At 39.6% G+C, this 57,671-nt stretch carries 49 protein-coding genes and 3 tRNA genes (2 of these 52 only partly in view); 27 read left to right on the forward strand and 25 right to left on the reverse strand.

The annotated features are described in order from the left end of the window. The 7 genes from ABJD64_RS03725 to ABJD64_RS03755 form a co-directional block, all read left to right on the forward strand. Window positions 1-488 carry the 3' portion of a sigma-70 family RNA polymerase sigma factor gene (locus ABJD64_RS03725; RefSeq protein WP_348177548.1) on the forward strand. The gene continues 118 nt to the left of window position 1, outside the view, so the window shows 488 of its 606 coding nt (coding positions 119-606); its start codon lies off the left edge, out of view; the stop codon is at window positions 486-488. Between the two features lie 32 nt (window positions 489-520). Beyond that, window positions 521-961, forward strand: a complete 441-nt coding sequence (locus tag ABJD64_RS03730) for a hypothetical protein (protein ID WP_348177550.1) — start codon at window positions 521-523, stop codon at window positions 959-961. Between the two features lie 91 nt (window positions 962-1,052). Further along, window positions 1,053-1,128 (forward strand) — tRNA-Gly (locus ABJD64_RS03735). An 87-nt stretch (window positions 1,129-1,215) separates the two neighbouring features. Next, window positions 1,216-1,299, forward strand: a tRNA-Leu gene (locus tag ABJD64_RS03740). A 739-nt stretch (window positions 1,300-2,038) separates the two neighbouring features. Then, window positions 2,039-5,287, forward strand: coding sequence for a SusC/RagA family TonB-linked outer membrane protein (locus ABJD64_RS03745; RefSeq protein ID WP_348177552.1), 3,249 nt, complete (start codon window positions 2,039-2,041; stop codon window positions 5,285-5,287). A gap of 11 nt (window positions 5,288-5,298) precedes the next feature. Beyond that, window positions 5,299-6,714 (forward strand): SusD/RagB family nutrient-binding outer membrane lipoprotein, encoded by a 1,416-nt coding sequence (locus ABJD64_RS03750; RefSeq protein ID WP_348177554.1) that lies wholly within the window; start codon window positions 5,299-5,301, stop codon window positions 6,712-6,714. Window positions 6,715-6,783: 69 nt separating this feature from the next. After that, window positions 6,784-8,535: a DUF885 domain-containing protein gene (locus tag ABJD64_RS03755; RefSeq protein WP_348177556.1), complete on the forward strand. Its 1,752-nt coding sequence runs from the start codon at window positions 6,784-6,786 to the stop codon at window positions 8,533-8,535. 7 nt (window positions 8,536-8,542) lie between these two features. Here the strand turns inward: ABJD64_RS03755 and rraA are convergent, their stop codons facing one another. From rraA to ABJD64_RS03770, 3 genes are read right to left on the reverse strand one after another with little or no spacing between them, the layout of a single operon-like run. Then, the gene (gene rraA, locus ABJD64_RS03760) at window positions 8,543-9,037 is read right to left on the reverse strand and encodes a ribonuclease E activity regulator RraA (protein ID WP_348177558.1); all 495 of its coding nucleotides are present in this window, start codon (window positions 9,035-9,037) and stop codon (window positions 8,543-8,545) included. Next, window positions 9,034-9,501: a VOC family protein gene (locus ABJD64_RS03765; protein ID WP_348177560.1), complete on the reverse strand. Its 468-nt coding sequence runs from the start codon at window positions 9,499-9,501 to the stop codon at window positions 9,034-9,036. Before ABJD64_RS03765 ends, rraA begins: the two co-directional genes overlap by 4 nt. A 48-nt stretch (window positions 9,502-9,549) precedes the next feature. Further along, complete coding sequence (locus ABJD64_RS03770; protein WP_348177562.1) at window positions 9,550-9,963, reverse strand: EamA family transporter; 414 nt, start codon at window positions 9,961-9,963, stop codon at window positions 9,550-9,552. A 584-nt stretch (window positions 9,964-10,547) separates the two neighbouring features. Here ABJD64_RS03770 and ABJD64_RS03775 point away from each other — a divergent pair. Both ABJD64_RS03775 and ABJD64_RS03780 read left to right on the forward strand, forming a co-directional pair. Further along, window positions 10,548-12,167 (forward strand): M20/M25/M40 family metallo-hydrolase, encoded by a 1,620-nt coding sequence (locus tag ABJD64_RS03775; RefSeq protein ID WP_348177564.1) that lies wholly within the window; start codon window positions 10,548-10,550, stop codon window positions 12,165-12,167. Between the two features lie 93 nt (window positions 12,168-12,260). Continuing rightward, entirely contained in the window at window positions 12,261-14,048 is a 1,788-nt protein-coding gene (locus ABJD64_RS03780) for a tetratricopeptide repeat protein (protein WP_348177566.1), read from the forward strand. A 146-nt stretch (window positions 14,049-14,194) separates the two neighbouring features. Here the strand turns inward: ABJD64_RS03780 and ABJD64_RS03785 are convergent. The 7 genes from ABJD64_RS03785 to ABJD64_RS03815 form a co-directional block, all read right to left on the reverse strand. After that, window positions 14,195-14,268 (reverse strand) — tRNA-Arg (locus tag ABJD64_RS03785). Window positions 14,269-14,504: 236 nt separating this feature from the next. Beyond that, window positions 14,505-17,309 (reverse strand): translation initiation factor IF-2, encoded by a 2,805-nt coding sequence (gene infB / locus ABJD64_RS03790; RefSeq protein ID WP_348177568.1) that lies wholly within the window; start codon window positions 17,307-17,309, stop codon window positions 14,505-14,507. Between the two features lie 38 nt (window positions 17,310-17,347). Further along, complete coding sequence (nusA, locus tag ABJD64_RS03795; RefSeq protein ID WP_348177570.1) at window positions 17,348-18,592, reverse strand: transcription termination factor NusA; 1,245 nt, start codon at window positions 18,590-18,592, stop codon at window positions 17,348-17,350. A 4-nt stretch (window positions 18,593-18,596) separates the two neighbouring features. Continuing rightward, window positions 18,597-19,109 carry a ribosome maturation factor RimP gene (locus ABJD64_RS03800; RefSeq protein ID WP_348177572.1) on the reverse strand — a complete coding sequence of 171 codons (513 nt, stop codon included), beginning with the start codon at window positions 19,107-19,109 and terminating at the stop codon, window positions 18,597-18,599. Between the two features lie 83 nt (window positions 19,110-19,192). Further along, on the reverse strand, window positions 19,193-20,383 hold the full coding sequence (locus tag ABJD64_RS03805) for a sodium ion-translocating decarboxylase subunit beta (protein ID WP_348177574.1): 1,191 nt from the start codon (window positions 20,381-20,383) through the stop codon (window positions 19,193-19,195). 11 nt (window positions 20,384-20,394) lie between these two features. Beyond that, the gene (locus ABJD64_RS03810) at window positions 20,395-22,263 is read right to left on the reverse strand and encodes a biotin/lipoyl-containing protein (protein WP_348177576.1); all 1,869 of its coding nucleotides are present in this window, start codon (window positions 22,261-22,263) and stop codon (window positions 20,395-20,397) included. A gap of 4 nt (window positions 22,264-22,267) precedes the next feature. Next, complete coding sequence (locus tag ABJD64_RS03815) at window positions 22,268-22,528, reverse strand: OadG family protein (protein ID WP_348177578.1); 261 nt, start codon at window positions 22,526-22,528, stop codon at window positions 22,268-22,270. Between the two features lie 70 nt (window positions 22,529-22,598). Between ABJD64_RS03815 and ABJD64_RS03820 the strand changes: the two genes are divergently transcribed. Then, window positions 22,599-23,033, forward strand: coding sequence for an SRPBCC domain-containing protein (locus ABJD64_RS03820; protein ID WP_348177579.1), 435 nt, complete (start codon window positions 22,599-22,601; stop codon window positions 23,031-23,033). Window positions 23,034-23,133: 100 nt separating this feature from the next. Next, window positions 23,134-24,408, forward strand: coding sequence for a sterol desaturase family protein (locus tag ABJD64_RS03825; RefSeq protein WP_348177581.1), 1,275 nt, complete (start codon window positions 23,134-23,136; stop codon window positions 24,406-24,408). 52 nt (window positions 24,409-24,460) lie between these two features. Here the strand turns inward: ABJD64_RS03825 and ABJD64_RS03830 are convergent, their stop codons facing one another. Then, window positions 24,461-26,281: a DUF885 domain-containing protein gene (locus ABJD64_RS03830; RefSeq protein ID WP_348177583.1), complete on the reverse strand. Its 1,821-nt coding sequence runs from the start codon at window positions 26,279-26,281 to the stop codon at window positions 24,461-24,463. 132 nt (window positions 26,282-26,413) lie between these two features. On the opposite strand from ABJD64_RS03830, the gene ABJD64_RS03835 reads away from it, so the two are divergent. From ABJD64_RS03835 to ABJD64_RS03870, 8 genes are all read left to right on the forward strand, one after another. Further along, the gene (locus ABJD64_RS03835) at window positions 26,414-27,100 is read left to right on the forward strand and encodes a hypothetical protein (RefSeq protein WP_348177585.1); all 687 of its coding nucleotides are present in this window, start codon (window positions 26,414-26,416) and stop codon (window positions 27,098-27,100) included. Window positions 27,101-27,203: 103 nt separating this feature from the next. Continuing rightward, the gene (locus tag ABJD64_RS03840) at window positions 27,204-27,956 is read left to right on the forward strand and encodes an SDR family NAD(P)-dependent oxidoreductase (protein ID WP_348177587.1); all 753 of its coding nucleotides are present in this window, start codon (window positions 27,204-27,206) and stop codon (window positions 27,954-27,956) included. 4 nt (window positions 27,957-27,960) lie between these two features. Next, window positions 27,961-29,304, forward strand: coding sequence for a deoxyguanosinetriphosphate triphosphohydrolase (locus ABJD64_RS03845; protein WP_348177589.1), 1,344 nt, complete (start codon window positions 27,961-27,963; stop codon window positions 29,302-29,304). A 39-nt stretch (window positions 29,305-29,343) separates the two neighbouring features. Further along, complete coding sequence (locus tag ABJD64_RS03850) at window positions 29,344-30,195, forward strand: hypothetical protein (RefSeq protein ID WP_348177591.1); 852 nt, start codon at window positions 29,344-29,346, stop codon at window positions 30,193-30,195. Window position 30,196: 1 nt separating this feature from the next. Further along, window positions 30,197-31,399, forward strand: coding sequence for an NADH:flavin oxidoreductase/NADH oxidase family protein (locus ABJD64_RS03855; RefSeq protein ID WP_348177593.1), 1,203 nt, complete (start codon window positions 30,197-30,199; stop codon window positions 31,397-31,399). 46 nt (window positions 31,400-31,445) lie between these two features. Continuing rightward, on the forward strand, window positions 31,446-31,967 hold the full coding sequence (locus ABJD64_RS03860; RefSeq protein ID WP_348177595.1) for a hypothetical protein: 522 nt from the start codon (window positions 31,446-31,448) through the stop codon (window positions 31,965-31,967). A 15-nt stretch (window positions 31,968-31,982) separates the two neighbouring features. Then, a complete protein-coding gene (locus tag ABJD64_RS03865; protein ID WP_348195257.1) occupies window positions 31,983-34,295 on the forward strand; it encodes a T9SS type A sorting domain-containing protein in 2,313 nt (770 codons plus the stop codon). Window positions 34,296-34,367: 72 nt separating this feature from the next. Next, window positions 34,368-35,366, forward strand: a complete 999-nt coding sequence (locus ABJD64_RS03870; RefSeq protein ID WP_348177599.1) for a glycosyltransferase — start codon at window positions 34,368-34,370, stop codon at window positions 35,364-35,366. A 93-nt stretch (window positions 35,367-35,459) separates the two neighbouring features. Here the strand turns inward: ABJD64_RS03870 and ABJD64_RS03875 are convergent, their stop codons facing one another. The 3 genes from ABJD64_RS03875 to ABJD64_RS03885 form a co-directional block, all read right to left on the reverse strand. Then, complete coding sequence (locus tag ABJD64_RS03875; RefSeq protein WP_348177601.1) at window positions 35,460-35,660, reverse strand: hypothetical protein; 201 nt, start codon at window positions 35,658-35,660, stop codon at window positions 35,460-35,462. A gap of 150 nt (window positions 35,661-35,810) precedes the next feature. After that, window positions 35,811-36,017, reverse strand: a complete 207-nt coding sequence (locus ABJD64_RS03880; protein WP_348177603.1) for a hypothetical protein — start codon at window positions 36,015-36,017, stop codon at window positions 35,811-35,813. Between the two features lie 190 nt (window positions 36,018-36,207). Further along, window positions 36,208-36,591, reverse strand: a complete 384-nt coding sequence (locus ABJD64_RS03885) for a DUF4783 domain-containing protein (protein ID WP_348177605.1) — start codon at window positions 36,589-36,591, stop codon at window positions 36,208-36,210. Between the two features lie 427 nt (window positions 36,592-37,018). Between ABJD64_RS03885 and ABJD64_RS03890 the strand changes: the two genes are divergently transcribed. Further along, entirely contained in the window at window positions 37,019-38,017 is a 999-nt protein-coding gene (locus ABJD64_RS03890) for a DUF4407 domain-containing protein (RefSeq protein ID WP_348177607.1), read from the forward strand. 110 nt (window positions 38,018-38,127) lie between these two features. Here the strand turns inward: ABJD64_RS03890 and ABJD64_RS03895 are convergent, their stop codons facing one another. The 4 genes from ABJD64_RS03895 to ABJD64_RS03910 all read right to left on the reverse strand — a co-directional run bounded on the left by ABJD64_RS03895 (window position 38,128) and on the right by ABJD64_RS03910 (window position 42,332). Then, complete coding sequence (locus tag ABJD64_RS03895) at window positions 38,128-38,844, reverse strand: 2-phosphosulfolactate phosphatase (RefSeq protein ID WP_348177609.1); 717 nt, start codon at window positions 38,842-38,844, stop codon at window positions 38,128-38,130. A 2-nt stretch (window positions 38,845-38,846) separates the two neighbouring features. Further along, on the reverse strand, window positions 38,847-39,935 hold the full coding sequence (gene gcvT, locus ABJD64_RS03900; protein ID WP_348177611.1) for a glycine cleavage system aminomethyltransferase GcvT: 1,089 nt from the start codon (window positions 39,933-39,935) through the stop codon (window positions 38,847-38,849). Window positions 39,936-40,087: 152 nt separating this feature from the next. Then, entirely contained in the window at window positions 40,088-40,639 is a 552-nt protein-coding gene (hslV, locus tag ABJD64_RS03905) for an ATP-dependent protease subunit HslV (protein WP_348177613.1), read from the reverse strand. Window positions 40,640-40,709: 70 nt separating this feature from the next. Continuing rightward, window positions 40,710-42,332 (reverse strand): pyruvate dehydrogenase complex dihydrolipoamide acetyltransferase, encoded by a 1,623-nt coding sequence (locus tag ABJD64_RS03910; RefSeq protein WP_348177615.1) that lies wholly within the window; start codon window positions 42,330-42,332, stop codon window positions 40,710-40,712. A gap of 185 nt (window positions 42,333-42,517) precedes the next feature. Between ABJD64_RS03910 and ABJD64_RS03915 the strand changes: the two genes are divergently transcribed. The 5 genes from ABJD64_RS03915 to ABJD64_RS03935 all read left to right on the forward strand — a co-directional run bounded on the left by ABJD64_RS03915 (window position 42,518) and on the right by ABJD64_RS03935 (window position 48,631). Further along, window positions 42,518-43,495, forward strand: coding sequence for an alpha/beta fold hydrolase (locus ABJD64_RS03915; RefSeq protein ID WP_348195879.1), 978 nt, complete (start codon window positions 42,518-42,520; stop codon window positions 43,493-43,495). Beyond that, window positions 43,492-44,193, forward strand: coding sequence for an SOS response-associated peptidase (locus ABJD64_RS03920; protein WP_348177619.1), 702 nt, complete (start codon window positions 43,492-43,494; stop codon window positions 44,191-44,193). Before ABJD64_RS03915 ends, ABJD64_RS03920 begins: the two co-directional genes overlap by 4 nt. A 110-nt stretch (window positions 44,194-44,303) precedes the next feature. Further along, entirely contained in the window at window positions 44,304-46,250 is a 1,947-nt protein-coding gene (locus ABJD64_RS03925) for an OmpA family protein (protein WP_348177621.1), read from the forward strand. Window positions 46,251-46,282: 32 nt separating this feature from the next. Beyond that, on the forward strand, window positions 46,283-47,293 hold the full coding sequence (locus ABJD64_RS03930) for a beta-ketoacyl-ACP synthase III (RefSeq protein WP_348177623.1): 1,011 nt from the start codon (window positions 46,283-46,285) through the stop codon (window positions 47,291-47,293). A 69-nt stretch (window positions 47,294-47,362) separates the two neighbouring features. Beyond that, window positions 47,363-48,631, forward strand: coding sequence for a hypothetical protein (locus tag ABJD64_RS03935; RefSeq protein ID WP_348177625.1), 1,269 nt, complete (start codon window positions 47,363-47,365; stop codon window positions 48,629-48,631). Here ABJD64_RS03935 and ABJD64_RS03940 read toward each other — a convergent pair. Both ABJD64_RS03940 and ABJD64_RS03945 read right to left on the reverse strand, forming a co-directional pair. Then, complete coding sequence (locus ABJD64_RS03940; RefSeq protein ID WP_348177627.1) at window positions 48,618-48,989, reverse strand: group III truncated hemoglobin; 372 nt, start codon at window positions 48,987-48,989, stop codon at window positions 48,618-48,620. The two genes, ABJD64_RS03935 and ABJD64_RS03940, sit on opposite strands and share 14 nt — an antisense overlap. A gap of 69 nt (window positions 48,990-49,058) precedes the next feature. Then, window positions 49,059-49,412 carry a MotA/TolQ/ExbB proton channel family protein gene (locus ABJD64_RS03945; RefSeq protein WP_348177629.1) on the reverse strand — a complete coding sequence of 118 codons (354 nt, stop codon included), beginning with the start codon at window positions 49,410-49,412 and terminating at the stop codon, window positions 49,059-49,061. 149 nt (window positions 49,413-49,561) lie between these two features. On the opposite strand from ABJD64_RS03945, the gene ABJD64_RS03950 reads away from it, so the two are divergent. Further along, on the forward strand, window positions 49,562-50,323 hold the full coding sequence (locus ABJD64_RS03950; RefSeq protein WP_348177631.1) for a LytTR family transcriptional regulator DNA-binding domain-containing protein: 762 nt from the start codon (window positions 49,562-49,564) through the stop codon (window positions 50,321-50,323). Here the strand turns inward: ABJD64_RS03950 and ABJD64_RS03955 are convergent. The 5 genes from ABJD64_RS03955 to ABJD64_RS03975 all read right to left on the reverse strand — a co-directional run bounded on the left by ABJD64_RS03955 (window position 50,311) and on the right by ABJD64_RS03975 (window position 56,438). Continuing rightward, window positions 50,311-50,751, reverse strand: coding sequence for a DinB family protein (locus tag ABJD64_RS03955; protein ID WP_348177633.1), 441 nt, complete (start codon window positions 50,749-50,751; stop codon window positions 50,311-50,313). The two genes, ABJD64_RS03950 and ABJD64_RS03955, sit on opposite strands and share 13 nt — an antisense overlap. Window positions 50,752-50,855: 104 nt before the next feature. After that, a complete protein-coding gene (locus ABJD64_RS03960) occupies window positions 50,856-51,569 on the reverse strand; it encodes a hypothetical protein (RefSeq protein WP_348177635.1) in 714 nt (237 codons plus the stop codon). A gap of 66 nt (window positions 51,570-51,635) precedes the next feature. Then, on the reverse strand, window positions 51,636-52,559 hold the full coding sequence (locus tag ABJD64_RS03965; protein WP_348177637.1) for an AraC family transcriptional regulator: 924 nt from the start codon (window positions 52,557-52,559) through the stop codon (window positions 51,636-51,638). A 215-nt stretch (window positions 52,560-52,774) separates the two neighbouring features. After that, window positions 52,775-55,585, reverse strand: a complete 2,811-nt coding sequence (locus tag ABJD64_RS03970) for a two-component regulator propeller domain-containing protein (RefSeq protein WP_348177639.1) — start codon at window positions 55,583-55,585, stop codon at window positions 52,775-52,777. Between the two features lie 250 nt (window positions 55,586-55,835). Next, window positions 55,836-56,438 carry a trimeric intracellular cation channel family protein gene (locus tag ABJD64_RS03975; RefSeq protein WP_348177640.1) on the reverse strand — a complete coding sequence of 201 codons (603 nt, stop codon included), beginning with the start codon at window positions 56,436-56,438 and terminating at the stop codon, window positions 55,836-55,838. 105 nt (window positions 56,439-56,543) lie between these two features. Between ABJD64_RS03975 and pilV the strand changes: the two genes are divergently transcribed. Next, on the forward strand, window positions 56,544-57,671 hold the 5' portion of the coding sequence (gene pilV, locus ABJD64_RS03980) for a shufflon system plasmid conjugative transfer pilus tip adhesin PilV (protein WP_348177642.1). The gene runs 528 nt beyond the window's last position; the window shows 1,128 of its 1,656 coding nt (coding positions 1-1,128); the start codon lies at window positions 56,544-56,546; its stop codon lies off the right edge, out of view.

The following is a 57,671-nucleotide window of genomic DNA, read 5'->3' on the forward strand; positions in this document are numbered from 1 at the left end:
AGAATTTTGCCTTTACGATTGCAGATCGAATTCTTCAGAATGAAGAAGATGCCGAAGAAATAGCACACGATGCTTTCGTAAAGCTTCTTACTTCAATTGACAAATTCAAAGGTGAGTCTAAATTCACTACTTGGTTTTACCGAATTGTCATGAATATGGCGATTAGTAAAACAAGGAAGAAAAAAATAAGGACGGAAGACATAGATAATCGACCCGATGGTATTGCAGGATATTCTAGCTTTGAAGAATTTGGAGGACTCAATTTGCAAGATCGGACTTATTATTTGAATAAGGCGGTGAGTCAACTGAAAGAAGAAGAACGACTCCTTATCACACTTTACTATTTCGATGAACTAGATATGGATGAGATAGAGGAGGTAACTAAAATAGACAAAGGAAACCTGAAGGTGAAAATATTCAGGGCAAGAAAGAAATTGGCGGTCCACTTGCAGAGACTTCTACCGTCAGAATTGGAAAGTATCATGTAATCCTGTTTATAGAAACGTTTAATTTTGAAACCATGGACAGTACGGATAAAGAGATCAAACAATTTGAAGCACTAGAAAATAGCGATAAAATATCGATGGATTTGAAGGATATTCAAGACCTAGATCAATGGATGAAATCATTGCCGCTCAAAAAGGTAGGCACTAATTTCACCTCTACCGTGATAGCATCTGCTTTACTGGCCAAGAAACGTCATGCTAATTTTAAAATTCTGGTTTGGATGATGGCTTTCTTTGGTATACTTATCATTACTTCCTACTTTTTGATGGGTAGCGGAGAGCCCAGTTTTGAATTCACATATTTGGATAATGTAAGAGAGCAATCCTTTAAGGTTCTTGATATAATAGCTGATCCGAAGTTGCGTCAGCTATTTCTCATCATAGAAGGGATTATCTGTTTAGTAGTTATAGAAAAGCTCGTAAGCAGCTTCAGAATTCTAAGACATTCCGTCTGACAAAATATTATTAAAATTTTTCAAGAAAGAGTTGATAAATTAAAGTCGCTATTTATCTTTGCAGTCCCTTAACCAGAGGGGATAGTAAAAAGCGAAAGTAGCTCAGCTGGTAGAGCGCCACCTTGCCAAGGTGGAGGTCGCGAGTTCGAACCTCGTCTTTCGCTCCAATTGAGTGTGAGAGTGTATGTGAGTGAGAAGGTGCATAAGCATCGCGCATACACTTTTTTTGTATCCAAATCACGCTTAAGTCTACTGCCGGAATGGTGGAATTGGTAGACACGCAAGACTTAAAATCTTGTGACTTTCGAGTCGTGTGGGTTCAAGTCCCACTTCTGGCACAAAGAGCCTCCCTAAAGGGGGGCTTTTTGCGTTTTAGTGATGCTGGCCTCGATCATTGGCGTATAGGTTAGAATCAGTCAGCAAAGTTTGCATCAAAATGAAAGTGGTCAGGCATACATATATGTATGTAAGGTTGATAAATTCAAATTCTTAAGTGTCTAAAGGATAGCTATTGAAATCAATAAGTATCTCTGTAGATTGAATAGACAATCCAATTAACCAAAGAGGAGCTTTATGGTGCTGAGCGGTAAATCCGAATTGTTACCATCCCTAAGACGTGTCATTACCAACTTAGCCAATAGATTCCTCGTCTCTTGAGTCTGCCATATAAAAATGTAGGTTGAACTAACATAGTGTATTCTCAACATTTTCACTTAGCCCATCTTTAAATACGTGAATGCCCCCTAAATCCCACCTTGATGGTAATTCTAATTTTCGGCTGAAGGATTTTAAAATACGATTCGGGCCGTTGTCAATGCAACACATGGCGCTCTATCCATAATAATTGTCAAATCGGAGGATCTATCTTAATATTAATTTGCCTTGGTGCTCTGAAATCGTACATTTCTGTCCTTCTAACTCAAAATTTTGAAAAACGTAGGGGGAATTTTCTGAGAGAATGGCATTTATCCCTTATAGCGAAGTCTCGCACAAGAATAATTAAAAGAGTAGGTGCTTCATCTTGACCATAAAACACCTACAAGTATTAAAACTTATTTCAAATCAAATTTAACAAATATGAAACATTTAAAACTACTTGGTTTTCTCTGTTCATTACTTTTTAGTACGGCCTTGATGGCTCAGGATACAGTGTCCGGTACTATCATTGATGAAAATGGAGAAGCAGTGATTGGGGCGAGTGTCTTAATCAAGGGTACTACGAAAGGAACTACGACTGATATCGATGGAAAGTTCAGTCTTGAGGCCGAGGGTGTGGATGCTACCTTGATTATTAGCTACATTGGCTATGAAAAGCAGGAGGTGTTTGTTGGTAGTAGAACCACCATTGATGTAACCATGCAGCCGGATTTAGAACAACTTGAAGAAGTTGTGATTACAGCATTAGGTTTCAAAGAGAAAAAGGATAAACTGGGTTCGACCTACTCTACAGTAAAAACTGAAGATGCGGTGAGATCAGGAGAATCCAATGTTTTGAACTCTTTAGCCTCAAAGGCATCTAACGTGCAAATAAATGCAGTAAATGGAGATCCGGGGGCAGGCACTAATATTAGAATTAGAGGCGCTAATACGATAACGGGTAGTCCTGATCCATTATATATTATTGACGGAATTCCCGTATCTGGTGGTGTTACCGTTAGTGAGACGATTGGCGGAAATACAATTTCGGGTGGGGCAGACGCAGGAACTTCACAAAGTTCTAGATTAAATGACCTCAACCCAAACGATATTGAATCAATCCAGGTACTTAAGGGAGCTTCGGCTGCTGCACTTTGGGGATCAAGAGCGGCTAATGGCGTTGTTGTTATTACTACCAAGAATGGCTCGGCTGGTAAGCCTACAATAAGCTACAAAGCAACTTATTCAGTGGACAAAGTTCAGGAGAGAATTAAGTTACAAAATACTTATGGGCAGGGAAGAAGCGGTTCCTGGGGAGCTACCCGTACAGAATCTTGGGGAGACTACATTCCGGACAGAGCTGGAGGTGCTGATGATGTGAATACTTCAGGAGGATACTTTGAGGCACCTGATGGCACGAAATATTATCCGGTAAATACAAAAAACTCAACAGAAACATTTGTGGATTCCAATTGGGATGCCGTAATCGGAACTGGGGAGTTTTTGCAGCATGACTTGTCTGTAAGTGGAGGAAGTGACAAGGCAACTTATTTTTTCAGTCTTGGCCGTTTGGATCAAAACGGAATAGTGAAGAATTCAGAATATGAAAGAACCAATGTACGTTTTAACACTGACTTTACATTGGCTGACTGGTTGACTTTTAAATCTAAGGCTGGATATACGAATTCCTTCACAAATAGAATTCAGCAAAGTTCGAATGTTACAGGTCTTATGCTAGGACTGCTGCGAGGACCAGCTGACTTTGACATCACACATTATCAGGGAACTTATTACGATGCCAACGGTATTGCCTCAGAAAATGTACAGCGATCATATAGACGTCATTTGGGTAATGGGTCAGCAGGCTATAATAACCCATTGTGGACTGTAGAAAATCAGGGAGCTAATTCAAAGGTGAACAGATTTGTAATATCTAATGAATTAAACATAGTGCCAACTGATTGGTTACAGATTATACTAAGAAATGGTATTGATTACTATACTGATAATCAAATCTATATGTTTGCGCCAGGTTCGGCCAGCGACCGAAGTGTTGGTGTTTTTGCGGATGATGATATAAGCAATCGTGAAATCAATTTCGATGCCATAGCTCGCGGAGATTTTGAATTAAACTCAAACGTTAGTCTGCAAGTCACTTTGGGTTTCAATGTCAATGACAAAGCCTATAAAATTCAGTCGTCAACATTAAGAGGGTTTAGTGCTTTTGTCCTTCGGCCAACAAGTGAATTAAACGGTGATGCCTCTTCAACTACCTTTCAGAATGAAAGACAGGTTTCACGATCGAACCGAGGATACGGAATTCTTAATTTCGACTTATTTAATCAGTTAAATGTATCACTGTCAGGGGCGAGCGAAGCTGCATCAACGGTTAAAGGCTCTTTCTTTTATCCGGCAGTGGAACTTGGATGGAGATTCTCAGAGCAATTTGATTTAAGCCCAGCAGGGATAACATTTGCTAAACTAAGAGCGACTTGGGGGCAGGTTGGTATTCAGCCATTGCCACATAAGACTCAAACACTTTCTCAGACGGCTTTTACACATACCACTTATGATTCCGATCTAGCCATTGCTCAGTTTGGAGGTGGTTTCAGATTGTCAGATGAACTCGGAGATCCGGATTTAGTACCAGAGATTAAGACCGAATGGGAAGTTGGTTTAGATTTAAAACTATTCAGCGATAGAGTTAGCTACGGTGTGACTTATTACCAAAACGAAATAAAGGATATGCTTATTCCTGTTGAATTAGCACCTTCTTTAGGTTATGAGACTCAGTACACCAACGCTGCAACTATGGAAAACAAAGGCCTTGAGATGGATTTGGACGTAACTATTTTACGTAATTCGGACTGGAACGTCGGTGTTTATGGCAATTTTGGCCAAAACAGAAATGAAGTAACTGCACTAAAGAATACGGAAACGGTTGATTTGACTCCTGGAGCCTCAGTAAGTTCTAGAGCCATTGTCGGAGAGCCTTTGGGTGTTCTATATGGTACAGGCTCACTTCGCGATGATGCTGGAAATCTTGTCTTAGATGCCAACAACTTTCCTCAACTAAATCCTGAACCTGTAATACTAGGAGACCCTAACCCGGATTGGAAAGGTGGATTTGGATTCAGAGCAAGTTGGAAAGGATTTGCGCTAAATGCTCTATTTGAGCATTCTCAGGGAGGCGTGTTCTCACCAAGAACTCTTTGGGTGTTAAGAAGATTCGGTACTACTGTAGAGACTGCCAACACAATGACCTTATCCCAGGATTTAGTCAATATTGATGGTGATCTAATTACTGCAGGTACAACAGTAAGGGGAAATGTACATGATTTCGGGGGAGGAAATGTATTGTTGGACGAATCTTGGTATAGAAGTAGTGGCCTAGGAGGCGGTTTTGGAGATAGTCAGTTATATGACCAGGGAGCTATTAAAGATGCTACATTCACAAGATTAAGAGAGTTATCCGTGTCTTATACGTTAAATAGCCAGGGATTCAGAAATGCGACTAAACTGAGCTCGATTGTTTTCACTGCAACCGGTAGGAATTTATTTCTTTGGGACAATATAGAAGGTATCGATCCGCAAGTGAGCCAGTTTGGAACAGGTAACGGTATAGGTCTAGAATACTTTACCAACCCTAGTACAAAATCCTTTGTATTCTCAGTAGGTATTAACTTTTAATGTAGAAAACAATGAAAAATTTAATTAATATATTTTTAGTAATATCCCTAATGATAGGTACTTCATGTGAAGACTTAGTAGAGGATATTAATGACAACCCGAACGCCATTAGTCCTGAAGACCTGAGCAGTAGCCAGTTTTTGACAGGTGCAATGCTCGCAAATACGGTGGTTCAGGCAGGACATTTTAACAGAATTGCCGGCACATGGTCTGGTCAATTGGAAGGTTTTCAATCTGTATATGGTGCAGCACATCAATATCAGATTACTTCTGCGGAGGCTGAAGCTACGTGGATAGCGGCGTATACAGGAGTGGTTACTAACGCAAGATACATCGTAAATAATGAAGCATCTACTCCTTTATTGCGTGGAATCGCGAAAATTGTAGAAGCTAATGCACTAGGTACTATGGCTAGCTTATTCGGCGATATCCCTTACAGCGAGATAAATAATGCCGACATTGCGAATCCGGCTTATGATTCCCAGAGTGCAGTTTTTTTAGCCATCATTGATGATTTGGACGATGCAATTACTTTATTGGGAACTGCTACAAGTGGACTTGCGCAGGACATTCATTTTTCAGGTAATAAGGACAAATGGTTGGAAGTAGCTAACACGCTGAAAGCAAGGTATTATCTTCAGCTTAAAGACTACAGCAATGCCTTGACTGCAGCGCAATCTGGTATATCAGATTATTCTGGATCAATGATTTTCACCCCAGTTGATCCGGGAGATGCAGCAGAAGATAATGATGCAGTAAACTTATTTTGGCAAATATTAAATGGAGGTAGAGCAGGAGATATAGGTACGGGAAGTAGTTATTTGATGAACCTTCTCGATCCAGCGTCTGCAACATCAAGAAATAATTCTAAAACCGATGAAACTGCACGTCATGGATATTACGCTATTGATGAATCAAGTGGAACGGCTAACAATGGTATCATTGCACAAACGGAGCCACATGAACTAGTGTCATATCAAGAAAATCTTTTGATTTTGGCTGAATGTGATGCAAGAATTAATAGTTTGACTGCAGGTTTAAATCATCTGAATCAGTTAAGATTCTGGTTGGCTGGCGGCGGACGTTTGAATACGGCCTATTCAGGTTTGGCATATACATATGATGCGTACGTGGCGGCTGACTTTGCTGCTGGAGGTATTGAAAATACTGACAATATATCTGAAGTCCGAGCATTTTTAAGAGAGGTAATAGAAGAGAGATATGTTTCAGGTTTTGGTTCTTTCATTCCTTTCAACGATGCTAGAAGGTTGCGAAAATCAGATGGTGATATTGCAGTGGGATTTCCGACAAATACTGGAACTCAGTATCCGGAGAGGTTTCTTTACGCGAACGTAGAAGTAAATTCTAATACAAGTTCGCCTACTGTATTACCTGGCTTATTCGATGCGACCCCAGTTAATCAATAGATACAACCATATTTTAAAATGCAATACAAGCCCGCTTTTTGCGGGCTTGTTCTATTAGATTCTTGTAGAATGAGACTAATCATCATCGGTTTTTTTGCCTTCTTCTATATATTTTCATGTTCTACAAAGAATGAAGAGAGGACATTACCCTCCGGTCAAAAATGGGATGTACTGGTCAACAATTTTATTGAAGAATATTTTGTACTAGAGCCTACAGTGGCAATCCATGCTGGAAGGCATGAGTTTGATGGGCAACTACCAGATTTTAGTTATGAAGGAATTTCTGGAAAGATAATGATGCTGAAAAAGTATCGGAGTGAAGTACAGTTTTTTGAGTCAGCAGACTTAGATTCTATCAGGCTGTTTGAAAAAAAACACTTACTCAGTATCATTCAAAGTCAACTTTTTTGGCTTGAGCAAGCTAGGTGGCCGTATCGAAATTTTCGCTACTATAGAAGCATATTATCCCCTGAAATTTACGTATCTAAAAATTATGCACCTCTAGACAAACGTTTGGTAGCTTTCATTAATTACCTCGAACGGTTTCCGGTCGCTGTAAATCAAATTCGAGAAAATATGTCAGCCTATCCACTTGGTGAAGTGCAGATAGATTTGGGGCGTGGTTTTTTTGGAGGATTAGCAGACTACTTTGAAAGTGAGGTCCCACTAATTTTTCAAGTTGTTTCGAATGAGGCATTGAAAATTAAATACGAACAAGCTAATAGGGAAGCTATTAATGCCGCACGAGATTTGACGAAGTGGCTAGATGAGCAGATAAAGACTGAGAGTGAATTTGCTATGGGTAAGCAGATGTTTGAAGATATGCTACGCCAAACGGAACAACTAAATGTTAACGTTGAACAACTAAAGCAACTAGGAGAGGAGGATTTGCACAGAAACCTTGAGGCATTAAGGCAAACTTGCCAATCATTTTCTTTTGGACTAAGCATTTCAGAATGCATACAAAAGGTAAAGGATGAAAAGCCAAAAGAAGGCTCGATTCAGGCTGCTAGTGAAAACTTAAAGCGTCTGAAAAATTTTATTATCAAAAATGAAATAATATCAATACGTAGTGAACAAGAGTGTCTGGTAGTGGAGGCACCTCCATATAGAAGAACAAATGGAGCATATATAAGTATTCCAGGTCCGTATGAGCCGGATTCTGTTCGAGCCATGTTCTATCTGTCTCCGGCAAATGAAAATTGGTCTGAGGAGGAAATTACAAAGTATACCAGAAGTAAAAATAGTGTCATAAATACTGCAGTTCATGAAGTATGGCCTGGACATTTTTTGCAACGCATGCACGCCAAGTATAATTGTTCTTCTAAGCTTGGGCAATTGTTCAAAAGCCGTGTTTTTTCTGAAGGATGGGCACACTATGCAGAGGAAATGATGTTAGAAGCAGGTTTCAAAAGTGATGATGAGGCTTATCGAATTACACAAATCCTGGGATCACTTACAAGAAATGTGAGATTTCTAAGTGCTATAGGATTGCATACTTCTGATATGACTGTAGAACAATCCGAAGAGATGTTCAGAGAGAAGGCGTTTTTAAGTCCTGGATCGGCTCGCCAACAGGCTGCACGTGGAGTCTACGATCCAGGCTATTTTAATTACACACTCGGTAAGCTGATGATTAGGGAGATGAAACGTAAGGGTATAAAAAATGGGAAATCTTTAAAGGAATTTCATGATGAACTTTTATCCTTTGGAATGCCACCTATTCCCTTAATTTATGAGCAGATATTTGGCGAAAAATTCATTTTTGAGAGTAACTCTAAGATTCAGATGAATCAATATACTCAGAGCTCCAACAACTAGGAAGTATTTAGTCATCCAAAAACCATTGGTGAGAAATAAGAACACCATCCTCGTCAGCATAGACATAATCCCCGGGATGGATGTCAGTGCCTCCAATATTGATTGTCATGTTATCATAGCCAAAACTTTTTTTGCTACTTTTAATAGGACAAGTGCCTAAGGCTTTAATACCGATAGGAAGTATATTGATTTGTTTAGAATCTCGGATATAACCATTGATAACAAATCCTTCCCAACCATTTTTAATCGCTTGCACCACGACCTGGTCACCAATCAATGCACAATGTGGAGATCCGCACCCGTCTATTACAAGTACCTTTCCATTGCCATCCTCAAGTATTTTTTTCTTAAGTAGTGCGTTATCCTCATAAAGTTTCAAGGTAACAATCTCGCCTGTAAAACGAGGCCGAAGTCCATAACTAGTAAAAATTGGTGGTAAACACTTGATATGACTGCTATGCATATCGCATAAACCTGCCAGCGAGAAATTTTCTTTTTTCATGAATCCTGAGAACTAGTAATAGGGTTAATTTTTTCTGCCGGAATGCCAGCTTCTATTTCAGTAAACGAAGTCTGTATTTTATGATTTTTATTTTCGACTCTTTCTACTTCCAAAAATTCTATTAAATTATCTGAGGGGTCAGACAAAAAGAATCGATTAATCCCATATAATTCTATTGATTGCTCCTTAATATATAAGCCTCGGTCGGTAATATAGTCCCTCCATTCATTTATGTCACTGACCGATATGGCAAAATGGACTCTTTCAATACTTTCAAGTGGAGGAGTTTCTATGATATGTAGCGAACACTCATCAGTAATTTGCAACCATCTGATACGGTGATTATATGCTGATTGAGGTGTTTCTATATCTTCAAACCCGAGGGTATGATAGAATTCAAGAGCTTCTTCCAGGTTTTCTACCATAATGGCAATATGATGCAGGGAAATTTTCTTTGAATTCATAATCCTATTTCGTTATACATAATATATTTAAAAACTTTGCTGAACAATCTATTTTACGCTTGACTTGATGTTCTCCCAGTTATTGAGCGTTAGTGAAGAGACAACTAGAAAAATACCTATGAGCGATAGATAACCCAACGACTCATCAAAAATGAAGTACCCGAAGACAATAGAAATGATTATGCCAGAGTACTGTATAGGCACTACCTTAGATAAAGCACCAGAATGAATAGATACCGTTAGATAGTATTGAGCCAGCTGTGTCAAGATACCTATCACAAGTAGTATTAGCCAATCGAGTCCAACAGGCTGTACCCAATAGAAGTAAGAATATGTTCCTGATATGGGTAAAAGAACCAGTGGAAAATAAAATATAATCACCAGTGGGTGCTCGAGCCCTTTCATTTTTTTAATTATCACAGTAACCAAACCCGCACTGATTGCCATAATTATACCTGTCATAAAATCGATCATGTTAATTTGACCATTGAAACCTTTTACGAGAACTGCTCCGAGCAATGCAATTGCCATATATATCCACTGTGATGTTTTAAGTTTTTCGTTTAGCCAGAGAATACCAAAAAACAAAGAAAATATGGGACCCAGATAACGAAATGTAGTTACCGTTGCAAATGGGATCTTTTGTAACAAGTAAAAGATCAATAAAAGTGATGTGCCACCAAATATGCCTCTTGAAATGAGTAAAACTTTGTTGTTGCCCCAGTGATTGATTTGCAACTTGCTTAATCCATATAGACAAAGCATTAGGGGAATAACGGACCTAAAAAATATGATTTCGGGGGGGATGTGTGGAATGAATTTGACACAAGTATGCATTATCTGAATAAAAACAACATATAAGGCCATGTGTAATAGCGATTTGCTTTCTGTCATGTCTAGCAAATGCACAAAAATTGAAATATTCGCCCAATAGCCGACCTATAATTTATATGTAACATTAGGGGGAAATTGTATATAATAAAGCATTTGTTGAATGACCTGAATAAATGTTTGGGTCGTCGTGATAAAAGGATAAATCAGTAGTAATGTCTAGTAGATTGGAGATATCAATTCATAAGTACATTGAAAAGAGTAGTTGGTTCCATTTTCAATGTAAAATTTTAGTTTCGTTACTTAAGACTTTTTTTGTCGGGTTTAGTTTGGTATGGGGTCCTGCTTGTGCTCAGCAAATGGCGCAGCAGGAACTTCATTTACTTACTCATGAAACAAAAGTTCAATCACTTCATGAATTCAGAGAGTTTTTAGCACTGCCAAATTATGGAAGACATTCAGATCAGGTAAGACCAAACCTTGAGTGGTGTAGATCAAGATTTATTGGACTCGATTTTAAAGTAAAAGAAATTGAAACAGATGGTATGCCATTGTTGATGGCGGAAAAAATAATTTGCCCCGATCGCGAAACGGTTTTGTTTTACCTGCAGATTGATGGTCAACCAGTAAATGATGAACTTTGGGATCAGAAGAATCCGTACCAGGCGGTGATAAAGAAAAAGGGAGTCGAAGGAAGAGGTTGGGAGACTATTGAATGGTCTGAAATTAATGAGACAATAAATCCCGACTGGCATGTGTTTGCCAGATCTACTGCAGATGCTAAAGGCCCAGCACTAGCCTTTATAAGGGCGTTGGATATATTGGAAGATAAGAAAATTCAGCCCGAATTTAATGTTAAGGTTATTATGGATTTTCAAGAAGAATTGGGCTCTCCGGATCTTCCAAAGGCCGTTGAAAAGAATAGACAATTGCTTAAGTCAGACTATCTGGTTATTATGGATGGTGTCAGAAGTATATCTAATGTGCCAACACTGACCTTTGGAGCACGGGGTAACACCACTTTGGAATTGACTGTTTATGGTCCTAAGAAGGTGTTGCATAGTGGACATTATGGAAATTATGCTCCAAATCCTGTATTTAGCGCTTCGCATCTGATAGCCTCAATGAAAAATGAAAAAGGCTTGGTACTTGTTCCAGGGTTTTACGATGGGATCCAAATTGATGATGCTCTAAAAATAGAGTTAGACAAGGTCCCTGAAGACAGGTATAATTTACTAAAAGAAATGGGTGTGGCTGCTACGGAAAGTATAGGGGAGACTTATCAAGAAGCTATGCAATACCCATCATTAAATATTCGAGGAATTCAGGCGGGATGGGTAGGAAAGAACAGAAGAACAATTATTCCTGATAAGGTGATTGTAGAAATAGATATGAGATTGGTTAAAGAAACCTCGGGTGAAAGACAGGTTAGACTGATAAGGAAACATATTGAGAGTCAGGGTTTCTATGTGATAGAAGGTAAGCTGCCAACAGAAGAAGAAAGATCCAGCTTCCCTAAGCTAGCCTCATTGGAATATACCATTGGCTCAAAACCTTTTGTGACAGAATTTGGAGGAACCATTGACTCTTGGTTGACAAATGCTTTAGAAAAGGCGACAGGTACAAAGCCACTTAGGATAAGGATGACTGGTGGGTCACAACCTATAGCACCTTTCATAAATACCTTAAATATTCCAGCCGTTGCTGTCCGGTTGGGCAATCCTGACGCTAACCATCATGCACCTAATGAAAATCTGCGAGTCGGCAATTTTTTTGAAGGAATACTAACCTGCATGGGAATTTTGACCGAAAAACTGAATAACTCAGCTAATTAAAGCTGTGTAAACTTGTACCGCCGAACCTTTTTAGATGACTTGCTTGCTGCGCCTAACTGACAACATAACTTTTGTCATTTGAACATTGCAGTCATGAATAAATTGTTATTTTTTTTGGGCTTTACCACTCAGGTGGTTTTTGGACAGCAGCTAACTAACTTGTCTGCGAATTCCAGTATTGAAAATAATTCACTTCAGGATATTGATAGAGTAGATATGCTCAACAAGCTGAGCTATTCCTACTATCGAATTTCAGCGGATACTATGCTGACCTATGCACATCAAGCTTCAGTTCTTGCCAAGAGAATTAATTATAGGCAGGGTATGATTTTAGCCTATGCCAATATGGGAACAGGTTATAGGGAAAGTAATCAATATGCATTAGCTATTACTTATTTAGATAGTGGCACTATGCTTGCCAAGAAAATTAATCATGATTCCTTGATCTCAGATATACTCAAAAGAAAGGCAGTAACGTATCGGTTTATGGGAGATTACTATAGGGCTATAGAGACCAATACAACGGCTATAAAAATCAAAAGAACAATAGACGATAAAGTTGGACTAAGTCATTGTCTAAGCAACTTAGGTATCGTTTATCAGAACCTGGGTGAATATGATAGTGCCTATTCTTATTTCGTGCAGTCGATAGATTTAAAAACTGTTACAGGAGATGAACTTGGGTTGTCCAGTACATTTCTGAACATAGGGAAGGTTAAACTTTATGTAAGAGACTATGAAGTGGCCTTGAACTATTTACAGACATCTCTGGAAATAAAGAAAAAACACCATGATATCAGGGGGCAGGCATTTGTATACGAGTTTCTGGGCGAGGTAAAACACAAAACGAATGATAACCTTTCAGCGCTGTCTATGTATCAAAAAGCTATCGATATTTATAGAAGCCGAAATGATCAAAAGGGCATTTCATCTATTTACAGTAAAATGGGCGAACTGTATGTACTAGATGCAAAATATGAATTAGGCATGGCTCATCTCATGGAGGCTGTATTGATAAAAAAGGACATTGGTGACAAACAGGGTTTGGCAGATGCCTATTTTAATCTTGCACTATGCATGAGAGGCCTTAATAGGCCGAGTCAATCTATTGTCTATAGTGATTCAAGTATTGGTATAGCAAATGCTATCGATTATTCTCGTGGATTGGCTAACGCAACTGGAGTCAAACATGAGGTACTAAATAGCCAGAATCAACATTTTGAGGCATACCAGACTCTTGTTTTGCACAACCAACATTTTAATAAGTTGGTCAACACAGAAAAATTGAAGGAAACAGTAAAACTAGAAACTCTTTATAGAGCAAGTAGATTGCAGAATGAAAATAGCTTACTGCAAAAGGAAAAGATTATATCCCAGGGGAAGCTAACCAAACAAGTTCTTGAGTTGGAAAAACAACGTTTGATAAGTTTTTCATTAATGATTACAGCTTTTCTTATGACAATATTAGCCTTGAATTGGTGGAGATATAATGCCAAAAAAAGAAAAGCAATTGATCTTTTAAGGAAACATAGCGAAGAAATTGCTATGCAAAGGGATAAAATAGCCTCTCAAACCACCGAGTTGAAATCTGCATATGAGGAAATAAAAGAGATGAATATGACTTTGGAAAAAAGGATACAAGAAAGAACTCATTTGTTACTAATGAAAAACGAGAAGTTAAAAGAATATACCTATTCCAATTCACATATTGTAAGAGCTCCATTGTCAAGAATTCTTGCCTTGGTCAGTCTTTTTGATAATGATAATTGTGATCTGGATGAAGCGCGGTTCATAAGCAAAAATGTTTATCATTCAGCTTTGGAATTGGATCAAATTTTGAGAGAGATTAATAGAGTGCTTGAAGAAGAAGGAGTGGTTTGATCAGCACGGGGTCAGAGGAATGAAATATTCATGAGATCATTCATTTTGTGTTCTCACCGAAGTAAGTATCACTCAGCAATATACTACAAACCTCTGTCAAAAAGATAAAAAAAGTCGGCACAACGGTGCCGACTTTTTATCTTAAGTGACCTTGTCAGGATTCAAACCTGAAACCTCCTGAGCCGTAATCAGGTGCTCTATTCAGTTGAGCTACAAGGCCAAGTATTTCTGCAAATATAGTTGAGTCTATTATTTTGTCTCAACCATTTATGAGTATTTTCAATAAAAAGAAGCCAATCGCAGCAGTTCCGTAATACATGATCACTAACCAGCGATTTTGTATGTCATGCCACCAGAGTACCACCCAGGGTTTGTAAAACAAACCAGTCATTAGAAGTAAAATGGAGGCATAACATAGGAAAGAAGTGATATATTTTATCGCTTCCAATGTGTCTTTTAGAGCGACCTTTTGATTTCTCTCTGCTCGAACCCTTCAATCACATCACCTACTTTGATGTCGTTGAACCCTTTGATTGAAATACCGCATTCGTAACTGTGTTTCACTTCGGTAACATCGTCTTTGAATCGCTTCAGTTGCCCAATTTCACCTTCATAAGTTACAATACCATCCCTAATCAATCGGATACTGTTAGCACGTTTTACATATCCATCAGTTACATAACATCCGGCTACTGTACCTACTTTTGTGATTTTGAAAATGTCTCTCACCTCTATATTACCTGTGATTACCTCTTCAACAGTAGGAGCCAATAGACCTTCCATAGCATCCTTCACGTCATTGATGGCATCATAGATGATCGAGTATAGTCTGATTTCAACCTCTTCTGTCTCTGCAATCTTCTTAGCGCCACCTGATGGACGAACTTGGAATCCAATGATAATCGCATCTGAGGCAGATGCTAACAGTACATCAGATTCTGAAATCTGGCCCACTCCTTTGTGGATGATATTTACTTGTACTTCGGTTGTAGAAAGTTTCAGTAATGAATCTGATAATGCCTCAACTGAACCATCCACATCACCTTTCACAATTACATTCAATTCCTTAAATGAACCGATAGCCAGGCGACGGCCAATTTCGTCAAGTGTAATATGTTTCTTGGTTCTGATACTTTGCTCACGCTGAATCTGCTCACGTTTGGTGGCAATCTCTCTTGCTTCCCTGTCAGACTCCATTACATTAAACTTGTCACCGGCTTGAGCAGCTCCATCTAGTCCCAGCATTTGAAGTGGAGTAGATGGACCAACTTTAGTTAATTTTGCTCCCTTATGGTCGAACATGGCTTTTACTTTGCCAAAGTAAGATCCCGCCAACACAACATCTCCAATTTCAAGTGTTCCAGACTGAACCATCATGGTAGTCACGTATCCACGTCCCTTATCTAGAGATGCTTCAATGATAGAACCAACAGCTTTCTTATTAGGGTTCGCTTTCAGTTCTAGTACTTCTGCTTCAAGCAGTACTTTTTCAAGTAGGTCTTCTACACCCTGTCCAGTTTTTGCAGAAATCTCCTGACACTGGTATTTTCCACCCCAATCTTCAACCAGAATGTTATTGCTAGACAATGCTTCCTTAATTTTATCAGGGTTAGCATTAGGTTTGTCTATTTTGTTTATGGCAATAATGATAGGTACGCCTGCTACTTGCGCATGGTTAATTGCCTCTTTAGTTTGTGGCATGACGTCGTCATCCGCTGCGACCACTATGATTACAATATCAGTGATTTTCGCACCTCTGGCACGCATAGCGGTAAAGGCTTCGTGACCAGGTGTGTCAAGGAAAGCAATTTTCTTCCCTGATTCAGTCATTACGTCGTATGCGCCAATGTGCTGGGTTATACCTCCAGCTTCATCAGCAGTCACTTTTGAATCTCTTATATAATCTAGAAGGGATGTTTTACCGTGATCAACGTGTCCCATAATAGTAACAATAGGGGCACGATCAGCGAGTGATTCTTCTGAATCTACTTCTTCTACTACATCAACTTCTTCGTCTTGGGTGGTAAAGTCGACATTGAAGCCGAATTCATCAGCAATGATGGTAATTGATTCTGCATCAAGTCTTTGATTAATAGACACAAACATGCCCAACGACATGCACGTAGAAATAATATCATTGACGGAGACATCTAACAAGCTTGCCAAGTCATTAGCTGATACAAATTCAGTTACTTTAAGAGTTTTTGACTCCTCCTGTTCCTGTATTAGTCTTTCTTCTTCGGCATCTGCTACGGCAGATCTTTTCTCTTTTCTGTATTTTGATCTGCTTACATTTGAGCTTGTTTTACCTCCACTCAATTTGGCGAGCGTTGCTTTGATTTTATCCTGAATTTCTTTATCAGTCAGTTCTTCTTTAACAACTTTTTTCTTGCCTTTGTCGAATCTTCCTCCTTGTCCAGGTTTGCCCGTACCACCTCGTGGTCCTGACTCCTTTTTTGAAGTGCTTATGCGCTTTCTTGGACGTTTTTTATCTCCTGAGGTGTCTGAAGATGCCACAGGTTTGTCTTTATCCGCCTTGCTAGGTGTCTTGGGTAGTTCAATTTTGCCAAGCACCTTTAATCCTCTTAAAGAATCGGCTTTTGCCTCTATGGTTTTGTTCTCCGCTTTCGCTGGGGTCACCTCGGGATCTTTAGTTACCTCTTTTTTAGGTTCTTTCGGTGGTTCAGGCTTAGGTTCTTCTTTGACCACAGGAGCCTCTTCCACTATAGGTTCTTCTACCTTAGGTTCTTCTTTCTCTTCTTTTTTTGGTTCGGCCTCTGGGGCTTTTTCCTCTACCTTAGGTTCTTCTTCCTCTTTCTTCTTTTTATCTCCAAGATCTATTTTACCTACTACTTTGATTCCCTGAAGTTTTGGGCTGTCTACAGATGACTCTTCTGTTTTGGCAGATTCTTCAGGCTTCTCTTCCGCAGGAGGAGCGTCTTCCACGGTAGCTTGTGTATTGTCGGTAATAAGAATTTCTTCTTCTTTGATAGTTTCTTCTTTTTCCGGAGCGACTTCGGCTGTGATCACAACATTGTCTCCAGACTTGGATCCAATAGTGAGACCACTTGCTTCTTCTTTCTCATGTGCAGAGTCAGCATATTCCTTTGCCAAAATTGCATACTGATCCGGGGTAAGCTTGGTGTTGGGGCTCCGCTCTATTTCATGCCCCTTTTCAGACAAGAATTCAACCACGGTATCAATACCGACGTTGAGCTTTCTTGCTGCCTGATTGAGTCTTATCATTTTACCTTCAGCCATAGTCAATTAAAAAGTATTCTTCTGATTTTAATAATCAGTTATTGTTCAAATTCTTGTTTTAAGACACCCAATACGTTGTTGATGGTCTCTTCTTCCAAATCAGTTCTTCTGAGTAATTCTTCAGTAGAAAGTGACAATACACTTTTTGCTGTATCCAAACCAATTTTTCTCAATTCGTCGATTACCCAGTCTTCGATTTCATCAGTAAATTCTGCCAACGCCACGTCTTCTTCTTCTAGCCCGTCTAATTCTCTGAAGACATCAATCTCCATATCCACCAGCCTGCTCGCCAACTTAATATTTTGTCCACCTTTTCCAATGGCCAAAGACACCTGATCAGGTTTGAGATAAACAGAAACTCTCTTATTTTCCTCTTCTATTTTGATGCTTGTAATCTTTGCAGGACTCAGTGCTCTCGTGATATACAAATCCATATTGTCTGTGAAGTTAATCACATCAATGTTTTCGTTTTGTAATTCACGTACAATACTGTGAATTCTAGACCCCTTCATACCTACGCATGCTCCTACAGGATCAATTCTGTCATCGTAAGATTCTACTGCTACTTTGGCTCTCTCTCCTGGTTCACGAACGACCTTTTTGATAGTAATCAACCCGTCGTATACTTCAGGCACTTCGCTTTCAAAAAGTCTTTCAAGGAACGTAGGAGAGATTCTTGAAAGAATGATTCTTGGATTACCATTGACGATCTCTACGCGATCCACGATGGCTCTGACTGAATCGCCTTTTCTGTATCTGTCTTTGCCAATTTGTTCAGATTTAGGAATCGTTAATTCGTTTCCTTCGCCATCAATTAGCAATACTTCTCTACTCAAAGTTTGATAAACCTCGCCGTTGATTATCTCGCCAACCAGGTCTTTATACTTTTGGAATAAGATATCTTTTTCAAGGTCTTTGATCTTTTGAATCAAAGTCTGACGTGCTGTCATAACCATTCTCCTGCCAAAATCTAGAAGTTTTACCTCTTCAGCTACTTCTTCTCCGATTTCAAAATCGGGTTCTATCTTTCTGGCATCTGTCAGACTGATCTTGTCATGATCCCAAATGTCTTCTGAATTGTCATCCACAATCTCTCTAAACCTCCAGATTTCAAGGTCACCTTTGTCCGCGTTGATAATGATGTCAAAATTGTCATCATATTCAAACTTCTTTCGGATCATGGTTTTGAATACATCTTCGAGTATTCTTATCATGGTAGGACGGTCTACATTTTTGCTTTTTGCAAAATCCGAAAACGACTCTATTAATACAGAACTATCCATTTTATTATTTGAATGAAACTAGAACAATAGTTTTATTTATATCTTCAAAATTTATGACTTTGGTTTCGGTGGTTTTCTTCTTTTTATCAATGACTATTTCTAGTTCTACTGAAGATTCCGTCACCTTTTTCAACTGACCTTCCATAAGGGTCTGGTCGTTCAATGTCACTTTTATCATCTTGCCAATGTTCTTGACATATTGCCTGTTCAGTTTGAGCGGATGATCCAGCCCGGCTGAAGAGACTTCTAAGGTCAAAGGTTCGCTCAATTCGATTTCTTCATCAATAAAGTGAGAGACCTCACGGCTTACCTTGGCACACTGTTCGATAGAAATTCCCTGATCACCATCAAGTAGTACAATGACCTTTCCACTTCGGTCATTTCCTTTTTTGATAATATCGACCAAAAACAAGTCCTCTTGCTCTGATATGACATTTTCTACTACCGTTTGTATTTTATCTACTATGCTTTCAGTCACAATTTCTACCATAAAAGAAGGGGACTCAAGTCCCCTCATTCCTGAAATCTATATTTCGAATGCAAATTTAGACTAATAATCTGTCAAAACAAATATTTGAATCGATAATGAGGCTAGTAAGTCTACCCCAAAAAAGAAATTAAAACGCCTGCCGCAACGGCCGACCCAATCACACCTGAGATGTTGCTGGCCATAGCGTATTGTAGTAGATGGTTTGACGAATCATGCTTGAGAGCAATCTCATTTGCTACACGTGATGCCATAGGTACAGCGGATAGCCCAGTAGCGCCTATTAATGGATTGATTTTCTTTTTGGCAAATAAATTATAAAGTTTGACGGCGAAGATACCTCCGGCAATAGAGATCGCAAAGGCGATAAAACCACCTACGACAATCATTAGGGTTTCTACATTTAGAAAGGCCTTAGCTGTCATTGTGGCCCCTACGGACAACCCTAAAAATATTGTAGCTGCATTCATGATTGAGCTGGAAGCTGCGTCAAAAAGTCTGGAGGTGTTACTACCGATTTCTTTTACCAGATTACCAAATAAAAGCATGCCAACTAATGGAACGGAAGAAGGAACCATGATAGCTACAATAGTACCTAGAGCAATAGGAAATAATATTTTTACGGCCTGTAGATTTTGGATTGGCTTTCCTGAAGGAAACAACTTATCCTGTTTTTTCATGTTAATTTGGAGCTCACTTTTGCTCATGGTGAATCGAACGACAAAAGGAATGATTACAGGAACCAAAGCCATATAGGAGTAGGCTGCAATTGCGATTGGCCCTAGTAAATGAGGGGCTAACTTGATTGTGGTATAGATGGCGGTTGGACCATCAGCACCGCCAATAATTCCTAAAGAGGCCGCCTCTTTAGGAGTAAACCCCATGAGAATGGCGGCAATCAATACCGAAAAAATACCTATCTGTGCAGCTGCACCAAAAAAGGCCAGTCGTAGATTACGGAGCATAGGGCCAAAGTCAGTAAGAGCACCTACTCCCATAAAAATAATTGGGGGAAGAAAACCGGTTTTAATCAGGGCATAATAGAGAAAATTCATGATCCCATGATGTTTGGCTATTTCCAAAAGGTTTTGGCCATCCTCAATTTTTACAACACCCATTTCCCCCCCAGGAAAGTTGGCAAGAAGAACACCAAACGCTATAGGCACAAGAAGTAAAGGTTCGTACTCTTTTTTAATGCCTAGATAAAGTAACCCAAAGGCTACTAAAATCATCAGAATATTCTCTGGTTGGGCTGCCAAATCTCCAATGGCAGTCATTTCATATACTTTGCGAAGTAGTTCCATTCAGATAGTCTTTAGTTCAATTTGAATAAGACATCATCATCGAAAATGTCCTCACCATCTTTGATACATACTTCAGCGATTGTCCCACTTTGATCCGCTTTGACTGCATTCACTACCTTCATCGCTTCAATGTAGCAAATGACATCTCCTTCACTAATTGTATCCCCTACCTTTTTTGCCGTTTCTGAGGAATCTTTGGTCAGGAATACCTTGCCTTCAAGTGGTGCAAGAATTTCTTTCACTACACCATTGGAAGATGAGACTGGGGTAGCGGCATTTTGTGAGTCGTCTGCCGATTGACCACCATCATAGGAAATGTTTACGTTGAATTTTTCTCCGTTAACATCAACCTGAATAGACTTTGGGCCTAAGTCCCAGCCGTCATTACCATTAGCGACAGCAGAGGTTGGTGTTTGTGCTTTTGTCTTTTTGCCTGCTAAATCAGCTTCAAAATCTGCCTTGGCTTTTCCTGATTTGTAATCAATGTATTGTTGTGGATGAAGTGCATATTCTAATAACTCTTCATCATCTTGGCCAGTTTCCCAGCCTTTTTCAGCCATTTCTTTTCTTAGATCGTCTAAACAATCCGGAACTAACTCTGCTGGATCTCCTTCAAAAAATTCTCTTCCCTGCTCTTTGGCCAAATCTTTAAGTTCGGTACTGACCTCACCCGGCAGGCGGCCAGATTTACCAAGCATCATATCCCAAGTGTTGTCATCGAGTAAAGACCATCTTTCTTTACCTTTTTCCATTTGCATGACATTGACGAGTGCGGCATTTTTTACATATTGACTATATGGTGTTACCAGTGGAGGATACCCCATCATTGGCCACACATGTTGTACCTCATCAAACAACTTGATAAGCAGATCATCCTGTGTCAACTGTGGTTTGTTGTTTTTCTCCATCCATTTGTTGAGACTTTTGAGGTTATTCTCCAGATCAGCCATCAAGCTTCCCATCATTCCGCCAGGTAAGCCAGGAGCAATGAGCAAGGAATTCATCAATCGATTTTTGGGATTGATATAATAACCCAAGAAATCATCAATGAACTCCTGTGTCAGCGTTCGAACCTGCATATAGGCTTTCATATTGATGTCAGGCAGAGAATATCCAGCATCCTTTAATACTTCATGCACGGTAAGAAGGTCAGCATGCACAGTTCCCCAGGACAATGGTTCGACGGCTACGTCAACTATGTCTGCGCCTGCTCGAACGGCTTCCAAAGAGGAAGTTACTGAAAACCCCGGTCCGGAATGACCGTGATATTGCACTAAAATGTCGGGCTTAATTTCTTTAATACCGGCTACAATTTTCCCTAAAGAAACTGGACGGCCAATCCCGGCCATGTCCTTAATGCATATCTCTTCTGCTCCTAGGTTAATTAGCTCTTCGGCCTTACTGATGTAATAATCTACCGTGTGGATTTTGGAATAGGTAATACACAAACAGGTTTGGGAAATCATTCCTCCGGCTTTGGCATACTCAATGGACTTCTGGAGATTACGAGCATCGTTTAATCCGTCGAAGGAGCGGGAAATGTCAGTGCCTTGAAGTTTTTTTACTTTGAACATCAATTCCCGAACGTCATTGGAGACTGGATACATTCGAAGGGCATTTAGTCCCCTTTCTAACATCTGGGTTTGAATACCTGCATCATTGAACGGCTGTGTCCAGGCACGATTCGACACATTGGGATTCTCTCCATACAACAAGTTGATCTGCTCGAATCCCCCTCCGTTGGTTTCTACCCTTTTAAAGCATCCCATATCAATGATGGGCTCAGCTACTCTGGTCAATTGATCAACCCGTGGCATGTATTTGCCTGATGATTGCCACATGTCTCGATATACTAAGCACAATCCTATCTCTCTTCCCATGATACTATTTGATTTTGTTGATGCTAGTGACTTTTCCTTTACCCTTTGTGAAAATTTCAATTGCGGATGTAATGGCCGCAATTTTGGTTGGTGCGATTTCTGTAGCTTTTGAGGTATGGTCTGCAGATGCTTCCACCATTGGAACATAATGATTGACGAAGCGTATTAATAGCTTTCCTACTATAACTACACAAAGTAGAACGATGAATACGGTAATCATACCGACTCCCATGAGTAAGAAAGCTGTGCGCAGTTCGTCTGTCATAAAATTTCTAGCGTATTGTAATTAACTTAATTGCAACTTAAATAATATTGTAGAAACCGATAGAATTCGTATGAAAAATATTGAAACCGAAATATTAATAGATGCGCCCATTGAGGTAGTATGGCGCACGCTTATGAACTTCGAAAACTATCGACACTGGAATCCATTCCTTACCATAGAGGGAGAAGCAATTCTTGGTAATAAACTGGATGTCATCATTAGTATGGAAGGTAAACGAAACTTCTTTAAACCCAAGGTAGTGGCATTTGAAGAAGGCCGGCGCTTCGAATGGACGGGCAAACTGATCTTAAAAGGACTTTTCGCAGGTAATCATTATTTTAAGCTGGAACCCGTTACTGAATTTCAAACCAAATTTATTCACGGAGAAAACTTTACCGGATTGCTGAAAGGAGCAATTATGAAGAAAATCCAGGACAAAACCATTAAAGGGTTTGAGTCAATGAATGAGGCCATGAAAAAATATGCAGAGGAGCAGGTAATATAGTATGCATGCATAATTAAAATTGACAAGTGCTTGACTCCGGGGATCTGTTTTTTTATTTTTGAAAGTTCATTACTTCAAATTGAACCCTTAAATAATAGCTATGATCACTTACGCAGAAGCGGTTCTTTACATTATTCCTGTCTTTCTAGTGCTTATGTCTATCGAGTCGGCCTATGGGATATGGGTTAATAAAAATACCTTTAGAAGTTTTGATACCATCACTGGAATATCTTCGGGAATTACTAACTCCATCAAAGATCTACTTGGCCTCACATTGGTCATTATCGCATATTCCTGGTTATATGAAAAACTTGCGTTTATAGAAATAAAAAGTACTTTTTGGATCTACGCTATTGGTTTCATTGCTATCGACTTTTCTTCCTATTGGGTCCATCGTCTGCGTCATCATGTCAACTATTTTTGGAATGAGCATGTTGTGCATCACAGCAGTGAAGAATTCAACATGGCATGTGCGTTGCGTCAGAGCATATCGTCATTTTTTGGTATTTATTCTGTGCTTTTGATTCCTGCGGCATTATTGGGAGTACCCCCACAAGTCATGGCAACGATAGCTCCGCTCCATCTGTTTTTACAGTTTTGGTACCACACCCGACATATTGGGAAACTTGGTTTTTTAGAATACATCATAGTAACGCCTTCACAGCATCGTGTTCATCATGCTATTAATCCGATTTATCTCGACAAGAATTTGGCAGCTATATTTTGTGTTTGGGATAGGGCCTTTGGTACTTTTCAGGAAGAATTGGATGATGAGCCTTGCGTATATGGCGTAAAGAAAGCGCCCCTTACCTGGAATCCAATATTGATCAATTTCCAACATTTGTGGTTGCTGATTAAGGACGCATGGAGAACCGATAATTGGTGGGATAAATTGAGAATCTGGTTTATGCCATTGGGATGGAGGCCGGAAGATATCAGAGATAAATACCCGATTGATTACATCGTCGATCCAAAAGATCAAATTAAATATGATACTCAAGCTTCTTCCTGGTTACATATTTGGTCATGGTTTCAGTTAGGTATGACTCACGCATTCCTAATCTTTATGCTGATCAATTTTGTTGAGATCGGTTTTCCCTTGCTTTTTGCTTATGGCGCTTTCCTTTATCTCCACATTTACAGCTCTACCTCCTTGATGGATTTGGATAAATCGGCCGTTTTGATTGAGTCTGCTAAGTGCTTGGGTGGTGTTTATTGGATTCTTGAGTCTGGAGACTGGTTTGGACTTAACGCTTATTGGTCATTTGGTTCTGTACTGATCATAGGTTATTTGGCTTTTTCGTTTTTAGCTACCCTTGGATTTTCGATTTGGGAGTTTAAAACAACTGATCAGATGGTGACAGCCGAGAATTGAAAAAACCACCAAGTGAATCTTGGTGGTTCCTATTTTTTTTTAATACTTAAAATTAGCTCTTGGAAGCCACCCAGTCATTGACCATCGTTTCCAGCAGGTCCAACGGAACAGCACCACTAGTCAACACAACATCGTGGAATTCACGAATGTCGAATTTTTCACCTAGTCTGGTTTTAGCCCCTTCTCTCAGCTCTAGAATTTTTAACATCCCTATTTTGTAAGCTGTTGCCTGAGATGGCATAATGATGTGACGCTCTACCATTCTCACACATTCTCGCTCTGAGCCGGAGGTATTTTCCTGATAGTAGGCGATACCATCTTCACGTGTCCATTTCTTGCCGTGAATTCCTGTATCTACTACCAATCTACATGCTCTCCAAAGCTCCATTGCCAATCTGCCATAATCAGAGTACGGATTTTCGTAGAGCCCCATTTCTTTTGGTATGTATTCGCAGTACAATCCCCAACCTTCAGTATATGCTGTATATCTCGAATATTTCCTGAATTTGGGAAGTCCTTCGAGCTCTTGGGAGATAGATAGTTGCATATGGTGTCCTGGTATACCTTCATGATAGGCTAGAGCCTCCATTTCAAATTTCGGCATGTTCTTCGAATCAGCAAGGTTGGCATAGTAGGTGCCCGGTCTAGTTCCATCAGGAGCAGGTCTTTGGTAGAATGCTTTTCCAGCTGACTGTTCGCGAAATGCTTCCACGCGCTTCACAACCATGTCTGCTTTTGGTTTGGTTAAAAATAATTCGCCCAATCGATTTTTCATGTTATTTATGATGGACGTAGCACTATCCATATAAGCTATTTTTCCGTTGTCGGTGTTTGGATAATAAAACTGATCGTCGGTCTTTAGGAATTCAAAGAAATCTTGTAATTCTGCTTCAAATCCTACTTTTTTCATGATTTCCCTCATTTCGTCATGAATACGAGCAACCTCCTTCAGGCCAATCTCATGAATTTCATCTGAGGTCAAATCTGTGGTCGTTGTATTTTTCAGTGCTTGACTGAAGAAAGCCACGCCGTCAGGAAATTTCCAGGCACCGTCATCTGTTGTTGCTCTTTTTTCTTGTTCGGATAAGAAGAAAATGAGTCCTTGATAGGCCGGCTTTACACTGCCTATCAAGGCTTCATTGGCTTGGCTTAACAGTTCTTCTTTTTCGTTTTGGTCTAAGTTATCCAACCTACTCAATTTCCCTGAAAAATCTGCCAACAGCGTACTTGGTTCGCCGCCTGTAAATGGAGCGCCCTTCAAAAGGTTCTTAGAGTCAGAAATAACTCTCGGAAAAACGAATTTTGGAGGCACAATGCCTTTCTCTTCTCTTGTCTTGAGATTTACAATGAGTTGATCAAATACTGGCTTCAATTTATTTAAACGAGAAATATAGGCTTCTGCATCGACCCTGTTTGTAATCTGATGCATGTTGATCAAAAATGCTGGCTTTCCAGAATGCATGCCAAACATTTGATTTACTGGGTAATTGTAATGCCTGTATTTGAAGTTGTTGATTTCTTTCTCAGCTGATGCTACAAATAGATCGTAACTTACCTTTGTGTTTTCGTCAAGTGCATTGTAGTTGATCGAATCTTTGATCCATTGCAATTCTTGTTTTGTAATTTCTAATTCAGTTTTTGCATTTTCATCAGAATAGTTGTCCCATTTATCTTGGTTCGTTTTGATGCCAAGCTGTGTTTGAAATTCAGGGCTTCTGTCTAATCCTTCGTTGAATGACTTTTCGAAGAAATCGTTTGTTTTTTTTGATTCAGCTGCCATCTCTTCAGCAGTGTAGCTGATTTTCTTGCTCTCGGGAGTGCAGGCAGCGAGAATGGCTAAAATAAAGAGTAGTGAATTTTTGACTAGATTCATTTTTTTAATTTTGGTTTAACGCGATGCAATTTATATCAATTACTAGTTAATGAGATGACTGCTGGTCAAATTGCCGCCTTTTTGTAGGGGCAAGCACATTTTTAGTTGACTTAATAAAAAACTTCCAGACCAATGAAACAATTAAACTTGGTGCTTCTATTTCTATGTTATGCAAACTGCCTGATCGCTCAGGACGATTTTGAGATTCCGAAAGGTGAGTTTTGGATAGGTCTTCAGTTTGCAGTTCCGGTAGGAACGTTTGCTGATAAAATAGATCGAAATTTGGGATATGGTGGTAATCTGGGTGGTGTTTGGAACCCATCGAAAGTGAGCAATTTTTTCCAAATAGGTCTTGATTTAGGAATTAATTACATGGGCAAGGATAAGCAAGAAATTGGGGGAGTACCGATGAAAACCACTAATACGCTGATCACGACACATTTGGTTACTCGCCTTAGGGTGCAGACAGAGTCGGCTATAAAACCTTACGTGGATTTGTTAGGCGGAGGTAAGTTTATATCCACAACTACAAAGTATAACAATGACCTGTTTGATACACTTTTGGAAATAGAGGATAAATCAGTATTTGCGGATCAGACTAACGGAGTTTGGAGTTATGGAATGGGCTTGGGATTTTCTATTAGAAAGCAGAGATTTGGAGCGGACCTGAGAGTACTTTATCTCGCCAGTGGACCAATAGAGTACATTTCACCAGAACACCTAAAACAAGATGATGAAGGGGCGTTTTACTATGAATCCACCAAAATAAGTAGAACGCATATGGTCTTTCCACAATTGAGTGTCAGTTTCGATCTTTAGAATTGATATTTAATTGGTTTTGTTAGTTTCATCTACTCATTTGATATTTAATAATCTCATGGATTCCGTGTAATTTCGGGACTCAATTATCATCATTCAATAAATGAAAAAAATAGCCTTTGTTACTGGAGCAACCTCCGGAATTGGCGAAGCCATTGCCAAAGCGCTCGCTGCTGATCATTCCGTAGTTATCTGCGGACGAAGAAAAGAAAGATTAGAAAAGTTGGCTAACGAACTCAGGCTAAATACTGAGGTTTTCGAGTTGTCCTTTGATGTGTCGGATTCAGCAGCGGTAAACGCGGCAATCGAATCATTGCCCAAAGAATGGCAGGATATTGAGGTATTAATTAATAATGCCGGGAATGCGCATGGCCGAGCTCCTATTCATCAAGGGGATCTTGCCGATTGGGATGCTATGATCGATTCAAACTTGAAAGGATTGCTATATGTCACCCGAGCTATTTCACCCCGAATGGTTGAAAGAAAATCTGGGGATATTATTAATATTGGCTCGATTGCTGGCAAAGAAGTTTACCCCGAGGGTAATGTATACTGTGCCTCCAAATTTGGTGTAGATGCCGCTACCAATGGTATGCGAATGGATTTAAATCCTTATGGCATACGTGTTGTCGGTATTCACCCAGGCTTGGTAGAAACAGAATTTTCAATGGTTCGATTCAAAGGTGATGAAGGCAAAAGTGAGAGTGTTTATAGAGGAATTACTCCACTCTATGCCAAAGATATTGCTGAAACGGTAAAGTTTGTTATAGACAGGCCACCGCATGTTACCCTGGCAGACATTACCATTTTCCCAACTGCTCAAGCCAGTAGCACCATGGTCCATCGACAATCTTAAGCTTATGATGAACTGGAAAAATCTGATGTCATCTGCTCGTCTGGGAGACCCGAAAGGGAGTAAGAATGCTAATCCACTCAGGAGCGACTTCGAGATAGACTATGACCGAATTATTTTTAGCAGACCATTTAGAAATCTGCAGGACAAAACCCAGGTATTTCCATTGCCTGATCAGGATTTTGTACATACCAGACTGACTCATAGCCTGGAAGTATCAAGTGTAGGTAAGTCTTTAGGAAAAAATGTTGGAGCTACTGTCATTGAAAAAAATCCAGAATTAGGCCATTTGTCTCCACATGACTTTGGAGCGGTAGTTGGAGCTGCTGCTCTTGCGCATGACGTGGGCAACCCCCCTTTTGGTCATTCCGGCGAGCAGGCCATTTCAGACTATTTTTTGTTCAGCGATAAGGCAAGAAAAATCAAGGCAACGGTTTCAGATCAGGAATGGGACGACCTGACTCGCTTTGAAGGTAACGCACAGGGATTTCGACTACTTACTAAAAATCAGAAGCAAGGCCTACGGCTGACCTATGCAACGTTAGCAGCTTTTACTAAATATCCATGTTCCTCGAGTTTAAGCGCGAGAGAAAAGTCCAGAAAAAGTCAAAAGAAATACGGATACTTTCAAGCCGACGAATCTTCCTTTTCGGAAATGGCAGAACATTTGGGATTAATGGCGTTATCTAAAAAAGAACTTGTTTTTGCTCGTCATCCATTGGCATTTTTAGTCGAAGCCGCCGACGATATTTGCTACAGCATCATCGATCTGGAAGACAGTTTTGGTTTGGGTTTGGTGACTTTTGAAGAGACCCGTGATTTTCTGGCCGAGATATTAGGTGACAGCTATTACCCGGACAAATTGGAAAATATAGCCAGTGATAAAGAGAAAATAGGTGTATTACGAGCTGTGGCCATCAATACATTGGTTCATCAGGCATCACAGGTATTCATGGCGAATGAAAAGGATATATTGGGCGGCAAGTTTGATCAGGCACTCACCGATCTGATCCCTGCGGCACCAACGCTAGAAAAACTCGGTTCGTTTTCAGTTAAAAGGATATACCAAAGCAGGCAAGTACTGGAAAAAGAAGCTGCAGGATTTGAGATTATAGATGGCTTGTTAACAGCATTTATGGAGGCCACATTCTGTAAATTTTATGCTAAAGAAAGGTACTCTGGCAGGCACAGGAGTTTCTATCGGTTGTTGCCAGTAGATGTCCAGTTCAAGTTGGATTGGGCAAAAAGCCCATATGAATCTGCCCTTGAAATCACTGACTATATTTCAGGAATGACAGACAGCTCTGCTGTAAAACAATTTAAAATATTGACAGGGATTAATCTGGGATAAGCTATGGTCAATTGTTATCTTTCATAAAAATAGGCGAACATGAATAAAGATTGGCAATTGCTTACATTTCCTGATGTCACGGAGCTTATTCAGACACGCAAGCAATTTCACCAAGCCATTCAAAATGTAGCAGCTGTGGGCAGATCATTTTTGCCAGCAAGTGCCGAAGACGAAAATGCGAATTTGGAATGGGATTTCAACTTGCAAAGACTAGTCGGACGATGGGTCGAAGCGGACATAAAATTCCGTTCTTCGATAAGTCTCAAGCGGTTTGAAGTGTATCTGGTTGATGAAAATCTCAACACCATTTCTTCCATATCCATGCAGGATGCAAGACAAACTGACGTCATGGTCTGGCTGGAACACGAGCTTAGCCATTTAGGAGCAGACTTTTCTAAAATCAACCTCTCTTATCCTTATATAATTCCTGAATATCCTACGGCGAAAAAGGAGCCATTTCATATCGATAACGAGATCGCTTCTCAAGAATTAAGCAGATTGTATAATAATACAGCTTATTTGCTCAGGCAGATTTTAAAGGAAGAAGAAAAAGTTTCAGAGATCAAGTGCTGGCCTCATCATTTTGACATTGCAGCAAGGATTACGCTGCTGGATACAGGCGACCCAGAGACTTCGAGGAGTATCAACATAGGAATGTCACCTGGAGATAAGTATTATAATGAGCCATATTTTTATTGTTCACCTTGGCCATATCCAACGAAAAACCTCATTGACCTAAATCCTGTAAAAGCCCATTGGCATGAGGATGAGTGGGTTGGAGCAGTCTTGCCATTTACCCAACTATCGGCATGTAACCTGATACAAGATCAGCGTGGGGTAGTCAGGAAATTTTATCAAACCGCATTAAAATTTCTAAAGGAAGTTCTTTAAGATGGATATTCACGAACCATTTAGATTACCGTGCGGTGCTGTACTCAAAAATCGATTGGCAAAAGCTGCAATGACTGAGCGGTTTAGTAATAAGGATCTTAAACCAAATCAAAAACATTTCACACTTTATGGACAGTGGGCCGGAAGTGGGACGGGTTTATTGATTACCGGAAATGTAATGCTGGAGCGTAGCCATCTGGAATCTGCGGGTAATGTGATGGCAGATAAGTCCTTTATGGCGGAATTTAAACAGTGGGCATCTGCCGCAACGTCTAACAATAACCATTGCTGGGTGCAAATCTCACATAGTGGCAGACAGACGTCTATTTTCAATAATCTGCGTCCGGTTTCTGCCTCAAATATTAAATTGAACAAACTAGGTTTTTTTGCCAGGCCGAGGCCATTGCGGGACCAGGAGATAACAGCGCTCATTGAAAAGTTTGCTGGTGCTGCCAAATTAAGCAAGAATGCTGGGTTTACGGGTGTTCAAATACATGCAGCTCACGGATATCTCATCAATCAGTTTTTATCTCCAATTACCAACAAGAGAAAGGACAACTGGGGAGGCAAACTGGTAAACAGAACCAGATTTTTATTTGAAATTATTAAAGCTACCAGAACTGCGGTGGGGGTAGGTTTCCCTATTGGAGTGAAACTCAATTCTTCTGACTTTCAAAAGGGTGGGTTTAGTGAAGAGGAGTCTTTGTGGGTGATTGATAAACTAGAGGGACTTGGTGTGGATCTGTTGGAAATTTCAGGAGGTACCTACGAAAATGCCGAGTTTCTTCTTGCAGGTAACGTCAGACAATCTACGCTAAAAAGAGAAGCCTATTTTCTCGATTTTGCTGAGAAAGTAAAAAAAGAGAGCGCTATCCCTTTGATGGTCACGGGAGGTATACGTTCTCTGGATTTTTGCAACAGGGCTTTAACCGAGGGGTTGTTGGATGTAGTAGGCATGGCCAGACCCTTTTTACTTTATGATGATTTTGGTTCCAGATTTTTGGCGGGAAAGCTGAAACCGAAGGAGCTCCAAATTAGAACGGGCATCAAGGCATTTGAAGATATGGCGGAGGCCGGTTTTTATAATTTACAGTTGGGTTTATTGGGTAAGGGAAAGCCTGTTGACCTTTCCTATTCTGCATCTAGATCTGCTTTCCACCTTGTCAAACACGAATTTGTAAAAGCTATCCAGAATAAACTTTGATCAGGTTTTGGTGTCTAATGTTGTAACTTTATCCAAACCGTACCTGATGAAACAACAGAAAAAGCTCAGCGTCGTTTTTTATTACTTACTAGGAGCCTTCATAATTATGTGTAACAGCTGTGCTACACGTAGTACAGTAGACTCTTCTGAGGTATATTTAAAAGGTCCGGTTGTTTCTTGCGGACATTTGACTATTTACCAGGTCAGCGAAGACAATAAATCATACATACAAATCATTATAGACACAGAAAAAATAGAATTGGATCGTGAGAACATCTGGACGATACCTTCTGATAATGCTTACGTGACCGTAAGGCTCAGAAAATTTGAAGAGGAGATTGTTTCTCGACTTTGTAATGATGTAAATGTTCGGAGAAACAAACCAGCGATAGCGCTTCTCGCTACTCTTGGTACATTGACCCTTAGCATGACAGAAGCTGAATGGATAAATTACAAAAAAGGCAAGAGGTATAAAGTAGACCTAAAGTCCCCAGGAATGAAATTTGATGATGAATCTACCTATGGTCTAAATATTTCTCAAGCAACTGTAGGATGGTTGCCCGGCTGACCTAAAAATATACTGATGAAATTATTGTTCTCAACTTTATTATTGTTTTCTATTTTATTTCCTTCACAGGGACAGGAATTATTACCCTGTGGTACCAAGCCAACTCAAAAGCAAATAAACAGGATAAATCAGAGAATGCGAGAGCGATCAAGTAGTAAAATGCTTGCCGCAGCAACTTCTAACGTGGCAATTTCTGCTCATATACTGAGACAATCTGATGGCACTGGAGGACTAAGCGAGACGGATTTTAATGATGCGTTGGCTACGTTGAATGGATTCTATGCCAATGCCAACTTGAACTTCTTTCTTCTTGGTGATATCCATTACATAGATGATAATCAGTATTTTAATTTTGATTCCAATGATGAATCAGTTTTAGGAGGAAGCAATGATGTAGAGAATACTATCAATATCTATTTTGCCAATTCAGTAGTAAGCGGAGAGGACCCACTATGTGGATATGCCTATTTTTCAGGCGGACCTGACCGTGTGATTATGGCCAACAGCTGTACCATTAATGGTAGTACGTTGCCACATGAAATAGGTCACTTCTTTAATTTGTATCATACGCATGGAACCACCAACAATGGGACTACAGATGAGCTAGTCGATGGTTCGAACTGCACTACAGCTGGCGACAATATTTGTGATACGCCTGCAGATCCTAATTTGAGCGGAGGAGTCGATAATAGCGTCGATTGCAATTATACCGGAACAGCGGTTGATGCCAATAATGATGTATATGTACCTGACACTGGAAACATCATGTCTTATGCACCAAAAAATTGTCGTGTGCACTTTAGTACTGAGCAATACAGCAATATTTCCGATACATATACTAATAATAGAAACTATCTGGTATCAAAGTCCTTGGCTGCCAATTTTGATGCAGATGTAACTAAAATATGTACGGGAAATACGATTACCTATCAGGATAAGTCCATTTCGCCTGGTACCTGGGCATGGGAATTTCCAGGAGGAATACCCGCTACTTCTGATTTGCAAAACCCACAAATAACTTACGCGTCGGCTGGTTCCTATAGTGTAACACTCACCATTAGTAATGATGCAGATGAATCGGATGTAAAAACGTTCACAGATTTTATCGTGGTTGAAGACCCTTCAGTAGACAAACTAGCTCAGCTGGAGGTGGGGTTTGAAACCAGTGAGAGTGTCCTGTACTCAATTGAGAATGAAGATAATGACGATACTTATGAAGTCAGTTCTGCGACCTCATCGTTAGGCAGTAAGTCACTGTTGATGGATTTCCTAAATTATGACAGAATAGGAGAAGAAGATTATCTGATTTTTGATGATATAGACTTATCTGAAGATAACTTATACAGATTGTCCTTTGATCGTGCTTATGCCTATTTCGATGAAGATTATAAGGATAGTTTGGTCATAGTCATTGCAGAATCCTGTTCCAATAAGTGGCAATTATTTCACGCATGGTCTGCAGAAGATTTGGCTACTGCTAAACCACATACACTTTCTTTTGTTCCTGAGAACTTTGAATGGATAAATGAACAAATACTTATTGAATTTGATCAATCTTGGGAAAGTGCTAGAGTGGCTTTCAAGGCCGTCAACGGTTATGGTAACAATCTATATTTAGACCAAATTAGCTTTGAACGCATAAATACTGATCTGGCTATTCAAAATATTGTTGTTGGTTGTACCTCGGCGGGAGCTGATGGAACGGCTGAAGTCATTGCTTCTGGCAGCGGTTCCCTCTCATATAGTTTGGACAATGAGTCTTACCAGGAAGAAAGTATTTTTGCTTCCTTAGAGGAAGGGGATCACAATTTGTACATCAAACAAGATGGAAATCTGGTGGCGACGGACGAATTCACCGTTTTCAGCACGGACGGCATTGAAGTAGAAATTTCTACTGATGAAAATGGAGATTTGATCGCTCTAAGCAACGCAACTAATTTTCAATGGTATTTTGAGGATGAGGAAGTGGATGATGTAAATGGTAGTACTCTCAACTTTCTGGGCGGTGGCACCTATTTTGTAGTAGCTACTACCGGACAGGGTTGTTCAGCAAAGTCCAAAGAACTCGTTATTCTAGAGTCAAACAATCTGGAAGATGAGTTAGTGATCTACCCAAACCCTGTAACTACACAAATCAACATTGAAGGACTCAATTTAGGAGCTACGACCTATGAAATTATGAACCTGACAGGGAAAAGAATTAAATCAGGAATCATTCTAAGTACAAATGTCATGAGCATTGATGCCGGACAACTTAAGGCTGGCATATACTTACTTCAAATCAATACAGAGCAAGGCAACATTCAGAGAAAGTTTCAGAAGAGGTAATTGCTCTGAGCCTTTCCACGAGAGTGGTTTAATTGTGTCGATACGTTAAATTGCAGCCTTTACTGATTCCGAATGAGCAATCCAAAGTACTCCATAATCATACCAGTTTTCAATCGTCCAGATGAGATGAAAGAAATGCTTGAAAGCTTGCAAAATCAAACGATAAAGCCGTTTGAGATTGTTCTTGTAGAGGATGGATCTACGCAGAAATCGGACTTTTTGGTAGATCAATTCAATTTGGAAATAAATTATTACTACAAGCCTAATACCGGGCCCGGAGATAGTCGAAATTTTGGTATGGGAAAGGCTAAGGGCAATTATTTCTTATTTTTTGATTCTGATTGTGTGTTGCCAGAAGACTACTTTAAAAATCTGGATATGGTTATTGATCTAACCAATCCTGATGCGTTTGGAGGGCCTGATACTGCACATTCGTCCTTTTCCAATGTGCAAAAGGCAATTAACTATGCAATGACGTCTTTTTTTACAACAGGCGGAATAAGAGGAGGCAAGAAGCAATTAGATAAATATCAGCCCAGAAGTTTTAATATGGGGCTAAAAAGAGAAGTATATGAGGCAGTGGGTGGATTTTCTGATATTCACCCCGGAGAGGATCCGGATTTGAGCTTTCGGATTATTAAAGCTGGATATAAAGTGTCTCTTATTCGCGAAGCAGTAGTGTTCCATAAGCGTAGAATAGATTTTGGTAAGTTTATGAAACAAGTTTATAAATTCGGTGTGGTACGAGTTATACTTAACCGCTGGTATCCGGATACGCGCAAACTTGTTTACTTCTTGCCTACTTTTTTTCTAGTGGGGGTCTTAGGCTTGGTATTATGGTCTGTGAAGATTTCTGTTTATGGATTGGTACCGTTGCTGGTTTATACAGCATTAATATTTATTGATGCCCTAAGAAATAACTCTTTATCAGTTGCACTACTTGCAGTTCCGGCTTCCCTTATTCAGTTACTTGCCTATGGATTTGGTTTTTTAAAATCACAGTTTCAATTGAATCTTCTCGGAAAAGCTGAACGTATGGCGTTTCCATCTTTCTTTTTTGACAAAAAATAAACCCCGACTAAAGCCGGGGTTCGTTTATTAACACTATTTCCTGCCGTCTACAGGATAAGCTATGAGAAAAAGGTTGCAAATTCAGTCATGGTTTTAAACCACCATGAGAGGTTCTCCTTTGGCTATGTTCAACTCACCAATTATCTTGGTCGCTAACACTTTGTCATCACCAGTAAACTCCATAAGTATAGTAAGAGCATCCCCTAGTTCACTATTCTTTTTCAAGGATTTAAATTCCCTTGAACTCCCGTACTCATACTTTTTGGTTACAGAATTATACCAAATAAGATGCATAGCCAATGTGTTAACGTTACAAATAAACCTAATTCTAAGTGTTCGAATCTGCCAGTTTTCTTTACTCAACTGCCAAGTTCAATGCTTGCATTAAAAACGAACCGCCTTAATACTAATGCAAAACACTTCGGTTTGTCCAATTTTTTCGATCTAAGACGCAATTCTTACGATGGATTGCGTATTTGCAATGTTTAATTGCTGTGTGATCTTATTGGCCAAATCATTCGAATCTTTGTCAAACTCCATAAGCACCGTATATGCTTTTGGGTTATTGGCTCTTTCAATCTCTATATTAAAAGCAGCCACATTTCCATATTTATATTCGTTTAGGTCAGGGTTGTACCAGATAAAATGCATATGCTTTTTAATTTAGTAATACCCCAAAGTAAGGTTATGTTGGATTTGCATTTCTGCCAAAAGAATTAACTAGACTGACAATATTTGCCCTCAAATGATGTCAGTATTTTGAAGAGGTTGGTATAAACTTTAAAAATCTGCCGCTAAGCTTTACATTTCTGACAGAAGTCATCATATAAAGGATTGTTGGTTATTCCTTGTTGAAATTGATAGTATCCACTACATACTGTCCTTTTATTTCTTTCAATAAAATGACTACGCGGTAAGCACCTGATTTGGCATTGTACATTCCGATATTATATTTAAGACCTTCCGGAGACGAACCTTTATGAATATAATCGAAACTTTCTACCTGATTCTGTTGAAAGAACTCACGAAGAACCGATTCTGCTTGAATCTTGCTATAATTAGCTCCGGAGTCATCAATTTTCAACTCTGTCACTTCATTGAAGTATTTGATCAACTCTTTTGCACTGCCAGTGTTGAGTGCAAGTTTGACATTTTCTGTCGTAGACTGTCCATGGCTCGAAAAAGCAATTAGGATTGTGATGATCAAAAGAAATGACTTTTTCATAGTAATGATTTTGTCTTATGGAAGCGAATATTATGCCAAGAACACTAAAAATATAGCATTTCTTAACGCATTCAAATTTTGATGATTGAAATAATCAATTTGAATTAAAGCACCAGGCCAACAATTTTGAAGCAAGTGCGTTATGAAAATAAAACTCAAAATCATGAAAATTCTACTTTGGCTCATCCTATTGGTTATTTGTTGGCCGTTGGCAATATTATTTTTGCTTATTTATCCGGTTATATGGTTGCTACTATTACCATTTAGATTGGTTGGTATTGCAGTCGACGGGGTATTTGCATTTATCAGAGCACTTTTTTTATTACCGTCCAGAATTCTTTCATAGTTTTTTTTGTACATCTAATAGGCAATAGCAGGAACTGGTTATTACCTACTAATTAATGCTGATTGGTCAAAACTCTCTTTTATGAAAAAATTTGAAAGATTCTTCTGCTATTGTTCAGGTGCGTCATTATCTATACTCAAACGATGTCCAACTGAAATCAGCAAGTTTGTTGGCGTTGGTGCCACTGTTTTTTTTACTGGTCTGTTGGCTGCTATTTCCTCAGCTTATGCACTATTTTTTGTTTTTGATGGCCTTGTATTATCTATTGGATTTGGAATTATATGGGGACTGATGATTTTTAATCTTGATAGGTTTATTGTTTTGAGTATGAGAAAGTCACATCACGGTAAAGGAGAGTACTTTCAGGCTCTGCCGAGGTTGGTTTTAGCGATTTTAATAGCCATTGTCATTTCAAAACCTCTAGAGTTGAAAATATTTGAAAAGGAAATTGCTACGGAATTATCATTGATAGAGCAGGAAGTCAAGCTAGAGAACGAAAGGTCCATTTCCATGCGATATGCCAGTCAGCTCGATTCCCTTAATAAAGAAAGAAAGACAATTGCTGAAGCTATCGCAAAGCAGCAAGATAAAAGAGATGAATTGCTTGACCTGGCTAGACAAGAGGCAGATGGTACTGGTGGTTCAGGTAAAGTCAACCCTGGACCGATTTACTTAATTAAAAAGAAAAATGCCGACCAGGCCGAGGACGAATTAGAGGCGTTAAAAAAGGTGAGTCAAAAAAAAACAAAGAACATCGAGGATAAAATCTCAACCCTATTGGATCTAAAGCAGCAAGAAATGGATTCATTGGTAATTTCGGACTTAAACGGTATTTCGTTTCAATTGACAGCTCTCGATCGTCTTGGAGAGAAATACCCAACAATTTTTTATGCGAATTTATTCATTATACTACTCTTCATTACACTGGAGATTTCTCCAATTTTATCGAAGTTGATTGCACCAAGAGGCCCTTATGACGACTTGCTGGAGGTTCACGAAAAGGCCTTTGAAAGCTACCGAAAGGAAAAAAAATACGCAACGAATAAGCGGTTTGAGAATTTGGTTATTAACCAAAGTTAGATTTTGTCATGGATATCAAAGACCAGTGAAAAATGGCTAAAACAAAATCATGTCGCGGCGATTGATCACTACAGATTATTTCATGCACTTAATTTAAAGGCCTTTTGGGATTATTGAGGTTGCGTTGCGACCAAAGTCTTGCCAACTAGGATTGGCACGATGTCATAATCACTTTGACGGACGCAGAATTCTATATCCTTAATTATGTTCAGTTTGCCCAATCGTTTTGCATGCGCGGAATTTTTAACCGTCTCAAAAAGGTTTCCCTTCACTGACTGATAATATTTAAGTGCAACATGTGCTGTATCACAAGCCAGTTCGTGACTGTCAGTTAATAATTCCACCAGAGCTCCTGCGAAAAGAGTATCTTCCATATTGGTCTTTCCCTTCCATCCTGCACAATGTATGATTACATCCTTATCCTGATGGGAAATATATTTCGCTAATGCATTGATATTAAGAAAGGCACCGATCAATACTTGATCGGCGGCTGTTGATTTAGTAATGGCCAAAGTGCCATTGGTCGTCGTGATCACAATGGACTCTCCTTTGATCTGCTCGGTCATGTAGTTGAAAGGAGAATTGTCTAATTCGAACCCCTCTACTGGTGCACCACCTCGCTCTGCAGCGCATAGAAAACCTTGGTCTAGATAAGACCTAGCCTCTTCGAGCGTTGCTACAGGAATTATTTCTTTGGCTTCATGGGCCAAGGCTGTAACCATGACAGATGTTGCTCTCAGAATATCTACAACTACAACTATTTTTCCTTCCAGATCATACAGATTGATTAGTTCAGGAGAGAGGCAAACGTCTATGTTTCTTTTCAATACTATTTTTTGTAAAGTGGTAATTTGGTGACAATCGCCTTAAGCGATTTATTTCTTACTTGAATAAAGATTTCCGAATCTGATTTGTGATGCCCCACTTTTACGTAGCCTAATCCAATTCCTACATTCATCGATGGGGACATAGTACCTGAGGTGACTTCGCCAATTATATTACCATCGGCATCCGCAATTTCATAATGACCTCTGGGAATTCCTTTGTCTTCCATGATGAATCCAACCAAGCGTTTATTGATTCCGTCTTCTTTTTGCTGAGCAAGATTCGCAGAGTTAGTAAAATCTTTAGTGAACTTTGTAACCCACCCCAATCCTGCTTCTAACGGAGAAGTAGTATCAGTGATGTCGTTGCCGTAGAGACAATATCCCATTTCCAATCTTAAGGTATCTCTTGCACCCAGGCCAATAGGCAAAATGCCAAATTCTTCACCAGCCTCGAATACCTTTTTCCAAACAGCTTCAGCATCCTTGTTTTTAATATAGAGTTCGAATCCTCCAGCTCCAGTATAACCGGTTGCAGATATGATCACATCATCAATGCCTGCCAACTGTCCTTCTACGAAGGTGTAAAACTTTATTTCTGATAGATTAACTTCAGTCAGTTTCTGTAGCGTTTCTACAGCTTTGGGGCCTTGGACCGCAAATAGTGAATATTCATCCGATATATTGGTCATTTTTACCCCATCGGTATTGTATTTCGAAATCCAATTCCAATCCTTTTCGATATTGGAGGCATTGACTACAAGAAAGTATTTTTCTTCCCCCATACGGTAGATAATCAAATCATCTACTATACCACCATCTTCGTTTGGTAAACATGAATATTGTGCCTGGCCGTCAACTAATTTAGAGGCATCATTGCTACTAACTCTTTGAATAAGGTCCAGGGCATTTGGTCCTTCGAGAAGGAATTCTCCCATATGGGAAACATCAAAAACACCAACACTTTCACGAACTTGATTGTGTTCTTCTTTGTCAGAAGTGTATCGCACTGGCATGTTGTATCCTGCAAATGGGACCATTTTTCCACCTAGAGATTCGTGGAGGTCGTTAAGGGCTATTTTCTTGGTATCCATGGTTGTTCAATTTTGGTCATGCCTGTTTATTAACAGACGCGCAAATGTAACTATAAGCCTTATAGAGCAAAAATATCTCTAGCTCAATTCAGGTAGAATTTCTCGAGAAATAAAAAGATGTCAAATTGATATTGATTTGGGTATGATAATTATCAATCCACCTTTTCTATCACCAGATTGTGATTGGTGTAGATGCAAATGTCAGCGGCAATGTTCAGACTTTCTTTCACCATCTCCTCTGCAGTTAGTTTATCTCCAGCATGTTTTTTTAGTGCAAGTGCTGCTGATTGGGCATACATACTGCCAGAGCCAATGACTGCGATGTCATTATCAGGCTCAAGCACATCTCCTGTTCCAGATACCACCAGAATTTCATCTTTGTCTGCGACTATCAACATCGCCTCCAACCTTCGTAGATAGCGGTCCATCCGCCAATCCTTAGCTAATTCAATGGCCGCTCTTTTCATATTACCTCCATAGGAGTTGAGCTTCTCATCCATACGTTCGAGAAGGGTAAAAGCATCCGCCGTAGAGCCTGCGAACCCGGTAACAATTTTTCCGTCTTGAAGTTTTCTTATTTTCTTCACGTTGCTTTTAGCAACTGTATTGCCAAGAGTTGCTTGCCCATCTGCTCCTATGGCTACCTGGCCATTATGTTTGATGGCGCAGACGGTAGTAGATTTTATTTTTGGGTATTTCGACATGCCTTATTTGTTTAAGGAAATTTCAAACGAATAAAAAAAGGAGAGGTTAGCCTCTCCTTCGATTTTGATTTTATATTAGAATTCTTACAGGGTCTTCGATGAAGCCCTTAAGTGTTTGTAAGAAGGCAGAGCCGACAGCACCATCCACAGTTCTGTGGTCACAAGTCAAGGTAATCTTCATGATATTGCCTGGAACTATTTCACCATTTCTTACTACTGGTGTTTGCTTGATGGCACCTACTGCCAAAATACAAGATTCCGGTGCGTTGATAATTGAAGTAAACTGTTCTATGCCAAACATTCCCAAATTTGATACAGTGAAAGTATTTCCTTGCATTTCTTCAAGTTGAATCTTTTTGGCTTTCGCCTTGGCACCAAAATCCTTAACCTCGGCAGAGATCTGAGCCAATGACTTGTTGTCAGCAAATTTAATCACAGGCACAACCAAGCCTTCGGGAGTTGCCATTGCTACGCCGATACTTATGTGATGATTTTTTCTAATACTATTTGTATCGCTGATCCAGTAGGTATTTACATCCGGATGCTTTCTCAAGGCTGCTGCTACCGCTTTGACTACAATATCGTTGAACGATATTTTGACTGGAGCCAATTCATTGATGCTTGCCCTGGCTTCGATGGTTTTGTCCATATCGATCTCCATTGTAAGATAGAAGTGAGGAGCACCAAACTGACTGGCTGTAACACCCTTGGCAATGGCTTTTCTCATCTGAGATGCCGGTATATCTTCATAGCTTTCTACTCCTACGGCCACAGCAGATGCACCTCCGCTAACGGGAGCAGCCGAAGGAACGAATGATTCTACGTCTCTTTTGATAATTCTTCCTCCATCGCCGGACCCTGGAATCTGTGCGAGGTCAAATCCTTTTTCTTTCGCTAAGCTTTTGGCCAACGGACTTGCTATGACTCTCCCGTTGGAAGAGGTTGTTGCAGGCGCAGCTGAAGTTACTGGTGCTGGCGTTGAGGCTTTTGGCGCGGCTGCTGGTTCTGCTTTAGTTTCTTTCTTTTCTTCAGGAGCCGGAGCAGCAGCATTGGCAACTTCTGCTTTCAGTAAGGTTTCAAAATCAGCTCCTTTTTCACCAATAATTGCAATGACGCCATCTACGGGTACTCCATTTCCAGCTTCTACCGCCTTATATAAAAGAACGCCATCGTCGTATGACTCGAGTTCCATGGTGGCCTTGTCAGTTTCAACTTCGGCCAGAATATCTCCCGATTTCACATCATCACCAACATTTTTAATCCATGAGGCAATTACACCTTCTTCCATGGTGTCGCTCATCTTAGGCATTTTGATGACTTGAGCGTTGATACCGGAAGTATCTATTTTTTCTGCACTTGGTGCACTAGCTTCCTGAACGGCAACTGGAGCTGCTTCTTCAACAGCCTTAGCTGCCGGAGCTGACAACCCAGCCAGTAGATCATCAATTTTCTCTCCCTTTTCACCGATGATGGCAATCACGCCGTCCACAGGCACGGCAGATTTTTCCGGTACTCCAATGTGAAGTAACACACCGTCGTCATACGATTCCAGTTCCATAGTGGCCTTATCGGTTTCTACCTCAGCCAAAATGTCTCCTGATTTCACTTCATCCCCTACTTTCTTTAGCCAAGACGCGATTACACCTTCTTCCATGGTGTCGCTCATCTTAGGCATCTTTATTACTTCCGCCATTGTTTTTGATTAATTGAAAATCGATTGGCTAAATTAGCTTGAAATAGAGGTTTAATCAAATTTATCTAATCTGAAAATTTCGACTGCGAACGGTATTTAGGCGAAAAAATATAGTTTTTGAAAAGAATGGCCTGTAATATTTTAAAATTTTAAATTTGAGTAAAAAAAACAAGTAGTTAATTTCAATGCCAATAATCCCATCTTCCGATTACCGTAGACCAAAATTGCTATTTAATCGACACCTTGAAACCATCATACCAGGAATTACGAGAAAAGTCAAGGATTTGCCCATATTTGAGACGATAAGAATAGATACGCCTGATCAGGATTTTCTAGACTTGGATTGGTACCGAGCCGACTCTGATCGGCTGCTTATTTTATCACATGGGTTGGAGGGGGACAGCCACCGGCCCTATATAGAGGGAATGGTTAAGAAATTTCATGGAGAAGGTTGGAATGTCATAGCCTGGAACTACAGAGGGTGTAGCGGAGAAATAAATAATACCCCACGGTTTTATCATAGTGGAGCCACCCAGGACTTAACGACCATGGTCGAATATGCTCTGACTTTAGGTATTCCGAATATCGCACTCGGAGGGTTTAGCCTGGGCGGAAATTTGACCCTAAAATATCTAGGAGAAAAAAGGAGGGATTCAAGAATCAAATCGGCTTTTGCTTTTTCTGTCCCAATCGATCTAAAAGGTTGTTGCCATGAAATTGACAAACCACACAATTTTGTTTATTGCAGAAGATTTTTAAAGTCTTTGAAGCTTAAGGGTATGGCTAAAAACAAAAAACTACCCGGCTCTGTGGATATAGATAAACTCATGAAAGTTGAAAATATGTACCAGTTTGATAATGTGGTGACAGCTCCTCTTCATGGATTTGAATCAGCTAACGATTACTATGCCAAGTGCAGTGCGAGAAATTTCATTGAGGGTATAGAAATCCCAACGCTTTTGGTCAATGCTTTGAATGATCCTTTTCTCTCAGAATCATGTTATGATCAAACAAAATTCAAAACTTCGAAAAATGTTTATTTTGAGATGCCTAAATTTGGTGGCCATGTGGGATTTTCTTCTTCGGGAAGTAATGGTACATTTTGGTCAGAAGACCGGGCATTTGATTTTATCAACCAGCAAGCATTAAGAATAGATTCATGATAGACAGGTACGCTATATACTCAGATTTTAAAGCCATCAACAGCCGATTTGGATTAGAAGGCGAGGAGTTTACCGTACCCAACTACAACGCGGCTCCTGCTCAGCAACTTCCAATTGTGACTAACGAAGCTAAGGGCAAAATTTCATTTTTATTCTGGGGAACCAATAAAGAGTGGTCAAATAACAAGAGCATTTCTCCTAAATTATTGACTTGCGAAAGAGATCAATTGATGTCTAAGACTACCCTGAAATTGGCACTGGAGCGTCACAGATGCCTGATACCGGTCAATGGATTTTATTTGTGGAAACAGTACAGCAAAAAGAGAAAAACGCCTCACTATTTTTATAATCCGTCTGAAACATTGTTTAGTCTGCCAGGCATATGGGAAGAAAATGAAGATATGGACGGAAACACACATTATACCTTCAAAATCATAGAAATTCCAAACTATATTAATTTGCCAGAGTTTGGTTCCAATATGCCGGCTGTGATTGCTAAGGATTTGGAGAAGAAATGGTTGGATGGTTATTCTACGCTAGAGGAACTTGTAGAAATACTACACAACACAGAAACCTTAGGTCAGATCAGCCATCATCCTGTATCACCACATATTACTAATGTGTCTAACAATGGAGCGGACCTTATTAAGCCCCAATCTTCTGTAGACCAATTGGGTAATTACACGCTATTTGAGTAGCAGTACGCTTCTTAGATACCCAATAATTTCTATTGCAGTTTTTAATCCATTTTTTTCTAAAAAAAACACTATCTTAATTATAGCATTTTGAGTGTAATAATTACTGAGCTATGGTTTTTGGAAAATGCAAAATAATATTTACGCTTACTTTTATTTCATCTGTTGCCCTGGGTCAGGGTCTGGAAAAACTAGAGAAGAGAGCACAGAAGCTTTTTTACACTGAGGAGCTTTCTGAGGCGGCGGACGTTTATCAAGAGATTTTGGATGTGGATGCTAAACATCGCATTGCCACATACAGACTTCAGATCTGTAAGTTACTTTTAAGTCCGGGTCAGTCATCAATAGATGATCTCCTACAGTACAAGAGCACCCAGGGTAAGCGAGATAAGTTTTACTACTATTGGTTAGGACGTGCCTACTTTCTCCAAAACCAGTTTAGAAAGGCTATTGAAAGCTGGAATAAATTTTTGACTGTTGATAAATACAAAAGCTCCATTATTATAGAAGAAACGCAGTATTTTCTAGATTGGGCGGCACGGGCAGAGACCCATCACAGCTTTCCCGAAAACTATGAAATAGAACAGCTTCCATCACCGATAAATTCCACTGCCACTGAATATAGTCCTGTATATTTTAATGAGAAAAAAGAATTGCTTTTCCTATCCTCGAGAGAATCTACCACAACCGACCAACCATTTAGTATCTACCACTCCATTCAAAAAGAGGGTCAGTGGAGCGCGCCAAGCGTGTTGAGTCAGTTTGGAAATTTTCAACAGGACAATGCAAACATTGAAGTGGTGAATAATTCCAGTAAGCTCTACTTATATCGAGGGGACAAAAAAGGACAATTGTTTGTGAGTACAGGGTCCGGTAATAAATGGGGTGTTCCCAAATCCTTGGATAGGGAGGTTTCTAGTTCAAAATTGGAATCTCATTTTTTTATTAATGAGCAGGAAAACAAAATTCTTTTTGCTCATAGAAAAAAAGGGAATACGGCAGATTTGGATATTTATGAATCGCATCTAAATCCCGCAAATAACAAATGGACCAAACCGGCACCACTATCACCTGTTCTTACTTCTGAGACTGACGAGGATTACCCCTATTTATCTGAAGATGGTAATACGCTCTATTTTAGCTCAAGAGGGTTCGGGTCTATTGGGGGCTACGACGTGTTCAAGTCAGAATTTGATCCTTCAAATCAAACATGGTCGGCTCCTCAATCACTTGGTTATCCAACCAATTCCATAGCAGATGATATCCACTTCAAAATTGATCCCTTGACTAATTCCGGATATTTTGTGTCTGACCGGCTGAGTGCCATGGGAAGTTTCGATATTTACTTCTTTCATGCTTCGGACAAGGTGTTGCTTGCCGGAACCGTGGTAGACGGTTCAGGTTTGCCGGCTGAAAATGTCGAAATTCATTTTTATCCTGCTCGTACCACCGGTCTTGAATTAAAGACCATGACCGACGCCGAGGGAAAATATGAAGTCAAAGTAGGAAGCTCAGATAAAATCAAAGTGGAGATCTTATTTCACGATGAATTGGTGCATCGCGAATCTATTCAAACCCCAGCTGCTAAAGTAACAGGAACACGGATTCGTAAGAATTTTCTTATCGATAAAGAAAAAGTTCCTGTTGAAGATATAGTTCACAATCCCGACCCTGAATTTTCCGACCTCGAAAATATTGGCAGCAAGTTCAGAGCAAGTAACAAGGCCTTAATTTCAAATATTTATTTTGGGTTCGAACAAATTGATTTGAGAGATGCCGAAATTCCCAAATTGGAGCCATTACTCAATGCTATGAAAGAAAATCCTGAGCTTCATATTGAAATTGCAGGACATACTGATGATATTGGGGATGGAATGACTAATCTTAGAATTTCTATACTTAGAGCCAGGTCTGTGGCCCGATATTTAACGGAACAAGGCATAAGTGAAAATCGTGTTGTAGCCAAAGGATATGGTTATGCTATTCCGTTGGCTACAAATGATCAGGAAAGAGAAGGTCGTGAACTGAACAGAAGAATTGAAGTTTTGGTCATTGAATAAACTAAGATTCTGAACCCAAAAATGATGAAGATATGAAAAGCACAAAAATTATCGGCATGGGACATTATGTGCCGGACAATGTGGTGACCAACCAGCAACTTGAGCCTCTAATGGATACCAATGATGCCTGGATTCAAGAAAGGACCGGCATTAAGGAAAGACGTCATATCGTCCCAGGCAGTGAAGATACGACATCAACAATGGCTACCAAGGCTGCTCATATGGCGATAGCAAATGCAGGTGTTCAGGTAGATGATATCGACTTTATTGTTTTTGCTACCTTGAGTCCGGATTATTACTTTCCCGGACCGGGTGTTATGCTTCAAAAGCAATTGGGCTTCAAAAAAGAGATTGGTGCAATTGACATTAGAAATCAATGCTCCGGATTCGTTTATGGGATTTCAGTAGCAGATCAGTTTATTAAAACTGGTATGTACAAAACGGTACTCGTGGTGGGTAGTGAAGTACACAGCGGAGGACTCGACTTCACCACACGAGGTCGAGGAGTATCGGTGATATTTGGAGATGGGGCGGGTGCAGCTATCCTGCAGGCTACGGACGAAAGCGAAAAAGGAATCTTGTCTACCCATTTACATTCAGAAGGGCAACATGCCGAAGAGCTTTCATTGATTGGCCCTTCAACCACGGACTGGGTGCCAAACTACATTAATCGTAATGACCCGGACGATATTCGCTACTATCCTTATATGAATGGGAACTTTGTTTTCAAGCATGCCGTAGTGCGATTTCAGCAAGTGATTCATGAAGCACTAGTTCAAAATGGATATGAGGCAGGCGATATAGATATGCTTATCCCTCACCAGGCCAACTTACGAATTAGCCAGTTTATTCAAAAACAAATGAAGCTTAGGGACGATCAGGTATTCAACAACATTCAGAAGTATGGAAATACCACGGCAGCTTCTATACCTTTAGCATTGAGCGAAGCGATACAAGAAGGTAAGGTAAAAGAAGGGGATTTGGTTTGTCTGGCAGCTTTCGGTAGTGGCTTTACCTGGGCTTCCGCACTGATCCGTTGGTAAAAATAATTTTGATTTAGGCATAACCTAGCACGTTAATTGTTTGCTTTGCGCCAAACGACTCTAGATTATATGCATTTGAAAAAATGTACATTCGTCTTGCTGGTAATTACTCTTGTACCATATATGGTCGAGGCTCAAAATTTTTATAAGGAAGTATCCACCGATTCTACTTTTTTAGAAAAAGGCAAGCTTGTCAATGGTGTACGCGAAGGCCAATGGACTTTCGAACGTAGAAAGGATGGAGCTGTTATCACTGGATTTTATACAAACGGTCAGCCGGACAGCGTTTGGTACAAGTTCTACAATTATGTGGCGGTAGAGGCGATCCTTCTTAAGGATGCAAAGAAAACGGGCCCTTACAAAACCTACGATAGATATGGAAAGATTGTCACGTCTTCCAATTTTGAAAATGACGTATTGAATGGTACTTATTTTGAATACTATGACAACGGGCAAGTAGGACTTTCCGGATTTTATGATCAGGGAAAGAAAGATAGTACATGGACGGAGTATTCTGCATTAGGCAATAAGAGTTTTGAACAGTTTTATTCGAACGATTTGCCAGTGGGTACCTGGAAGTACTATCATCCCAATGGTAGGGTAGCTCGGACTGAGTCCTACAAATCAGGTTTACTCAACGGCAGCGTTGAAGAATTCCATCAAAACAAGAATAAAACTCTTTCAGCGAATTATAAAAATGGGCTGCTAAATGGGAAGTACAACGAGTACTACAAGAATGGCTCTTTAAGTGTTGAAGGAAGCTACAAAAATAACCTGAAGACGAGCACCTGGGTCAGCATGTCACCAGATGGAGTGATGTTTTCAATTGGTGAGTACCTGGCCGGACTGAAGCAAGGACTTTGGAAATATTTTTACAAGTCAGGTGCAATCCAATCCGAGGGGAAGTACAAAAATGATTTGAAAGACAGTCAGTGGATTGATTATTATGAATCAGGAAAATTAAAATCTATTGGTTCATACATATCAGATTTAAGGAATGGACTTTGGGGACATTTCTATGAAAATGAGCAGTTGATTCAAGATGAAAATTGGAAACATGGACGTCTGATGGATGTAAGCGAGTACTTTTCGGAGCAGGGAGAAGTTTTGCCGAAAGGCTCTTTGGTGAAGGGGAATGGTACAAGAAACATCTATTTTGTCAATGGAGAATTGCAAATCAAGGAAACCTATCAAAATGGTTCACCACATGGTGCTTGGACAACGTATCACGACAATGGCAATCAAGCCTCTGAGGAGTTCTATGATAACGGCGAGCCTGCCGGGCGATGGAAATACTATAATCGTAAAGGCAAACTCAAAAGAACTAGGAGCTTTTGATCTTAATGAGCATTACGGTAGCAACAGACTGAGCCCGTTGTTTAGCCAACTCAGCTTTTTGTCCTGAAAAAAATTCATCCACTGTCTGACAAAAAACAGCTACCCATCGATCAAAATGCTCTTTTGTCATTGGCGATTTTTCATGCATCGCCAAATGTGGAGTTATCGGGTTACCCTTGTATTTGGCCTGATGAAAAAGAGTGGTTTCCCAGAAGTCTGCAATTTTTGGAATATGATGATCCAGGTCTAATGCTACTACCTCAGTAAAGAAATATCCGATAATTGGATCAACCATAATTTTCTTGTAAAACTGAAGAATTAGCTGATCAATGTCTTCCCTGGTTTGAATGTCCTTCATAGTCGTGAGATTGCCCAAAGTTAATCTCGAACTCTGGACAATCCATTCTAAACCACTACTATTCCAATCTTATTTGGGAGTTTTTGGGATAAATTTCAATCCAAACCACATCAGGTAGCTGATCACAAAGATGATCATCCCATAGATGGTGGTAATTGATGAAACCCTTATGCCACCGGCCAGTATGGTTGACGAAACTGATTCTACTGTGCTGAGATGTTGTAAAGCACTATAAAGCCCAATGAATTGACCCAAAAGTCCAAATACTAAGGCGAAAAGCCCAACCGATTTGATTAAACTTATTTGACTTTCATCGGTAGTTTTTTTCATCAAGTGGAAAATGAAAATGCCGCAGTTTGTTCCAAGTATGATGGTAAGAATGCTCATGAATAGGATTCCTCCTTCAAATAATAAATTAATCATGTTGTTAATTTTTTAGTTAATATAATATTTGCCTCAAAGCTAAAGGGAGGCGTGTTCGGCACCTAGGTAGAATCCGTCGCTAAATAGGTCACTTGTCGACAAATCGCTTAACTGTGAATATATTTAGCGAATTTTGAAAGAAAAAATCAATGACGATTAAAGGGCATGGGGCGTTTTGGGCGGCCGCATATTTTATACTGATCTTATTATATACAAACGCGTTTGAGAGTTATCTCTATTCTATCTATTTTATTACTATACTTTTCCCTGTTGTAATTGCTACGGCCTATTTTTTTAATTTCTATTTAGTCCCCAATTATCTAATTACCGGCAGAAAGGGGAAGTTTGTACTCTACTTCATCTACACACTGATTGTATCTGCTCACCTGCAGATTATTATGATTTTTCTGGCCTTTATCTACTTGGCCAACTACCAGGTGAAGGCGATGCATCCTTCTATCCTGGATGTGTCGAAATTAAGTATGACACTGTATGCCATTGTGTTTAGCCAGGGATTTCTTATTCTACTAAGAAAGTTCAAACGTTCTGAATCTCAGGTGGAAGAATTGAAGACCGAGCAGACAAAATCGAAAGAGGGCTTCCTAATTGTGCGGTCAGAAAGACGAAACAAAAAAGTTCTTCACAAGGAAATACGATATATAGAGAGTCTTTCTGATTACGTAAAGGTTCATACTACAAATACTGATTCTCCCATTATCACCAAGGCCAAGATCAGCCACATTGAATCGGAGCTTACCCAGAACTTTGTAAGAATTCACCGATCTTTTGTGGTGAACCTTAACCATGTATCATCATTCAATGCAGAACATATCATCATCGACGATGATCAATTGCCTATTAGCAGGAGCTATAGAGATAGAGTGAAAGAGATTTTACATCATTCTGCATAAATCTGTCTCAAATGATGATTCATATGAACAATATAGTCTTCCATCAAAAATTGTAATGTAGGGGTCTCGTCTTTCACAGGTATTGTTTTTTGCAAATCGGCATCCCAGGTTTTTTTCCAAACTCGTGCAATTTGTAAATTCAGCGATTGCCAAAGTGTTTTGATCGAGGCTAAATCCTGGTGCTGATAATCATTGGCTTTTACCCAAAAATCCTGCTCATAGTACAGATTGGTTTGATCGCCATGCTGTACCCTCACAAATCGCTGTATGTTGTTCAAAGCAGAATCCGTCAAATGGCCTAGGATTTCCTTTTTACTCCATTTTTCAGGTGAAGGTTTTTTTGCCCAGTATTCTTCCGGTATGGTTTCAAATTGCTTCAAGGAGTCTTGAATGATTTGAGAGAGTTCGGTTGCTAAATTTTCGGTCATAATGATTTGGTTTTTCTCCAATCAAATATGACCGGATTAAAAAACAAAAAAGCATTCAATCCATGAAAGGATCGAATGCTATCGAACGATATTATGCAAGGTTGCTATTCTGGTTTCATCAGCAACTGCTTCAGGGAGAAGATGTGAAAGTAGTAAGCAATGGGGACCAGAATGGCAGGTAGAAAAATAACCGGAAACATGGCCACCTCGGTGTTGGCCGGTTCATTCATAAAAACTCGCAGAGGCGTAGGCATGGACAAAACTGCAATAACGAGGATATTGACTAATAGAGCTAACCCGAAGATGTTCCAACCTATAGCCAGTTTTTTGTTGAATTTTCCATTGGCGAAAGCCAGGTAGGCAATCAGAGGTGCAGTAAGACCAATCAAAATGTCAAAGTTTCGACCTTCAAACGTCATTTGAATGGGGGTGATTTCGGCCAGCAGCAACATCCAAAGTAACAATTCAACAGGAATTCGAAATAAATGAATGTTGATGAGATGTTGCGGCGGAATGGCCTTCAGAATATGACTGGTGGTTTTAGATCTCAGAATAAAAACAAGAGCTATTACGGGAATGACAACGAAGATGGCCGGCCTTGGAGGAAGTGTATCGAAGTTAGCGCTGAACCCTGTGAGTGATGCAATAGAAACAACAGCAATCCAAACACCAAGCCCTATCCAGTAATTGCGTAGAATGGATTTACGCTTCGTTTCCTCAAAATTCCTCAGACCCACTTTAAGACCACGATAAATGACAATCAAACAGGTGGCTGATAGTACAACGAAGGATATTTGTACAAAAAGATGATAGTTCATGACAAACGATTTTAGTTATACATCAAAACTAAGGTGTCATGGTATTTTTTGCGATGACCAAAATTGCTAACTATTCGCTATTGTGCTTGGCCTCTGACCAGTCAACTGATAGACCATTCGGCTTAAAGAACTGCCGTTTTCGATTCCAACGAGCTGGGCTATTAAGTAAAGTGGCAACTTGTTTTGTTTGATCAATTCTGTTGCTTTTTGCAGACGTACATGTTTGATGTACTGGTGCGGAGACAAACCAAAAACAGATTTGAAAACTCTGAGAAAGTGAAATTTGGAAAGCATAGCTACCTCGGCCATTTGATCCAGGGTAATAGGTTCGGTAAAATGGGCATGAATGAAATCAACTGCCAGATAAATTCGTCTAACCAATTCCTCCTTGGTGGAGGATTTCAAATTTAAAATATTGGTAATTTGAGTGAGGTGCTTGTTGCCAGTGATGAGTAAATAATTCAGCAATTCGTAAAGCGAATTTTCCTTCTCTTCATTCCCATAGGAAAATTCTGCCTTTTGAACCAGAGCATTGAACATGGCTGTCCTAAAGTTGGATTTGATAGCAAGATTAAAATCAATGGAAGAACTTTTAATATCCGCTAATAAGACTTCATCGTTTTTAGATAATGAATGAACAGTGTCTTGGAAAATTTTCTCCCCAAAGTGAATATTGAAAGTTTCTGTCGAACACCTGTCATCAATAAGTAAGTCATAGTGCTGTTCATTATTGCTAACCACATACGTGTCATTGTGGATGGACACTGTTTTTTTATCACAAGTAATTTCGCTACTCCCTGATTTGTTTAAAAATAAAGAAAAGGGTCCTTTGATATCCTGACGCTCGACATGATGAGTTTTTACGTTTAGAATTGCTGTAGGCCATCCTGTGTTGGGTAGAGGCTTATTGTCCCATGACCGCTTTTCGGCGAAATTATCTGTGATGGCATTTTTGAGCCAATTGATATCGGGAAATTCTTTTAATAGCATCTGATCAAAGATACGTACGAAAATTTATCACTTGAGATTTAACATCCCTTCTTATCATGGGATCTAGGATGGTGTTTATTTTATTCCCGAAGGCTCCGGCTTTTTTTACAGCCAAAACCTGATGCTAATGACTACAAATATGGTGGCCCAGATACTCCAGGTCTTAGACAATCTATCTCATAGAACACATACTAACCGAATGAGAATACGATTCGTTATTTGTCGATATCAGCATCCAGCGCATTATTTATTTTTTTTGTTATAGACTCTAGCTCGTGAGCGGCATTTTTTATGTTGGCGTTAACTTCAGAAATTTCTTGGCTAGAGAGTGTGTCAGAGTCATAAAGGTTTACGAGACCTAAGATGCGGACAATGGGAGCGCGAACTTTATGCGAATTTAAAAAGGCATATTCCTTGATCTTCTGATTAATCATGGTAATTCTATTGGTTCTTTTCACTACTTTTTCTTCCAGATGATCATTGATTTCCTGCAATTGATCGTTGGCGGTTCGTATTTCTTCCTGAGCTTCTTCCAGTCGTTTATTTTTTTCTTCTAATTCAGTTTTTTGTTCGTCTATGACTCGTGTTCTGACCAAAACTTTTTTGTCAAGCCAAGCACGCTGTTTTCTGAGTTTTCTTACTCTCAATCGGTGAATCGCCAGGATACCAAGAGTGGTCAGTACAAACAATAAGAACTTAAACTCTCCTGTCATCCAAAATGGAGGTACTACAATTATCTTAAGTTGCCTGGCCGGATCATCAGGATTAAATATTCCATTGGATGTTTTTACTTTGAAATAGTATGTGCCAGGACTTAAATTAGTATAAGTAGCTGTTCGCTTGTACCCTACTTCGTTCCAGTTTTCGTCAAACCCTTCGAGTTTATAACTGTATTTATTTTTATCAGCGTCTGAGTAGTCCATTGCCGTATAAGAAATGGAAAATACGTTTTGGTGATAATCTAGAGACAAGGTGTCCAGAAATTGTATTTGTTTGCTGAGTACGGCATCCTTTGCTGGGGTCTGGGGTTCGTTGAATAAAGAAAAGTTGGTGAGTTCTACTCCGGGGTTTTCTATAATGCCCACGACTTGATTGGGGTCGATTCTGTTAAAACCATTGTTGCCACCAAAAAGAAAATCACCATTGCTACAAGAGTAACAAGCCCTGTCACGGAAAGTATGACTCTGAATATTATTGTCATTTCCAAACTGAGTAAATGTTTTTTCCCTCTGATCATAGAGAGCAAGACCATTGGAAGTGCTGATCCAAACTCTATTCGTTTCATCTACCAGTAGGCAGGCAATCATGTTGGAGGGTAAACCATTTGAAATATCGAAGTTCTCAAAATTTTCGAGTTCAAAAGAGAATTTGCTCAATCCTCCATACGACCCGACCCAAAGCATTCCATTTTTGTCCTGAACCATGGACACTATGGTGTTTGAAGGAAGGCTTTTTTGGTTGCCAGGTTCGTGCACATAGTTTTTAATAAACCTTCTTTCATTTAGATCAAATATATGAATGCCTGTAGTGGAAAGAACCCATAAATTATTTTCTACTTGAACGATTTGTCTAATTCTGGCAGTAGTTTCAAATTGATTAAGTGGATGTTCAAACTTTTGAAAAGTATCTGTTTCAGGCTCGTATAAATAGATGAAATTCCATTGCCCGACCCAGAGATTTTTTTCAGAATCAATGAAGGGAGTATGTCTGGTGGTTATTCTTTCCAGATTTCCTTCATAATCCAAAGGGTAATCCTGGTAAAAACGAGCTTCATTATTATTTATATCATAGTGAATAAGTCCATCGAAAAAAGTGCCTATCCACAAGTTGTTTTTGCTGTCAAAAATCAGGGATCTGATATTGGTTTGGGTAATGTCGTACTGATATGTTTTGGATTTTGGATCATAAATATTTAGTCCACCCCGGCTGGTTCCTATATATAGTTTTCCATCGGGTCCTTCAGTAAAGGCATTGATGATATTAGAGTTGATGGACAAATTGCCCAAATTCGATTGTCTCGTAAGTCGAAATGATTCCTGATTTTGGGAATAAAAATTAAGGCCTCCCGAGTAGGTACCTATCCATCTGTCGCCGACCTGGTCAACAAACAACGCATGTATAGAGTTGTCGGATAGACTAAATGGGTCGCTGGGATTATGACTGATTCGATCCACGAATGATTTTTTTTCTAAATCAAAAACAAAAATTCCCTTATATCCTGACACCCAAATAGAATTACCCAATCCTTTGGTTATGTTTCTTCCTTCGAAAGACGTTTTCTGAGTGTTTTTCTTTAGCACATTTTGGAATTGTTCTACTTTCTGTGCGCCTAAACGGTATCGGAATGTCGATTCTCGAGTGGTAAGCCAGATGTCATTGTTTTCATCTTGGTAGAGATCAGAGACATTTTTTATCTCCAGATTTTTTGTATGCAAATTTTGTTTCGATAAACGGTATGAAGTGTCTGTTTTTACAAGGTTGAATAGTCCCGAACCACCTCCTACCCATACATCGCCATTGTTGATTTTAAGTATAGTGACGAATATTTGATTTTCTTTTATGTCTTGATTGGGAGTTATCTGCACACGGCTAACTTCACGGTCACCCTTGCCTAAATAGAACAAGCCAAATTCAGAGGCAATCCAGAGTGTGCCGTTGTTGTCTAAAGCCAAATCATGTATTGTCCAGTTGGATTGGTTAGCATTCGGTATTCCGAATGATTGAAATACGTCTTTTTTTTGCTTATATAAGCATAACCCATCAGCTGTTCCAATCCAAATGTCATGATCTGTACCACCAGTTATTACTTGTATCGAATTATTTGGTAGCGTGGTAGAATCCCATGGATTGTGATAATAGGTAGTGAAATTATGCCCATCAAATAGATTTAAACCATTGCGGGTGCCAAACCACATGAAGTCTTTTTTGTCTTGGTAGATGGACTGGATTGTGATTTGGGAAAGTCCGTCGTCAGCACTATATCTTTTAAAGTGTAACTCCTGCGATCGACCCATTGAAGAAGACATAATTAGTCCAATGGTTAGGAGGATGGAGGATCTATTTTTTATTTGACGCACTTCTACAATTTTCTCTACTTCACTTAGTAGTTTAAAGAGCTAATTAAGATAACACCGAATATGCTCAATTGAAAGATTAATGAGTTTAATAATCTGTTCTTTTTGCGACGAAACAGGCAATTAGATATTAAGTTTTGTGTTTCATTAGAGATGATTCACTGGAATATTTTTGTTACGTTGCCAGATAATATATTCAGCTTCATTTAATTCCGGGTAGCCCCCAGCCTCTTTTCACTGCTAAAAAACGAATTCCCATCACCACTGCAACGGCAATCCAGATACTCCATGTTTCTGATAAATTGGTTTGGGTTAAACCAAAATAAAGGGCGCCTCCTGCCAAACAGGCTGTAGCATAAATCTCTTTTCTGAAAATCAAGGGAACCCTGTTAGATAATACATCTCTCAATACACCACCGAACACGGCAGAAACAGCGCCCATCATAATCGCAATGGCGGGAGACAAACCAAAAGCTAATGTTTTTTGTACACCCAGCACGGCAAACAAGCCGATCCCAATGGTGTCAAAAAGAAACATGGTTTTAGTGAGTTTCATGATCCTTATTTTAAAAAAGTAGCAAAAGATCAAAGCAGCTAGGACCACATATAAGTAGTTAGGGTCTAGCATCCAACCAACAGGTTGACTACCGATAAGCATATCTCTGAGGGTGCCACCACCTAATGCCGTTATCAATGCGATAACTGCAGACCCAAAAGCGTCCATCTTCTTTTCAGAAGCGGTAAGCGCACCTGAGATAGCGAATACAAAGGTGCCAATGATGTTGAGGGTGTAGATGAGATCCATGAGCGCAATTTAAAAAAAGAGCTGGTAGACTGTTGACCTTTTTTCCTTTCCTGACATTATAGGGCGAAATCAATTGAATTAATCAATCTAAATCAAAATTACCTTATGAAAAAAATTAGATTTATACTCGGAGTGATGTTTGTGTCATACGCTAATATCTGTTTGTCACAAAACACAAATTATGGAACGAGCACAAGCCCTTCTGGAAGATGGAATGCAAATTTTGGTGCATATGCCGGAGACATTATTTCTTCAGGAGGTGAGTACAATAGTAACTTTGGTGTATACTCCGGTCAGAGATTAAGTGCAGGGGACTATAATAGCAATTTAGGGTACGCGAGTAATTATTATAATTCTTCAGGATCACGAAACACAGCAGTAGGGGCTTTCGCCGGATATAAAAACACTGGATCTGGTAACGTCTTTATTGGCTACCAGGCAGGCTACAATCAAACCAGCACTTCAAACAGGTTACATATCGACAATTCGAGTACATCATCACCGTTGATCTGGGGAGATTTTGGAGCTAACAAATTGAATTTTAATGCCAGTGTAGGAATTGGTACTACATCGCCTTCATATAAACTGCACACCAAAGGTGATATTTATGCGGATGGAGGCTGGATGCGGGTCTCAGGACAAAGAGGCATCTACTTTCAAAGTTACGGAGGTGGTTTATATATGGTTGACGCCACATGGATCAGAACATATGGCAACAAAAGCTTTTATCATAATACTGGAACCATGCGGACAGACGGCATTTTTCAAGTTGGACCTAGTGGAAACCGTTTTTTGGTAGGAACGAACGGCAATATTGGCATGGGAGTAACGTCACCCTCCGACAAACTAGACATCAATGGAACCGTTCGGGTACGATCATTGCCAACAGGTAGCTCAATTAATAATGTGGTGGTAGCCGATGGCAACGGAAAGCTGCATATCAGAGATGCCAGCTCGATCAGTGGAGGTGTGGGAACCGATGATCAAAAAATTGATGTATTGAGTTTTTCAGGAACAACCTTGTCAATTTCATTAGAAGATGACGGAGAGGCTACCAGAACTGTGAACCTTGTTGATCTGCAGGATGGCTATGAAGCCAACACAGACGGACAAATATTATCTCTTTCAGGAAATGATCTGACCATTTCTGGAGGCAATACAATAAGCCTAAGTACTATAGATACCAATACGCAGCTTTCTGAAACCGAAGTAGATGCATTTGTGGCAGATAAT

It is taken from the genome of Reichenbachiella sp. (genome assembly GCF_039944555.1).
GTDB lineage: Bacteria > Bacteroidota > Bacteroidia > Cytophagales > Cyclobacteriaceae > Reichenbachiella.

Coding starts and splice junctions, on each gene's coding strand:
- ABJD64_RS03730 (WP_348177550.1), top strand. CDS start 521: ATGGACAGTACGGATAAAGAGATCAAACAATTTGAAGCACTAGAAAAT.
- ABJD64_RS03745 (WP_348177552.1), top strand. CDS start 2,039: ATGAAACATTTAAAACTACTTGGTTTTCTCTGTTCATTACTTTTTAGT.
- ABJD64_RS03750 (WP_348177554.1), top strand. CDS start 5,299: ATGAAAAATTTAATTAATATATTTTTAGTAATATCCCTAATGATAGGT.
- ABJD64_RS03755 (WP_348177556.1), top strand. CDS start 6,784: ATGAGACTAATCATCATCGGTTTTTTTGCCTTCTTCTATATATTTTCA.
- rraA (WP_348177558.1), bottom strand. CDS start 9,037: ATGAAAAAAGAAAATTTCTCGCTGGCAGGTTTATGCGATATGCATAGC.
- ABJD64_RS03765 (WP_348177560.1), bottom strand. CDS start 9,501: ATGAATTCAAAGAAAATTTCCCTGCATCATATTGCCATTATGGTAGAA.
- ABJD64_RS03770 (WP_348177562.1), bottom strand. CDS start 9,963: ATGACAGGTATAATTATGGCAATCAGTGCGGGTTTGGTTACTGTGATA.
- ABJD64_RS03775 (WP_348177564.1), top strand. CDS start 10,548: ATGTCTAGTAGATTGGAGATATCAATTCATAAGTACATTGAAAAGAGT.
- ABJD64_RS03780 (WP_348177566.1), top strand. CDS start 12,261: ATGAATAAATTGTTATTTTTTTTGGGCTTTACCACTCAGGTGGTTTTT.
- infB (WP_348177568.1), bottom strand. CDS start 17,309: ATGGCTGAAGGTAAAATGATAAGACTCAATCAGGCAGCAAGAAAGCTC.
- nusA (WP_348177570.1), bottom strand. CDS start 18,592: ATGGATAGTTCTGTATTAATAGAGTCGTTTTCGGATTTTGCAAAAAGC.
- ABJD64_RS03800 (WP_348177572.1), bottom strand. CDS start 19,109: ATGAGGGGACTTGAGTCCCCTTCTTTTATGGTAGAAATTGTGACTGAA.
- ABJD64_RS03805 (WP_348177574.1), bottom strand. CDS start 20,383: ATGGAACTACTTCGCAAAGTATATGAAATGACTGCCATTGGAGATTTG.
- ABJD64_RS03810 (WP_348177576.1), bottom strand. CDS start 22,263: ATGGGAAGAGAGATAGGATTGTGCTTAGTATATCGAGACATGTGGCAA.
- ABJD64_RS03815 (WP_348177578.1), bottom strand. CDS start 22,528: ATGACAGACGAACTGCGCACAGCTTTCTTACTCATGGGAGTCGGTATG.
- ABJD64_RS03820 (WP_348177579.1), top strand. CDS start 22,599: ATGAAAAATATTGAAACCGAAATATTAATAGATGCGCCCATTGAGGTA.
- ABJD64_RS03825 (WP_348177581.1), top strand. CDS start 23,134: ATGATCACTTACGCAGAAGCGGTTCTTTACATTATTCCTGTCTTTCTA.
- ABJD64_RS03830 (WP_348177583.1), bottom strand. CDS start 26,281: ATGAATCTAGTCAAAAATTCACTACTCTTTATTTTAGCCATTCTCGCT.
- ABJD64_RS03835 (WP_348177585.1), top strand. CDS start 26,414: ATGAAACAATTAAACTTGGTGCTTCTATTTCTATGTTATGCAAACTGC.
- ABJD64_RS03840 (WP_348177587.1), top strand. CDS start 27,204: ATGAAAAAAATAGCCTTTGTTACTGGAGCAACCTCCGGAATTGGCGAA.
- ABJD64_RS03845 (WP_348177589.1), top strand. CDS start 27,961: ATGATGAACTGGAAAAATCTGATGTCATCTGCTCGTCTGGGAGACCCG.
- ABJD64_RS03850 (WP_348177591.1), top strand. CDS start 29,344: ATGAATAAAGATTGGCAATTGCTTACATTTCCTGATGTCACGGAGCTT.
- ABJD64_RS03855 (WP_348177593.1), top strand. CDS start 30,197: ATGGATATTCACGAACCATTTAGATTACCGTGCGGTGCTGTACTCAAA.
- ABJD64_RS03860 (WP_348177595.1), top strand. CDS start 31,446: ATGAAACAACAGAAAAAGCTCAGCGTCGTTTTTTATTACTTACTAGGA.
- ABJD64_RS03865 (WP_348195257.1), top strand. CDS start 31,983: ATGAAATTATTGTTCTCAACTTTATTATTGTTTTCTATTTTATTTCCT.
- ABJD64_RS03870 (WP_348177599.1), top strand. CDS start 34,368: ATGAGCAATCCAAAGTACTCCATAATCATACCAGTTTTCAATCGTCCA.
- ABJD64_RS03875 (WP_348177601.1), bottom strand. CDS start 35,660: ATGCATCTTATTTGGTATAATTCTGTAACCAAAAAGTATGAGTACGGG.
- ABJD64_RS03880 (WP_348177603.1), bottom strand. CDS start 36,017: ATGCATTTTATCTGGTACAACCCTGACCTAAACGAATATAAATATGGA.
- ABJD64_RS03885 (WP_348177605.1), bottom strand. CDS start 36,591: ATGAAAAAGTCATTTCTTTTGATCATCACAATCCTAATTGCTTTTTCG.
- ABJD64_RS03890 (WP_348177607.1), top strand. CDS start 37,019: ATGAAAAAATTTGAAAGATTCTTCTGCTATTGTTCAGGTGCGTCATTA.
- gcvT (WP_348177611.1), bottom strand. CDS start 39,935: ATGGATACCAAGAAAATAGCCCTTAACGACCTCCACGAATCTCTAGGT.
- hslV (WP_348177613.1), bottom strand. CDS start 40,639: ATGTCGAAATACCCAAAAATAAAATCTACTACCGTCTGCGCCATCAAA.
- ABJD64_RS03910 (WP_348177615.1), bottom strand. CDS start 42,332: ATGGCGGAAGTAATAAAGATGCCTAAGATGAGCGACACCATGGAAGAA.
- ABJD64_RS03915 (WP_348195879.1), top strand. CDS start 42,518: ATGCCAATAATCCCATCTTCCGATTACCGTAGACCAAAATTGCTATTT.
- ABJD64_RS03920 (WP_348177619.1), top strand. CDS start 43,492: ATGATAGACAGGTACGCTATATACTCAGATTTTAAAGCCATCAACAGC.
- ABJD64_RS03925 (WP_348177621.1), top strand. CDS start 44,304: ATGGTTTTTGGAAAATGCAAAATAATATTTACGCTTACTTTTATTTCA.
- ABJD64_RS03930 (WP_348177623.1), top strand. CDS start 46,283: ATGAAAAGCACAAAAATTATCGGCATGGGACATTATGTGCCGGACAAT.
- ABJD64_RS03935 (WP_348177625.1), top strand. CDS start 47,363: ATGCATTTGAAAAAATGTACATTCGTCTTGCTGGTAATTACTCTTGTA.
- ABJD64_RS03940 (WP_348177627.1), bottom strand. CDS start 48,989: ATGAAGGACATTCAAACCAGGGAAGACATTGATCAGCTAATTCTTCAG.
- ABJD64_RS03945 (WP_348177629.1), bottom strand. CDS start 49,412: ATGATTAATTTATTATTTGAAGGAGGAATCCTATTCATGAGCATTCTT.
- ABJD64_RS03950 (WP_348177631.1), top strand. CDS start 49,562: ATGACGATTAAAGGGCATGGGGCGTTTTGGGCGGCCGCATATTTTATA.
- ABJD64_RS03955 (WP_348177633.1), bottom strand. CDS start 50,751: ATGACCGAAAATTTAGCAACCGAACTCTCTCAAATCATTCAAGACTCC.
- ABJD64_RS03960 (WP_348177635.1), bottom strand. CDS start 51,569: ATGAACTATCATCTTTTTGTACAAATATCCTTCGTTGTACTATCAGCC.
- ABJD64_RS03965 (WP_348177637.1), bottom strand. CDS start 52,559: ATGCTATTAAAAGAATTTCCCGATATCAATTGGCTCAAAAATGCCATC.
- ABJD64_RS03970 (WP_348177639.1), bottom strand. CDS start 55,585: ATGTCTTCTTCAATGGGTCGATCGCAGGAGTTACACTTTAAAAGATAT.
- ABJD64_RS03975 (WP_348177640.1), bottom strand. CDS start 56,438: ATGGATCTCATCTACACCCTCAACATCATTGGCACCTTTGTATTCGCT.